60 protein-coding genes and 1 riboswitch (1 of these 61 running past the window's edge) are annotated in these 55,034 nt (G+C 56.8%); of the genes, 29 read left to right on the top strand and 31 right to left on the bottom strand.

Features of this window, described 5'->3' with window-relative positions; genetic code table 11:
* Positions 1 to 54: 54 nt before the first annotated feature.
* The 9 genes from MWU39_RS01945 to MWU39_RS01985 form a co-directional block, all read right to left on the bottom strand.
* Positions 55 to 2,019 (bottom strand): acetyl/propionyl/methylcrotonyl-CoA carboxylase subunit alpha, encoded by a 1,965-nt coding sequence (locus MWU39_RS01945; RefSeq protein ID WP_247158291.1) that lies wholly within the window; start codon positions 2,017 to 2,019, stop codon positions 55 to 57.
* Complete coding sequence (locus MWU39_RS01950) at positions 2,016 to 2,564, bottom strand: hypothetical protein (RefSeq protein WP_247158292.1); 549 nt, start codon at positions 2,562 to 2,564, stop codon at positions 2,016 to 2,018. Before MWU39_RS01950 ends, MWU39_RS01945 begins: the two co-directional genes overlap by 4 nt.
* A 32-nt stretch (positions 2,565 to 2,596) precedes the next feature.
* The gene (locus MWU39_RS01955) at positions 2,597 to 3,550 is read right to left on the bottom strand and encodes a phytoene/squalene synthase family protein (protein ID WP_247158293.1); all 954 of its coding nucleotides are present in this window, start codon (positions 3,548 to 3,550) and stop codon (positions 2,597 to 2,599) included.
* A 9-nt stretch (positions 3,551 to 3,559) separates the two neighbouring features.
* Positions 3,560 to 4,141 (bottom strand): TIGR00730 family Rossman fold protein, encoded by a 582-nt coding sequence (locus MWU39_RS01960; RefSeq protein ID WP_247158294.1) that lies wholly within the window; start codon positions 4,139 to 4,141, stop codon positions 3,560 to 3,562.
* Complete coding sequence (locus MWU39_RS01965; protein WP_247158295.1) at positions 4,141 to 4,578, bottom strand: hypothetical protein; 438 nt, start codon at positions 4,576 to 4,578, stop codon at positions 4,141 to 4,143. The genes MWU39_RS01960 and MWU39_RS01965 overlap by 1 nt, the downstream gene beginning before the upstream one ends.
* Positions 4,579 to 4,672: 94 nt before the next feature.
* Positions 4,673 to 5,032 carry a hypothetical protein gene (locus MWU39_RS01970; protein ID WP_247158296.1) on the bottom strand — a complete coding sequence of 120 codons (360 nt, stop codon included), beginning with the start codon at positions 5,030 to 5,032 and terminating at the stop codon, positions 4,673 to 4,675.
* Positions 5,033 to 5,103: 71 nt separating this feature from the next.
* The gene (locus tag MWU39_RS01975) at positions 5,104 to 6,615 is read right to left on the bottom strand and encodes a phytoene desaturase (protein ID WP_247160283.1); all 1,512 of its coding nucleotides are present in this window, start codon (positions 6,613 to 6,615) and stop codon (positions 5,104 to 5,106) included.
* 74 nt (positions 6,616 to 6,689) lie between these two features.
* A complete protein-coding gene (gene crtY, locus MWU39_RS01980; protein WP_247158297.1) occupies positions 6,690 to 7,934 on the bottom strand; it encodes a lycopene beta-cyclase CrtY in 1,245 nt (414 codons plus the stop codon).
* Positions 7,935 to 8,000: 66 nt separating this feature from the next.
* The gene (locus tag MWU39_RS01985) at positions 8,001 to 8,798 is read right to left on the bottom strand and encodes an SPFH domain-containing protein (protein ID WP_247158298.1); all 798 of its coding nucleotides are present in this window, start codon (positions 8,796 to 8,798) and stop codon (positions 8,001 to 8,003) included.
* Positions 8,799 to 9,114: 316 nt separating this feature from the next.
* Between MWU39_RS01985 and MWU39_RS01990 the strand changes: the two genes are divergently transcribed.
* Complete coding sequence (locus tag MWU39_RS01990; protein WP_247158299.1) at positions 9,115 to 10,128, top strand: MipA/OmpV family protein; 1,014 nt, start codon at positions 9,115 to 9,117, stop codon at positions 10,126 to 10,128.
* A 123-nt stretch (positions 10,129 to 10,251) separates the two neighbouring features.
* On the opposite strand, the gene MWU39_RS01995 is transcribed toward MWU39_RS01990, so the two are convergent.
* Both MWU39_RS01995 and MWU39_RS02000 read right to left on the bottom strand, forming a co-directional pair.
* A complete protein-coding gene (locus MWU39_RS01995; protein ID WP_247158300.1) occupies positions 10,252 to 10,980 on the bottom strand; it encodes a hypothetical protein in 729 nt (242 codons plus the stop codon).
* A 121-nt stretch (positions 10,981 to 11,101) separates the two neighbouring features.
* Positions 11,102 to 13,180 (bottom strand): S9 family peptidase, encoded by a 2,079-nt coding sequence (locus MWU39_RS02000; protein ID WP_247158301.1) that lies wholly within the window; start codon positions 13,178 to 13,180, stop codon positions 11,102 to 11,104.
* Positions 13,181 to 13,334: 154 nt separating this feature from the next.
* On the opposite strand from MWU39_RS02000, the gene MWU39_RS02005 reads away from it, so the two are divergent.
* The 3 genes from MWU39_RS02005 to MWU39_RS02015 are packed head-to-tail and all read left to right on the top strand — an operon-like array spanning position 13,335 to position 16,424.
* Complete coding sequence (locus MWU39_RS02005; protein ID WP_247158302.1) at positions 13,335 to 14,615, top strand: amidohydrolase family protein; 1,281 nt, start codon at positions 13,335 to 13,337, stop codon at positions 14,613 to 14,615.
* The gene (locus MWU39_RS02010; RefSeq protein ID WP_247158303.1) at positions 14,612 to 15,529 is read left to right on the top strand and encodes an MBL fold metallo-hydrolase; all 918 of its coding nucleotides are present in this window, start codon (positions 14,612 to 14,614) and stop codon (positions 15,527 to 15,529) included. The genes MWU39_RS02005 and MWU39_RS02010 overlap by 4 nt, the downstream gene beginning before the upstream one ends.
* Before the next feature lie 10 nt (positions 15,530 to 15,539).
* A complete protein-coding gene (locus tag MWU39_RS02015) occupies positions 15,540 to 16,424 on the top strand; it encodes an MBL fold metallo-hydrolase (protein ID WP_247158304.1) in 885 nt (294 codons plus the stop codon).
* Here the strand turns inward: MWU39_RS02015 and MWU39_RS02020 are convergent, their stop codons facing one another.
* On the bottom strand, positions 16,425 to 17,066 hold the full coding sequence (locus MWU39_RS02020) for an SOS response-associated peptidase family protein (protein WP_247158305.1): 642 nt from the start codon (positions 17,064 to 17,066) through the stop codon (positions 16,425 to 16,427).
* A 139-nt stretch (positions 17,067 to 17,205) separates the two neighbouring features.
* Positions 17,206 to 17,409: a hypothetical protein gene (locus tag MWU39_RS02025; protein WP_247158306.1), complete on the bottom strand. Its 204-nt coding sequence runs from the start codon at positions 17,407 to 17,409 to the stop codon at positions 17,206 to 17,208.
* A gap of 61 nt (positions 17,410 to 17,470) precedes the next feature.
* Between MWU39_RS02025 and MWU39_RS02030 the strand changes: the two genes are divergently transcribed.
* The 5 genes from MWU39_RS02030 (at position 17,471) to MWU39_RS02050 (ending at position 23,387) form a co-directional block, all read left to right on the top strand.
* A complete protein-coding gene (locus tag MWU39_RS02030; RefSeq protein WP_247158307.1) occupies positions 17,471 to 18,355 on the top strand; it encodes a glycoside hydrolase family 5 protein in 885 nt (294 codons plus the stop codon).
* A gap of 74 nt (positions 18,356 to 18,429) precedes the next feature.
* A complete protein-coding gene (locus MWU39_RS02035; protein WP_247158308.1) occupies positions 18,430 to 19,029 on the top strand; it encodes a thiamine biosynthesis protein ThiC in 600 nt (199 codons plus the stop codon).
* A gap of 156 nt (positions 19,030 to 19,185) precedes the next feature.
* Entirely contained in the window at positions 19,186 to 20,850 is a 1,665-nt protein-coding gene (locus tag MWU39_RS02040; RefSeq protein WP_247158309.1) for a tetratricopeptide repeat protein, read from the top strand.
* Between the two features lie 11 nt (positions 20,851 to 20,861).
* A riboswitch (TPP riboswitch) is annotated at positions 20,862 to 20,971 on the top strand.
* Positions 20,972 to 21,012: 41 nt separating this feature from the next.
* The gene (gene thiC / locus MWU39_RS02045; protein WP_247158310.1) at positions 21,013 to 22,902 is read left to right on the top strand and encodes a phosphomethylpyrimidine synthase ThiC; all 1,890 of its coding nucleotides are present in this window, start codon (positions 21,013 to 21,015) and stop codon (positions 22,900 to 22,902) included.
* 20 nt (positions 22,903 to 22,922) lie between these two features.
* Positions 22,923 to 23,387, top strand: a complete 465-nt coding sequence (locus MWU39_RS02050; RefSeq protein ID WP_247158311.1) for a hypothetical protein — start codon at positions 22,923 to 22,925, stop codon at positions 23,385 to 23,387.
* A gap of 154 nt (positions 23,388 to 23,541) precedes the next feature.
* Here MWU39_RS02050 and MWU39_RS14515 read toward each other — a convergent pair whose 3' ends face one another.
* Complete coding sequence (locus MWU39_RS14515; RefSeq protein ID WP_281501052.1) at positions 23,542 to 23,673, bottom strand: hypothetical protein; 132 nt, start codon at positions 23,671 to 23,673, stop codon at positions 23,542 to 23,544.
* Between the two features lie 262 nt (positions 23,674 to 23,935).
* Between MWU39_RS14515 and MWU39_RS02055 the strand changes: the two genes are divergently transcribed.
* From MWU39_RS02055 to MWU39_RS02075, 5 genes are all read left to right on the top strand, one after another.
* Entirely contained in the window at positions 23,936 to 24,178 is a 243-nt protein-coding gene (locus MWU39_RS02055; protein WP_247158312.1) for a cold shock domain-containing protein, read from the top strand.
* Between the two features lie 75 nt (positions 24,179 to 24,253).
* Positions 24,254 to 24,448 carry a hypothetical protein gene (locus tag MWU39_RS02060; protein WP_247158313.1) on the top strand — a complete coding sequence of 65 codons (195 nt, stop codon included), beginning with the start codon at positions 24,254 to 24,256 and terminating at the stop codon, positions 24,446 to 24,448.
* A gap of 155 nt (positions 24,449 to 24,603) precedes the next feature.
* On the top strand, positions 24,604 to 25,476 hold the full coding sequence (locus MWU39_RS02065; RefSeq protein WP_247158314.1) for a hypothetical protein: 873 nt from the start codon (positions 24,604 to 24,606) through the stop codon (positions 25,474 to 25,476).
* A gap of 16 nt (positions 25,477 to 25,492) precedes the next feature.
* Complete coding sequence (locus tag MWU39_RS02070; RefSeq protein ID WP_247158315.1) at positions 25,493 to 25,993, top strand: hypothetical protein; 501 nt, start codon at positions 25,493 to 25,495, stop codon at positions 25,991 to 25,993.
* Positions 25,994 to 26,092: 99 nt separating this feature from the next.
* Positions 26,093 to 26,755, top strand: a complete 663-nt coding sequence (locus tag MWU39_RS02075) for a hypothetical protein (RefSeq protein ID WP_247158316.1) — start codon at positions 26,093 to 26,095, stop codon at positions 26,753 to 26,755.
* A gap of 240 nt (positions 26,756 to 26,995) precedes the next feature.
* Here the strand turns inward: MWU39_RS02075 and MWU39_RS02080 are convergent, their stop codons facing one another.
* Positions 26,996 to 27,673, bottom strand: a complete 678-nt coding sequence (locus MWU39_RS02080) for a hypothetical protein (protein ID WP_247158317.1) — start codon at positions 27,671 to 27,673, stop codon at positions 26,996 to 26,998.
* Entirely contained in the window at positions 27,666 to 29,009 is a 1,344-nt protein-coding gene (locus tag MWU39_RS02085) for a solute carrier family 23 protein (RefSeq protein WP_247158318.1), read from the bottom strand. The genes MWU39_RS02080 and MWU39_RS02085 overlap by 8 nt, the downstream gene beginning before the upstream one ends.
* A gap of 167 nt (positions 29,010 to 29,176) precedes the next feature.
* On the opposite strand from MWU39_RS02085, the gene MWU39_RS02090 reads away from it, so the two are divergent.
* Positions 29,177 to 29,707 (top strand): hypothetical protein, encoded by a 531-nt coding sequence (locus tag MWU39_RS02090; protein WP_247158319.1) that lies wholly within the window; start codon positions 29,177 to 29,179, stop codon positions 29,705 to 29,707.
* Between the two features lie 138 nt (positions 29,708 to 29,845).
* Here MWU39_RS02090 and MWU39_RS02095 read toward each other — a convergent pair whose 3' ends face one another.
* Positions 29,846 to 30,301: a YaiI/YqxD family protein gene (locus MWU39_RS02095; RefSeq protein ID WP_247158320.1), complete on the bottom strand. Its 456-nt coding sequence runs from the start codon at positions 30,299 to 30,301 to the stop codon at positions 29,846 to 29,848.
* Positions 30,302 to 30,561: 260 nt separating this feature from the next.
* On the opposite strand from MWU39_RS02095, the gene MWU39_RS02100 reads away from it, so the two are divergent.
* The 3 genes from MWU39_RS02100 (at position 30,562) to MWU39_RS02110 (ending at position 31,509) form a co-directional block, all read left to right on the top strand.
* On the top strand, positions 30,562 to 30,774 hold the full coding sequence (locus tag MWU39_RS02100; protein WP_218403416.1) for a cold-shock protein: 213 nt from the start codon (positions 30,562 to 30,564) through the stop codon (positions 30,772 to 30,774).
* A 79-nt stretch (positions 30,775 to 30,853) separates the two neighbouring features.
* On the top strand, positions 30,854 to 31,069 hold the full coding sequence (locus MWU39_RS02105) for a hypothetical protein (RefSeq protein ID WP_247158321.1): 216 nt from the start codon (positions 30,854 to 30,856) through the stop codon (positions 31,067 to 31,069).
* A gap of 86 nt (positions 31,070 to 31,155) precedes the next feature.
* Positions 31,156 to 31,509 carry an HPF/RaiA family ribosome-associated protein gene (locus MWU39_RS02110; RefSeq protein ID WP_247158322.1) on the top strand — a complete coding sequence of 118 codons (354 nt, stop codon included), beginning with the start codon at positions 31,156 to 31,158 and terminating at the stop codon, positions 31,507 to 31,509.
* Between the two features lie 5 nt (positions 31,510 to 31,514).
* Here the strand turns inward: MWU39_RS02110 and MWU39_RS02115 are convergent, their stop codons facing one another.
* The 4 genes from MWU39_RS02115 to MWU39_RS02130 form a co-directional block, all read right to left on the bottom strand.
* Complete coding sequence (locus MWU39_RS02115; RefSeq protein ID WP_247158323.1) at positions 31,515 to 32,096, bottom strand: lipocalin family protein; 582 nt, start codon at positions 32,094 to 32,096, stop codon at positions 31,515 to 31,517.
* Positions 32,097 to 32,134: 38 nt separating this feature from the next.
* The gene (locus MWU39_RS02120) at positions 32,135 to 33,115 is read right to left on the bottom strand and encodes a patatin-like phospholipase family protein (RefSeq protein ID WP_247158324.1); all 981 of its coding nucleotides are present in this window, start codon (positions 33,113 to 33,115) and stop codon (positions 32,135 to 32,137) included.
* A 65-nt stretch (positions 33,116 to 33,180) separates the two neighbouring features.
* On the bottom strand, positions 33,181 to 33,507 hold the full coding sequence (locus MWU39_RS02125; RefSeq protein ID WP_247158325.1) for a hypothetical protein: 327 nt from the start codon (positions 33,505 to 33,507) through the stop codon (positions 33,181 to 33,183).
* A gap of 164 nt (positions 33,508 to 33,671) precedes the next feature.
* Positions 33,672 to 34,907: an FAD-binding domain-containing protein gene (locus tag MWU39_RS02130; RefSeq protein ID WP_247158326.1), complete on the bottom strand. Its 1,236-nt coding sequence runs from the start codon at positions 34,905 to 34,907 to the stop codon at positions 33,672 to 33,674.
* 211 nt (positions 34,908 to 35,118) lie between these two features.
* Here MWU39_RS02130 and MWU39_RS02135 point away from each other — a divergent pair, with 211 nt between their 5' ends.
* The 3 genes from MWU39_RS02135 (at position 35,119) to MWU39_RS02145 (ending at position 36,630) form a co-directional block, all read left to right on the top strand.
* Positions 35,119 to 35,700 (top strand): fasciclin domain-containing protein, encoded by a 582-nt coding sequence (locus MWU39_RS02135; RefSeq protein ID WP_247158327.1) that lies wholly within the window; start codon positions 35,119 to 35,121, stop codon positions 35,698 to 35,700.
* A gap of 85 nt (positions 35,701 to 35,785) precedes the next feature.
* A complete protein-coding gene (locus MWU39_RS02140) occupies positions 35,786 to 36,232 on the top strand; it encodes a hypothetical protein (protein ID WP_247158328.1) in 447 nt (148 codons plus the stop codon).
* A gap of 14 nt (positions 36,233 to 36,246) precedes the next feature.
* Positions 36,247 to 36,630 (top strand): hypothetical protein, encoded by a 384-nt coding sequence (locus MWU39_RS02145; RefSeq protein ID WP_247158329.1) that lies wholly within the window; start codon positions 36,247 to 36,249, stop codon positions 36,628 to 36,630.
* A 126-nt stretch (positions 36,631 to 36,756) separates the two neighbouring features.
* Here the strand turns inward: MWU39_RS02145 and MWU39_RS02150 are convergent, their stop codons facing one another.
* Positions 36,757 to 38,229: a S41 family peptidase gene (locus MWU39_RS02150; protein WP_247158330.1), complete on the bottom strand. Its 1,473-nt coding sequence runs from the start codon at positions 38,227 to 38,229 to the stop codon at positions 36,757 to 36,759.
* A gap of 258 nt (positions 38,230 to 38,487) precedes the next feature.
* On the opposite strand from MWU39_RS02150, the gene MWU39_RS02155 reads away from it, so the two are divergent.
* Together MWU39_RS02155 and MWU39_RS02160 are read left to right on the top strand one after the other, a co-directional pair.
* Positions 38,488 to 39,081 (top strand): YbhB/YbcL family Raf kinase inhibitor-like protein, encoded by a 594-nt coding sequence (locus tag MWU39_RS02155; protein ID WP_247158331.1) that lies wholly within the window; start codon positions 38,488 to 38,490, stop codon positions 39,079 to 39,081.
* 26 nt (positions 39,082 to 39,107) lie between these two features.
* Complete coding sequence (locus tag MWU39_RS02160) at positions 39,108 to 39,359, top strand: SWIB/MDM2 domain-containing protein (protein WP_247158332.1); 252 nt, start codon at positions 39,108 to 39,110, stop codon at positions 39,357 to 39,359.
* 77 nt (positions 39,360 to 39,436) lie between these two features.
* Here the strand turns inward: MWU39_RS02160 and MWU39_RS02165 are convergent, their stop codons facing one another.
* On the bottom strand, positions 39,437 to 39,850 hold the full coding sequence (locus MWU39_RS02165) for a DoxX family protein (protein ID WP_247160284.1): 414 nt from the start codon (positions 39,848 to 39,850) through the stop codon (positions 39,437 to 39,439).
* A gap of 101 nt (positions 39,851 to 39,951) precedes the next feature.
* On the opposite strand from MWU39_RS02165, the gene MWU39_RS02170 reads away from it, so the two are divergent.
* The gene (locus tag MWU39_RS02170; protein ID WP_247158333.1) at positions 39,952 to 41,256 is read left to right on the top strand and encodes a dipeptidase; all 1,305 of its coding nucleotides are present in this window, start codon (positions 39,952 to 39,954) and stop codon (positions 41,254 to 41,256) included.
* 18 nt (positions 41,257 to 41,274) lie between these two features.
* On the opposite strand, the gene MWU39_RS02175 is transcribed toward MWU39_RS02170, so the two are convergent.
* The 4 genes from MWU39_RS02175 to dapD all read right to left on the bottom strand — a co-directional run bounded on the left by MWU39_RS02175 (position 41,275) and on the right by dapD (position 42,815).
* Positions 41,275 to 41,466 carry a DUF3008 family protein gene (locus MWU39_RS02175; RefSeq protein WP_247158334.1) on the bottom strand — a complete coding sequence of 64 codons (192 nt, stop codon included), beginning with the start codon at positions 41,464 to 41,466 and terminating at the stop codon, positions 41,275 to 41,277.
* A gap of 3 nt (positions 41,467 to 41,469) precedes the next feature.
* Positions 41,470 to 41,703: a DUF2945 domain-containing protein gene (locus MWU39_RS02180; protein ID WP_247158335.1), complete on the bottom strand. Its 234-nt coding sequence runs from the start codon at positions 41,701 to 41,703 to the stop codon at positions 41,470 to 41,472.
* Positions 41,704 to 41,764: 61 nt separating this feature from the next.
* Positions 41,765 to 41,917 (bottom strand): hypothetical protein, encoded by a 153-nt coding sequence (locus tag MWU39_RS02185; protein ID WP_247158336.1) that lies wholly within the window; start codon positions 41,915 to 41,917, stop codon positions 41,765 to 41,767.
* Positions 41,918 to 41,978: 61 nt separating this feature from the next.
* On the bottom strand, positions 41,979 to 42,815 hold the full coding sequence (dapD, locus tag MWU39_RS02190; protein ID WP_247158337.1) for a 2,3,4,5-tetrahydropyridine-2,6-dicarboxylate N-succinyltransferase: 837 nt from the start codon (positions 42,813 to 42,815) through the stop codon (positions 41,979 to 41,981).
* A 411-nt stretch (positions 42,816 to 43,226) separates the two neighbouring features.
* Between dapD and MWU39_RS02195 the strand changes: the two genes are divergently transcribed.
* Positions 43,227 to 45,434 carry a S8 family peptidase gene (locus tag MWU39_RS02195; protein ID WP_247158338.1) on the top strand — a complete coding sequence of 736 codons (2,208 nt, stop codon included), beginning with the start codon at positions 43,227 to 43,229 and terminating at the stop codon, positions 45,432 to 45,434.
* Positions 45,435 to 45,441: 7 nt separating this feature from the next.
* On the opposite strand, the gene MWU39_RS02200 is transcribed toward MWU39_RS02195, so the two are convergent.
* From MWU39_RS02200 to MWU39_RS02215, 4 genes are all read right to left on the bottom strand, one after another.
* On the bottom strand, positions 45,442 to 46,518 hold the full coding sequence (locus MWU39_RS02200) for a phosphotransferase family protein (RefSeq protein ID WP_247158339.1): 1,077 nt from the start codon (positions 46,516 to 46,518) through the stop codon (positions 45,442 to 45,444).
* A gap of 217 nt (positions 46,519 to 46,735) precedes the next feature.
* Entirely contained in the window at positions 46,736 to 47,824 is a 1,089-nt protein-coding gene (locus tag MWU39_RS02205) for a Zn-dependent alcohol dehydrogenase (protein ID WP_247158340.1), read from the bottom strand.
* A 29-nt stretch (positions 47,825 to 47,853) separates the two neighbouring features.
* Positions 47,854 to 49,191 carry an acyl-CoA dehydrogenase family protein gene (locus tag MWU39_RS02210; protein WP_247158341.1) on the bottom strand — a complete coding sequence of 446 codons (1,338 nt, stop codon included), beginning with the start codon at positions 49,189 to 49,191 and terminating at the stop codon, positions 47,854 to 47,856.
* Between the two features lie 96 nt (positions 49,192 to 49,287).
* On the bottom strand, positions 49,288 to 50,727 hold the full coding sequence (locus MWU39_RS02215; RefSeq protein WP_247158342.1) for an MFS transporter: 1,440 nt from the start codon (positions 50,725 to 50,727) through the stop codon (positions 49,288 to 49,290).
* Positions 50,728 to 50,961: 234 nt separating this feature from the next.
* On the opposite strand from MWU39_RS02215, the gene MWU39_RS02220 reads away from it, so the two are divergent.
* From MWU39_RS02220 to MWU39_RS02235, 4 genes are all read left to right on the top strand, one after another.
* Positions 50,962 to 52,152 (top strand): acyl-CoA dehydrogenase family protein, encoded by a 1,191-nt coding sequence (locus tag MWU39_RS02220; RefSeq protein WP_247158343.1) that lies wholly within the window; start codon positions 50,962 to 50,964, stop codon positions 52,150 to 52,152.
* Positions 52,153 to 52,235: 83 nt separating this feature from the next.
* Positions 52,236 to 53,375, top strand: a complete 1,140-nt coding sequence (locus MWU39_RS02225) for an acyl-CoA dehydrogenase family protein (RefSeq protein ID WP_247158344.1) — start codon at positions 52,236 to 52,238, stop codon at positions 53,373 to 53,375.
* A gap of 2 nt (positions 53,376 to 53,377) precedes the next feature.
* Positions 53,378 to 54,181: an SDR family oxidoreductase gene (locus MWU39_RS02230; RefSeq protein WP_247158345.1), complete on the top strand. Its 804-nt coding sequence runs from the start codon at positions 53,378 to 53,380 to the stop codon at positions 54,179 to 54,181.
* A gap of 355 nt (positions 54,182 to 54,536) precedes the next feature.
* Positions 54,537 to 55,034 carry the 5' portion of a hypothetical protein gene (locus MWU39_RS02235; RefSeq protein ID WP_247158346.1) on the top strand. It continues 309 nt past the right edge of the window, so the window shows 498 of its 807 coding nt (coding positions 1-498); the start codon lies at positions 54,537 to 54,539; the stop codon falls past the right edge of the window.

The following is a 55,034-nucleotide window of genomic DNA, read 5'->3' on the forward strand; positions in this document are numbered from 1 at the left end:
CGCCCAGTCGGGCTTGCGGTTGCTGCGCAACCGATAGGGACGCGTCGCAAGCTGTCACTCGTCAGGCTCCACCACACAAAGCACCGCCTCGACCTGCACTTGCCCGCCTTCAGACGCGGCAAGCTGCGTCACGGTGCCGTCAAACGGCGCGGTGAGAGCGTGCTCCATCTTCATCGCTTCGAGCACCATCAGCCGGTCGCCCGCTTTAACCGCTTGGCCATCGCTCACATCGACCGCGATAACCTTGCCCGGCATAGGTGAGAGGATCGCGCCATCGGCGGCGGAGGCTGCGCCAGTGCCGCGTTCGCGCGCGAAGCTGACGACATGAGCGGCACCCCTTTCGAAAATCAGGATTTCGCCGTCAGGCTGGTCATCGGCAACATCGCCATGTGTGGTTGGCAGATGAGTGACTTCGCTGAAATCTTGCCTTCCATCGACCTCAACAGCAAAGCGATCATCATCACCAGTCGCTGCGACGGACAAGTGTCTGACTTCACCATTCAAGTGCATGGCTACGCGAGCTAGTGCTGGCTCTGCATTCAGACGGAAACCAAAAACGCCGTTTGCTTTGGGCAAAATATCGCGATCCCAGTCCTTTGCCTCGAACTCTTCAATGCGCCAGCTTGCTGCCGCCATTTCGACAGCGGCTGAAGGCTCGGAATGGAGCAGCGCGTCGCCTTTCGCAGCAATCAGACCGGTGTCCAGTTGCGCCGATCCGAACTCGTCCATTTCAAGCAAATTCACCAAAAACGAAGCATTCGAACGAACAGGATAAACTTCAACGCCAGCACAGACGTTCGCAAGGTCTGAGATTGCTGTATTTCGATCAACTGCGTGAACAATGAGTTTTGCGATCATCGGATCGTAGAACGGCGAAATGTCACTACCTTCTTCGACACTAGTTTCAATCCGGCCTTCATCACCAAGATCAAAATGCTCCAACCGCCCCGTGCTCGGCAAAAACCCCTTCGCCGGATCCTCCGCATAGAGCCGCGCTTCGATGGCGTGGCCATTGATGCTCAGTTCTTCCTGCTTCAGCGGGATTGGCTCGCCGCTCGCGACGCGCAGCTGCCATTCCACCAAGTCCACGCCGGTGATCTCTTCGGTCACCGGGTGCTCCACCTGGAGCCTAGTGTTCATCTCCATAAAGAAGATGCGGTCGGCGCGCAGGCCTTCGCTGGCGTCGGCGATGAATTCAATCGTGCCCGCGCCTTCGTAATCGACCGCTTTCGCGGCGCGCACGGCGGCGGCGCAGATTTCTTCGCGGGTGGCCTCGTCCATACCGGGGGCAGGGGCTTCCTCGATCACTTTTTGGTGACGACGTTGCAGCGAGCAATCGCGCTCGAACAGGTGGACGACATTGCCGTGGCTGTCGCCGAAGACCTGCACCTCGATATGCCGGGGCGAGGTGATCCACTTTTCCAGCAGCACTTCGTCATTGGAAAAGCTCGCCTTGGCCTCGCGCCGGCAGCTTTCTAGATCGGCTTCGAAATTCTCGGGCGCGTCGACTTTGCGCATACCCTTACCGCCGCCGCCAGCGACCGCCTTGATCAGCACTGGATAGCCGATGGCGTCGGCCTCCTTCTTCAAGCGTTCGACCGACTGGTCTTCGCCAAGATAGCCCGGAGTGACGGGTACACCTGCAGCGATCATGCGCTCTTTGGCAGCATCTTTGAGGCCCATCGCCTCGATGCTCTCAGGCTTCGGCCCGACCCAAATTAGGCCAGCGTCGATCACCGCGCGGGCGAAGTCTGCATTCTCTGACAAAAAGCCGTAGCCGGGATGGATCGCCTCTGCGCCGGTTTCCTTCGCCGCTGCGATAATCTTCTCACCGACCAGATAGCTTTCTGCAGCGGGTGAGGGGCCAATATGCACGGCCTCGTCGGCTTGGCGCACATGCAGCGCCTTGGCATCGGCATCGGAATAGACCGCGACAGTCGCCACGCCCATCTCGCGCGCAGTGCGGATGATGCGGCAGGCGATCTCGCCGCGATTGGCAATCAGGAGTTTCTTGATCATTGTTCTTTCGGCTCCGGTGCGCCGATTGCTGAGCACTGGCTAGGTGGCACCATGGAAAAGCTGGTATTGGCCACTTTCCACCCATCATTGTCGGTTTTTACGAGGCTGAGCGAGTTGACGCCGCAATGGCTGGTCTCGCCCTCGGTTACAAATCGGTATGGACCCCAAACATGCGCCATATCGCCATCCACAATGAGCGATTTGACGATCATTCGCTCATCGACAGTGGCCGTCGACTTTCCCCAGCGGGACAGATGATCTGACACGGGCACAGCGGTTACGGCGGTGTTTTGGGGGTTCATTCGATTGTGAATGAAGATCATGCCTTCGGGCAGCATCACTTCAGAAAGCGCTGTCTTATCCGGATTTCGAATGGCGTCGAAAAACGCAATCAATCCGACCATGACTTCATCCCGAGGTTCCAAAACGCGCGACGTGGAATATATGGGCGGCCCTTTGGCTTGAACCGGAGAGGCGTGAATGGGGGCGGCTTGTGAAAGGGCTAAACCCGCAAGGGCAGCAGCAAACAGGATAGTGGTTTTCATACGGACGTGGCTACGCCAGCGCGCACGTCGCTTCAAGCGTTTGGTCGGAAATCCGCAATGCCCCATGTGATCGGGCCGTCGGGATGCTTTTCACGGTTGATCACGGCAGACAGGAAGGCGCGCGCTCCGTGCCATGCCTTTTCATAGCGCGGGACATAGGTGCGGGAATTCCACGCCTCGGTCCCGCGTTTCCTCACCTTGCGCCCTATCGCGCCATAAATGCGCGCCGCGGACAGGACCGCCCAGCGGCTGCGGAAGGGCAGACGGGCTGCGCCGACGCGAGCGGCGGCTTCGTGTTTTTCGACGAGTGCGACGAGGCGTTCAGCCATATCTGCCAGCTCTTGCCGGTGATGCGGTTTGGTGTGCTGGCCCGGTTCAATGTCCTCTTCGACGAGCCACATCAGCGGCAGGTAACATCGGCCCACGGCGTCATCTTCGACGATATCGCGGGCAATATTGGAAAGCTGGAATGCGAGACCCAGATCGTTCGCGCGGTCGAGCGTGTCCTGATCCTCTGGATCGACGCCCATGACAACCGCCATCATCACGCCAACAGCGCCTGCGACGTGGAAGCAATATTGCAGCATGTCGCTCTCTTCGCGCGGGCGCCAATCCTCGGCATCGAGGGCAAAGCCCGCGATCACATCTTCGGCCATGGCAGGAGTCAGGCCGCATTCTTCGGCCACCACGCCCAGCGCATCGAATGCCGGATCGCCAGTCGGCTCGCCCGCAAAGGCTTTGGCGGTGAGTTTGCGGATCAGGTTCAGGCGGCTGTCGAGGTCGGACTGATCGCCCAATTCGCCGCCCATTACCTGATTATCGGCAATATCGTCACACTGGCGGCACCATGCATAGAGCAGCCATGCGCGTTCGCGGGTTTCTGGATCAAACAGCTTCGATGCAGCCGAGAAGCTTTGCGAGCCGACTTTGATCGTGCGGCGAGCGTGCTCAACGAGGGCTTGGCGGCGGGCGGCGTCGACTTTCATGCGGACTGCCTAGAGTTCCTCAGCCTTCATCTTGAAGATCGGCGTGTGCGGTTTGTAAGCCGCCATTTTGTCGAGCAGATCAGGCAGTGTCTCCGCTGAAATCAGGATGTTCTGGTGGGCGGGGCGGACAAAGCCCACATCGGCCATCTTCGCGTTGAACGCGATCAGATCATCGTAAAATCCGAATGCGTTGAGCAAGCCGACCGGATCGGAGTGATAGCCAAGCTGCGCCCAGCTCATCGCTTCCCACAATTCATCCATCGTGCCCACGCCGCCAGGGATAGTCACGAAACCATCGGACAGATCGGTAAAGCGCTGTTTGCGCTCATGCATGCCGGTGACTGTGATCAGCTCATCGCAATTGTGATTGGCGACCTCTGAATTGACGAGCGCTTCGGGGATCACACCGATCACTTCGCCGCCCGCATCCTTAGCACCATTCGCGACCGCGCCCATCAGACCGAGGCGGCCACCGCCATAGACAACGCCAATGCCGCGTTCGGCAAGGCCAGCGCCGACACTGCGGGCGAGTTCGATATAACGCGGATCATCGGGCGTGGCCGAGCCGCAATAGATAGCAAGACGTTTCATCAACGGGGTTCAAACTTCCATTTTGGGCCGCAAATATGCTGGAAAACGGCGGTCAGCACTTTTTCATCGGCTTTGTCGTTGGCTTGGACGAATTTTCCGATCTCATCGGTGCGCAGTTTTGGAGTCTCATTCTGCAATTTCGGTTCCCAATATCCGATAGGGGCCAACATTGAGCGCTCACAATCAATCGCAACCAGGAAATCAACGAAATATACGCTACCATCTCTATCGGGTTCGGAGCCTCTAATAAGCACCGTCTTGTAAGTGTTCTCACCGTCAGAATAGTCAGCCGTCTGTTCCTGATCGAGCAGCATGATTTCCGCTTTCTCACGATCGATCACAGACCATTCATGCGTGTGGTCTTCTGAGACTAGGTCGGAACGCGGCAATTCAGCAGCAACGACGTCAGACAACAGAAGGATTGCAAGAAGCATCATGCGCTCGCTTTAACCGCCAAATCCTCCAGCACAATACCAGCGGTTGCCTTCGCCCTGCCGACCACGCCGGGGATGCCCGCTCCGGGATGTGTGCTCATTTTGAATTTGCTACTTCGCACGCACGGCGGACCACAGTGCCGCTGATCGTTCCTTTTAAACCGGGCGCATATGGAATTTCCGCCAATCGCCCAGTGACATCACCAGCTTGTAGAGTCTTGCCCTGCTTATCGAAGGTGGCAAGGTGAACAAGTTTGTACATCTGAGGGCCGCATCGGACGTGATATTTTAGAAAAGTGCTGGCTTGCTTCTTCGAAGCGTTCTTGGACTCATCGATGATGAAATCAGCCACGACATAGGGGCCGCCTTCGTCTCGCCCCTTACCCTTCTGATCAGCGTCAATGTAATAGACCGAGCCCTCGGGCGTTTCGGCAATGCGAACCCAATTGCTGGACAATTTAGACGACGCGAAGGCGGGGATCGCAAGTGCGGCCATTGCGATCCCGGCTAAGATTGGGCGACAGATGATCATGCGCTCGCTTTAGCCGCCAAATCCTCCAGCACAATACCGGCGGTTGCCTTCGCGCTGCCGACAACGCCAGGGATGCCCGCGCCGGGATGGGTGCCTGCGCCAACAAGGTAAAAATTGTCGATCACATCATCGCGGTTGTGGCCGCGCATATAGGCGCTTTGCCACAAAACCGGTTCCAGACTGAACGCGCTGCCAAGGTGCGCGTTAAGATCGGCCGAGAAATCTTTCGGCGCGTAGTGGAATTTGGTCACGATCCGGTCGTGAATGTCGGGGATCAGGCGGCGACCAACCTCGTCGAGGATAGCCTTTTCCAGCTTTGGCCCTTCGACGTCCCAATCAATCGGCATCTTGCCCATGTGAGCCACCGGAACCAGCGCGTAGAACGTGCTCTTGCCCTTTGGCGCCATGCTCGGATCGGTCACGGTTGGGTGGTGCAGGTAGATCGAGAAATCCTGCGGCAACACGCCGTTTTTGTAGATATCCTCGACCAACCCTTTGTAGCGCGGGCCGAACAGGATCATGTGATGCGGGATGCCCGGCCATGTTCCTTCGAGGCCGAAATGCACGACAAACAGCGAAGGCGAATAGCTTTTTCGGGCCAGCGATTTCGCATATTTCGGACCGCGCGCGCTTTCGCTGAGCAGGTCTTTGTAAGAATGCATGATGTCAGCGTTGGATGCGACCGCATCGAAACGCTCTTTCCAACCGCTTTCAGTTTCCACTTCTGTGGCTTTGGTGCCGAGCGTGTGAACCTGTTTCACGCCGTCCCCGACGCGCATGGTGCCGCCGAGCCGTTCAAAATGGCGCACCATGCCCGCGATTAAACGGTTCGTGCCGCCGCGTGCCCACCAGACGCCGCCGTCCTTTTCCAGCTTATGGATCAAAGCGTAAATGGAGGAGGTTTTCATCGGGCTGCCGCCGACCAGCAGCGTATGAAAGCTGAAGGCTTCGCGCAGTCGTTCGTCCTGAATGTAGCTGGCGACCATGCTGTAAACGCTGCGCCAGGCCTGTTTTTTGACCAGCGCGGGCGCCGCTTTCAACATACTCTTGAAATCGAGAAACGGGATATGGCCCAGTTTGACGTAGCCTTCTTCGTACACGCCGGCGGCGTATTCGAGGAATTGCTGATACCCGATCACGTCATCGGGATTGAGCTTCGCGATTTCGGCGTACAGCTCTTCTTCGTGGTTTGAATAATCGAAGTTCGTGCCGTCGGGCCAGTTGAGGCGATAAAACGGGTGGACCTTCATCAACTCGACATCGTCGGCGATGTCGTGACCGGTCAGCTCCCACAGCTCTTTCAAACAAGGCGGATCGGTGATGACCGTGGGGCCAGCATCAAAGGTGAAGCCGTCCTTTTCCCAGAAATAGGCGCGGCCGCCGGGCTTGTCGCGGGATTCAATGACGGTGGTCTTGATGCCGTGCGATTGCAGACGCAAAGCCAACGCCAAACCGCCAAAGCCCGCTCCGATCACGCATGCGGACTTGCCAGAATATTTCTCTGCCATGGCCGGATTGATGCCCTTGCCACCATTGGTGGAGAGACCAAAGTCGAGCTTCCCATCTGAAGCTATTGGGGCATTCATACCGTTTTCTCCGGTTTCAGGGGCTTGCCCCGCTTAAACATGGCAGCGATTGCGCGCGGAATAGATACGGGCGGATTACCCCACAAGACGCGGACCCGGTCAAACCCGGTCGATTTGCCTGTATAAAACCGCTCGATCAGCCCTTCGCGCAGACTGTAGAACCTCTGGAATACGTTTACACGCTTCTCTGGTTTCGCAGCGAAGAAAAGAAATCTTGCGAGCAAGCGATAATAGCCGGTTTTGCGCCAATGGGTCCGGGCGCGAACTTCCATCATCGCAGCCAGTTGCGGACCGGGCAAATCGGCCTCTTGTGCGATGGCCAGCGCGTTTTCGACCGCCATGGGTATCGTATAGCTGGTGAGCGGGTGGGTAAAGCCGCCGCGTGCACCGGCAATGGTGACGCCTTCGATGCGCACTTCATCTTGATAGGCGGAAAAATCGCCGCCGGTCAGCACGGGCAGCACGCCGCTTTCATGACCCATAGGCGTGCCGTCTTTCCAGCCGCTTTGGTGGCAATATTGATCGATCCGCGCCGAAAGCGCGCTGCGATCAAGATCGGGATCGTCGGCATAATAGGTGTCTTCGACAAACACATCATGCGCGCCCAGCGGCAGGACATAAACGAAGCGATATGCGCCGCCATTGCCGTGCGGCGCGACCTGATCGACGCTGGCATCCATGATTACTGGACGGGCGATGCCATGCGCCTTTTCAAGTGTCATATGCCGGCCCAGAAAAACCTGCCAGCCGCCGTTCAAATGTTTGCTGCTGGTGAATGTTCGGCAATCGATCACGCTGCGTGCATTGATGCGCGATCCATCGTCTAAATCGACGCCGCGCGCATCAATCCCGCTGGCGCGCCGGCCCAGATGCAGCGTCCCTTGGGGCAAAGCGCGCGTAAGCCGTTCATGAAAATTGACCGAGGATAGCGAGTTGTATCCGGTCGCTAATTTACGCTGGTATTTCGGGAAGCGGACGTCGTAGCCGTCCTCCCAACGATCTTTGCGGAAAGAGGAAAGCAGCGCGTGGCCTTCTTCAGAGAGGTCGCTCGAAAACCAGCTCCAGCGGTGGTTGCCGCCCAACGTCTTGCCCGCTTCGATCAGCGCAATGCGAAATTCAGGGCGTGCCTGATGAAGCGCCAATGCGATCAATCCCCCGGACAGCCCGCCGCCAACGATAGCGACATCATACGTCGTTTGAGAGCCAGCATTGGCTGATTGAATGGGGGCGTGATCGCTCATGCGTAAAGGTGCCTAGTGCAGGGCGCGGGGCGGGGCAATGCACTGCCCGTTTGTAAGCTTTGCAATTCAGCTCTTCGCTGGCTCTTCGCCCGCCGCCAGTTCAGACGCATTGCCCAGCACAAAGGTTTTTGCACCCTTCGCGCTCTCCATCGTCTGTAGCATCCGCAGCTGCGCGAGCTGCGGATTGTTCGCCAGATTGCGCGCCGCATTGGCGAGCGCGCGCAAAGATGCCTGTTCTGCTTTCGCGCGCTCCAGTCCTGCCAATCCTTCGCGGCGGGCACGCTCGACTTCGGTGAACATCTTGCGCACCTCGGGTGGCAATTGGATGGAGGTGATAGCGATCCGGTCCACCGTGGTCCCCGGCAAGACATCAGCAATCTGATCCTTCAATCCTTCAAGCGCGGCCTGAGGATTGGCGACGAATTCTTCCAGCGTCTTCGCCGAAACCGCCGCCATCACGGCATGGGCCAAAACGGGATTGAGTCGAGACAAGCGCATTTCGGGGCCGGGATAAAACTGAGCCATGTCCACCGCGACAGGCGCCGCGCCTTCATGAAAGGCGCGAGCATCGGTGATGGTGACAAGCGGGGCGAGCGTTAGCCTGAAGGCGAACTGATCCTTGCTGATCACATCAAACTGGTTTGGTGTGAGGGCGGTCGGCACCATCGAAACGCTGACGATCGTATCATTGCTTAGAGGATCGAACCGCCAGTAGGCTCCCGGTTCCAGAGTTTTGACAAAGGACTCGTTGGAATAGAGCAGGCCGGTATGGCCAAGATGCACAACGTGGCGATTGAGCATGGTGCGCAGCACCAGTCCTAAAACCGCGACAGCTGCTATCAGGCCGATAAAACTCCAGAACATTGCCCTACTTCCCCTCTTACAATCTTGTGGTGCATAGACTCCCTCGGCCGCCACAGCCGCGCGGCGGGGGCCCGAAGCCCGCAAAGCCGTTTGGCGGTTGCCGCTCGAGACGGCAGGCAGCAGAGGGAGCCCTTTCCAATGGATCGATTCTGAGTCGATTGCACCCGTCTGCTCGGGTATCCGCGCTTTATGTGTGACCTGTGGCCCGCGCCCGTATACCCTTAGGAGAGGAGTCGAACCTCTCGCGCTTTGCTTCCGTCGTGGCGTGCCCTAAGTCAAGCGAATATGGCGGACTGCGGAACCGAAACCGCGCGGCATGCGTAACTCTATCAAACCGCAAAGGAATATCATGCGCCGTCTGATCCTATCCAGCTTTACACTTACTGCGCTCGTCTGCACGCCTTCGCTTGCTCTTGCGCAGCAGGAAGAGCGGGACGGTGACCGGAATGACGAAACAAGCGCCGAAGCCGTCCAGGGCCAGCCCGATGCGACGCAAGATCGGGCTAGTGGCCCGCCCGAAGGTATTGGATCGGGCGGTCCGCCTCCCGGTGTATTTGCCGATAGCGTGTTTGATGAAACGTGGCTGACCGTGGGAGCAGGTGCGGGCCTTACGCCAAGCTATTCCGGGTCAGACGATTATGTTGTCATTCCGCTGCCGTTGATCGTCGGGCGTGTGGGCGGCATCGGAATTTCTCCCAATGGTCCAGGCTTCAACCTTGATGTCCTATCCCAAGCCTCTTCCGAAGGTCCGCCAGAGACCAGCCTATCATTCGGCCCAACATTCCGTATTCGCGGCGACCGCAATGGCCAGATCAAGGACCCTGTTGTGGAACTTGCTGGTGATCTCGACACCGCTCTCGAAGTTGGGGTTCAAGGCGGTGTGAGCTTCCCCGGAGTGCTGAACCGGTTTGACCGGGTCGCCATTTCAACTGCGGTGCGCTGGGATGTATTGGGCGCGCATGACGGGATGCTGATCGAGCCGGGCGTTTCGTATTTCACGCCTTTGGGGCGCGGCGCGGCCGTGCAGATCATCGGCAGCGTAAGTTTTGTCGACGACAGTTTTGCGGACTATTATTACTCGATCACCCCAGCGCAAAGCACGGCAACCGGCCTCCCGCAATTCACCGCCGAAGGCGGCCTGAACAGTTTCGGCACTACCGCGATTGCTACCGTCGATCTGGACGGTGACGTGCTGAATGGCGGGTTTAATATCTATATGGTCGGCGGGTTTTCGCGCTTAGTAGGCGATGCCGCAGATACGCCCTTCACCGCCGAGCGAGGCAGTGCAAGCCAGTTCATTGGCGGTATCGGTTTAGGGTATACGTTCTAGCAGGCGCTGGCCCTAATCTGAGGGCCGGTTTCCAAATCACTTCGCGAAGAACGCTTCGGTCAGTTCTGCCAGTTCGGCCTCTTCTTCGGGTGATAGCGGCTTGTTCTCCTGCGCTGCTATCCTCTACTCAGAATCATCCGGAAAATATTTGTCGAGCACTCGGTCCACTACATCGTCCAGTTCTCTGTCCAACTCTGGATCCTCCTGATTTTCGATCTCGGTTCGGATCGCAATCATCTTTGGTTGTAGCGTCGTAAACTTGCGAAATCCGGGTGATACTCGCGCTGCCCATTCGACGTCACCACGGTCCGCAGAGGAAAGCGATTTTATGGCTTTGTCGCCGACTTCGTCCTGAAAAGCCTCCACGTCTTCTTCGCTAACTTCGTCATCGTCAGCATACTCTTCCAGATCGATGCTCTCGATACTCGCGTCAATAATCGCCGTCTGTAACTTCCGAAAACTGTCAGTGCGAAAGATCGCCGAGACCTCTTTGGCTTCGGCTTCAGTAAGTTCAGCCCGAAAAAGGTCTACGAAACGAGTTCTCTCCAATTCCCATTCTTTTCGGGCCGATCGTAAGAGCGGGGGCTGCATTGCTTCGAGATAGTCGTCCAAAAACCCGGGACTCTCGCTTTCAATCTCCTGAACCCAATCGTCACGGGACAATTGGGTGCGCATTTCTTTGAGTACGCTATTGAGCCATTCGGCTTCATCAAAGCTCTCATTGATGGAGGCATAAAGGTCTTCATATGGATCGACGGGCGTTGGCTCTTGCGCAGAAACCGGCAGCGAAAGCACTGCGAGCAAAGCAGCAATCAGTGAAATCGCGGCAAGACGTATGTTCTTAAAAACCATGGGCCCCTCTGTATCTCTGACACAAGGATAGCGCAGCTTTCGCGTTGAAAGCAAAACGAAAAAGGGCCGCGCGGATTTTGTCCGCACGGCCCTTTCTAGGTTTTGTTAGTGAAGCGGGAGATCAATCCTCGCTATCGTCGTCCTTTGCTTTGGCGCCTTTTGCACCTTCTGCAAGCTGCGGACGGGTTCCGGGCATTTCAGCGCGGCGATCACCGGTCTTCAGATAGGTGTCGAACCATTCCATCATGCGCAGGTTAAAGTCGTAACGACCCGCAGCAAGGCGGTTGCCGTGGCCTTCGCCCGGATAGAAAACCAGACGTGCAGGCACGTCAGGCTTGCGCACTTTGAGCGAGCGATAGAGCTCCAGACTCTGACCCGGATCGACGCGGGTGTCTTCTTCACCATGCAGGATCAGGATCGGTGTATTCGATTTGTCGACGTGATAGATCGGCGAAACTTTAAGCATCGCAAGCCAATCGTCCCAAGGCCATTTGCGGCTGTGCACGTTGTACATCTCATACGGGATGTCGCCGGTTCCGAACTTCGATACCTGGTTTGAAATGCCGACTGACATCACAGCGGCTGCATACTCATCCGAGTAATACGTAGCGCCCCATGCGCTGGCATAGCCGCCATAGGAACCGCCAGTGATGCCGGTGCGGTCCCCATCAGTGATACCATCCGCCATCAAAGCTTTCTTCGCATCGACAATGTCGCGGAATTCAGGGTCTGTGTAGCGGCCCTGATGCTGTTTCGCGAAGTCGACGCCGTATCCGGTCGAACCGCGATAGTTTGGCAGGAATACAGCGTAGCCCTGACCTGCGGCAACTTGTCCTGGCTTCGAATAGGCGGTGTTCCAGCCATTGCTGTCATGCGCTTCAGGTCCGCCATGGACGTTCATGATGGTCGGAGCGCCGCCAGCCGGAACGCCGCCAACAGGCAGGATCAAAACGCCTTCGACCTGCTGACCATCGGTCGCGGTATAGGTGTAGGTGCGCTGCTCACCGAAATCGACTTCGGACAGCCACTCATTGTGGTTGGTCCAACGTTCAAACGCGCCGTTGTTCCAGACGAACAACTCGCTCGGGTGTTTCGGACTGTCAGCGCGAACGGCCAGCTTTCCGCCCGCGGATTCGACGCCTGTCAGGATAAGCGAACCCGGATCAATTTCTTCGTCCAGAGTACCATCAGCATTGTAGAAGCGCAGTTTCGACTGCGCACCGACGTCTACGGTCACCGCAAGACGGCCATCGGCCAACCACTCGGTATCGGTCGCCGCCTCGGCAGCGCCAGCATTCAAAGCGCGGAATGCGCCAGTAGCGGTGTCGACCAAATGCAGCGTTGTCGCCGCCGGGTCGTTCATATCAACGCCTGCGATCAATGAGAGCTGCGAACTGTCCGGCGAAATCTCGACATCGCCGATCTTACCCGGTGTCTCCACCACGGCGCTCACATTGCCTGACGCAAGATCGAGGATGTTCACGCGCTTGCTGGTGTAGCTGTCATCAACCAGCGGGCTTGGCGTGGTTTCAATCATTGCGAATGAACCGTCCGGCGCAATATCGAATGCGCTGACATAGCCCGGAATAGCGATCTCGCTCGGCTCTTCGTCGATTTCCATGCCAGCTTTGGCTGCGAACATACGAGCGGGCCGGAACTCTTCTTCGTAAATGCGCGCGTTAAAACCCGCCTTGCTTTGGGTCGTGCGCTGTTTGTCTTCGCCTGCGCCCGTAAGCATGTAGATCATGCTGCCATCGGGGCTGAATTTGTATGAGCGAACACCGGTGTCTTCGACAGCGGCCAGCTTGCGATAGGTGCCGCCGCCGACGGGAACACCCCATACTGCGCGGTCTTCTTTGCCTTTGGACCACAGGAATGTGACCATCGATCCGTCAGGCGAGAAGGCAACGCCGCCCGGGCTGATATCATCAGGCAGGTAAGCTTGCGCCGTATCGGGGCCAGTGGCGACTTTCAATTCGGACTGGAAACTGCCGTTTTTTTCGCCTTCGGTTACATCCGGCAGGCTCGATGTCGTGAAGGCGACGCGGGTGCCATCAGGAGAGATTGCCATTGCGCCAACGCTTTCCAGCTTGGCGACGTCTTCCGGCGTCATCGGGCGGGCCTGAGCGGTCGCGGCGAGCGATGCGCCAGCGAGAAGCGTTGCAGTGAATGCGAGCGGTCGTGCGATCTGTCTGATCATAAAATAATTGTCCCTGCTTGGTCGATTCTTGCGCGTATTCATAACGAACGGTGACTGTATGGCAAATGAAGCGTTTCCGCGATTTTGCCTGTCCTTGCCGCTTGTGCTTCGCCGACTTGCGCGTCATCAAGTGCGGCAAAGGGAGATGATACAAATGAAAGTCCTGAAGAAACTTGCGGTTCCCGCGATTGCCGCGCTTGCCATGCTTGGCACCTCGGCTTCAGCCGAGCGGATTGCGATCAGCGCGGGCAGCGTGATTGTGGATGCGAATAGCGAACCGACCGGCCCTGCCTTGATCATGATCGAAGACGGCAAAGTTGTTTCGATTTCGACGACGACTACCGATTTCGAAGCCGACGTTGTTATCGACCTTTCTGACAAGACGGTCCTTCCCGGCCTGATTGATCTCCACACACACCTTTCCGGCGACCCTTCAGGAGAGTTCTGGCGCGCGGCGACAAATCCGCCCGAATGGTACACGCTGATCGCGGCCAAGAATGCGCGGATCACGGCGCTCGCTGGTTTCACGACAGTTCGTGATCTTGGCTCGCGCACGGACCAGGTCACGCAAAGCCTACGCCGCGCCACGGAAAGCGGCGTGGTGGCCGGACCGCGCATCGTGACCAGCGCGCGGACAATCGCGATTGTTGGCGGCCACGGCGATACCAACGGGTTCAACAAGCATGTGAATGACGCGATCGGATCGGACTTTGCCTGCACTGGCCCGGTCGAGTGCTCTGAGAAAGTGCGCACCGCATCCAAATACGGCGCAGACCTGATCAAGATCACGGCGACCGGAGGCGTTCTTTCCCAACAAGGGCGCGGCCTTGAAGCGCATTTCACCGATGAAGAAATGAAATCGATTGTTGACACGGCTGAAACGCTCGGCCTGAAAGTCGCGGCACACGCACACGGTGCTCGCGGTATCGAAGCCGCTGCCCGCGCTGGCGTCCACACAATCGAGCATGGCACCTATATCGACGAAGCCGCAGCGCGCGCGATGAATGCCAATGGCACCACGCTTGTTCCGACGCTGATGGCGTTTGAGGGGATAAAGAAGAACCTTGGCAAAGGGTTTTACACGCCGGTGGTCGAGGACAAGATCCGCGCCGTTGCAACCTTCGCCGGAACCATTGTCGAGCGTGCGATCGAATATGATGTGAAGGTCGCATTTGGCACTGATGCAGGCGTTTTCCCGCATGGCGAGAATGCAGGCGAGTTCGCGCTGATGAAAGCGGGCGGGATGAGCGACCGTCAAGCGCTCGCCAGCGCAACCACAGTTGCCGCCGAAATCCTCGGCATGGAAAACGAGATTGGCCGCATCGCGCCCGGCTTCTCGGCAGACTTAATCGCGGTTGATAGCAACCCGCTGGCCGATGTTACGGTTCTGGAAGACGTCGATTTCGTTATGGTACGTGGCCGGGTGATCGAGTGAGCCTTTCGGCAACATTGGGGGCGCTTGCCTTGACGGTGAGCGCTCCTGAAAGTTGCGCCCGCGAACTGGTTGTTCTCGGCGCAGGGCAGGACGCTGGTGCGCCGCAGATCGGCAATGCGGATGATACGGGGCCGCGCCTGCTACCGTCTTCGATTGCGGTTATCGACCGTGAGAACGGCCAGCGTTTCCTGTTTGACGCTACTCCTGCGATCACCGAGCAATTGGTAGTGCTTGACCGGATTGAGCCTCCGAAAAACGGGCTGGGAATTGATGGCGTCTTTTTGACCCACGCTCATATCGGCCATTATCTGGGGCTCGCATATCTTGGGCGGGAAGCGGCCGGAGCGAGCAAAGTTCCGGTGTTCGCCATGCCGCGCATGGTCAAGTTTCTTCGGGAAAACGCGCCGTGGAGCCAGCTGCACACCCTCGACAACATTGCCGTTACCGAATTGGAGGCAGACGGACTTGCGCCGGTCTCAGACGTGTTCGGCGTTTTTCCGATCACTGTCCCGCACCGCGACGAGTTTTCCGAAACGGTCGGCTTCCTGATCATGACACCCGAAAAGCGCGCGCTCTATGTGCCCGATCTCGACAGTTGGGATGAGTTTGCGGAGGCTGGCGGCGGCACCCTTTCCGACCTGATTGGCGGGGTGGACTACGCCTTTATCGACGCAACATTCTGGGATGATAATGAGTTGAAGGGCCGTGATATGAGCGCGATCCCGCACCCACGCGTCACCGGCACGATGGATCGCTTAGCCGATCTGCCGGACAGTGAGCGGGCCAAGGTGCATTTTATCCACTACAACCACACCAATCCGATCCGCGAACCAGACAGCGCGGAAAGCAAAGAGGTGGCGGAGCGCGGTTTCAATATTGCGCGGCGCGGAATGCGGATGTGTCTGTCAGATTGAGGAGAGATATATGATCCGGAGTGCAATGATCGCGGCAAGCGTGCTGATGCTTGCAGGGTGCGGACAGGAGCCCAACGCATCAGTCGCCGACCGAATGTTGCCCGATCATGCCCCGCTTGAGGCAACAGGGGTCACCTCTATCCTCAATGCGGGCGTGACCGCGCGGCTGGGCGTTCAAAGCGAACCGGTCAAATTCCTGTTCGACCCGCTTTATGATGAACACTTTGGCACTTTGGAGCCGCTCGATGCCGCTCTGATTGAGCGGATCATTGCGGGCGCTGCGCCTTACGACAATGTCGATGCCGTGTTCGTGAGCCACGCCCATGGCGATCATTTCTCGCCCGCCGCTTTTAATCGTATGATGGCTGCGCAGTCCGAATTGCAGATTATCGCGCCAGTGCAAGCCATCGAGCAAATGCGCAGCGACGCCGGGTGGGACCCCGTTTTTGCCGCGCGCATCACCGAAATCTCGCTGGAGAATGGGGAGCAAGCTGAAGCATTCACAATCGCGGGCGCGAATGTAGAGGCGTTCCGTTCCCCTCACACCGGCTGGCCGGATCGCCACGCTGACGTTCACAATATCACTTACCGCGTGTCAGCGTCGACGGGCGCAGCCGCGTATCAGCGGATCATGCATTTCGGCGATGCCGATCCCGCGCGGTCGCATATGGGGCCGCACGGTGCGTTCTTATCATCAGCGCGCAGCGGCCTGGCCATCGTGCCCTATTGGCATTTCGGCACGGCCAACTCAGACAGGTTGATCGACGAGACGTTCAACGCAGAAAGCGCAGTTGGCATGCATGTGCCAGTGAGCGTGCCGGAATGGCTGGCGAAGACAGACCGCGCGTATTTTACCGAAGAAGGACAAGTCGCGGACGTCCCCGAAACGGAATGATTATCGCTGGGCCGGATCGCCGATTTCAACCAGGTTGATCGGTTCCGGTCGTTCGATCAGAGCGCGCGCTCTGTCCCATCCGCCGTGCAGCCAAAACTGCCGTGCACCTTCGTGATCGGGCAGGATCAGCGGCATGGCTTTGCATCCTGCCTCTCGCGCTGCGCTGCGCGCTTCCTGTGTCAGGATCGCGAAGCCGGGCACGTCCTCGTCCTTCCACACACCTGCCATCGCAAAGATCGGCTCGCCCTCTGGCGCAAACCAGTGTTTGAGCCTGCGCCCTTCGCAATCCGTGCCGCTGCCCCATAACATCACGGAGGTCGCTGGTATCAGACAGCGAAACTCGCTGTTGCGCAGATTGCCGATCCAGAACGGGCTATCGGCGTTCCGGACAGTGGCAATCCGCCTTGTGGGATCGTCCGAATTTGGGGGAGGGGCAACGCCCCACAATCGCGGCGTTATGCGCGGTTGGAGCCTCCCGCCCGAAGGCCGCGGCCCTGCAATGAATTCCCGTCCTGCTGTAATTACGGGCGCGAATTTGAGCGGCGCAACATAGCCGCCTGCCCATGGATCATCGCCAAGCCGCGCGCCAAAGCGCGAGGCAATCTGTGCGGAAGAACAATCAAGGCGGTAAAGCGAGGTCATTGTCGCGTGCCGCCATACATGGATCGTGTGGATGCGAACACTGGGATAAACGGGTCAAAAACCGGGCCAGCTTGCCTTTGTGAATACGAATGCCGCTTGAGTTTGTGTCAGCTCTTTGTCAACGTTGTCATAGTCATTGTCAGTTTATGCAGGCGATGGCTTGAGGGAGAGAGTGGATGCAAAATATACGCTTGCGATCAATCGCAATGCCGCTGGCTATGGCAGCAGTTCTGGTTTCATGCGGGGGCGGTTCTGCGGCTTCCGGCGGCGGCGCGATCAGTGCGCCAGCTCCCAGCCCGAGCCCTTCGCCCAGCCCGACGCCAACGCCAACACCGACACCCACTCCAACACCGTCCCAATCTCTTCTTACGCAGGCCGATGCGCGGATCGGCGCTTGCGTAAATATGGCTAACCATCTGGAAGCCAATCCGACCGAAGGCGATTGGGGCCGCGCTATCAACAACACCGATTTCGCCGATATCGCGGCGGTCGGTTTCGAAACAATCCGCCTGCCCGTGCGCTGGTCGAACAAGGCATCTGCTACGCCGCCTTACACAATCGATGCAGCTTGGATGCAGCGTGTTGAAGACGTGGTCGGACAGGCACGCGCTGCTGGCCTTCGGGTGATACTAAACGACCATCACTACGACGCGATCTTTGAAAACCCCGATGCGGAAAAAGAGCGCTTTGCCGCGATCTGGAAACAGGTGGCTGAGCGTTTTCAGGGAGCGGACGATATGGTCTGGTTCGAGCTGCTCAATGAGCCGCACAACCAGATCACGGATGCAAACCTGCTGTCCATTCTCGAGCCTGCATTGGCGGAAGTCCGCGCGACCAACCCGACGCGGCCCGTTGTCGTCGGCGGTCAGAATTATAGCGGGATCAACTCATTGGCGACTTTGCCTTTGCCCAACGATCCGTATCTGATTGCGACGTTCCATTTCTACGATCCGTTCCCGTTCACCCACCAAGGGGCTCCGTGGGTAACGCCCGTTCAGCCGGTAGGCGCAACCTATGGCAGCGCAGCGGATCAGCAGGAACTGGAAGGTGCGGTGCAAAAGGCGCGCGACTTCATGACGTCTACCGGGAGGCCTGTGTTTTTGGGCGAATACGGTGCGTATGATCCGATCCCGATGGATCAACGTGTCAGCTACTACAGCGCCGTTTCGACAGCATTCCGCGGCGCTGACGTAGACGGATGTATCTGGGGTTACACGAACAGCTTCGCATTCCGCGATCAGAACACCGGAGTGTGGCATCAGCAATTGCTCGACGCGATTGGACTGTGACGCAATTCTTGTAACCAATCGCGCGTTTGCAGCGTATACGTCCTATCTTCGGGGAAGAATTAGGGACATCGAAAATGGATTTCACGTTTAAACGCACGGCGCATATTGTTGCGGCACTGCTCATCATCGCCGCTGTAACGCAGGCGATTTACACCGCGCTTTATATTGCAGAAGCGGATGTTCCGCGTCAGCTTCTTTGGGGCCTCGAAGGTTTTCTGTTTGTTGTCTTGGCCGCTTTTGCAGGCTCAGCCATGGTGCAGGCGAAAAGCCAGCATCTGGGCTGGGCGGCAATTGCATTCGCCGCCGTTCTCAATGTCGTTCAAGTCGGTGTGGGCCTAACTATGTTCGGCCCGTTCTTCGAAGCGGCTGGCGAAGTCGAAGCACTGGCACCGGCCGCCAGTGCGGTCGTCGCATTCTCCTTCATGGTCTATAATGCGGCGAAGGTGCTGCTGGCTCTCGCTGCCATCGTATTTGGCCTCGCCAAGCTGAATGATGGCGCAAAGGCTCTAGGCGGATTGACCGCTCTGGTCGGCGCGGTGGCCTTTGTTACCAACGCGCTGTCTATGGCGCTGGGCCGCGAATTTTCGGGCGAGCTTCCGCTAGCGGGCGGATCGGGCGTGCTGGCGACGGTGCTACTGGCGCTGTGTTTGTTGAGCGCGGTGAAGGACGACTGATCCGGTTTCCAAGCCATACTTTGAATTGAGCGGGGCGCGTGAAGGAACAGGCTTCACGCGCCCTTTTCTTTTGGTAACTTGGCTCGCGCTAACCAATTACCGATATCTGCAGTGCGCCGATTTGCCTTACCCCCTAAATCCCGCCAACATGCGGGGATGAATACAGTAAAGATAGTTGCGCTGGTCTTGGCCGTATGGATCGCTGCGCCCGCAATCGGCCAGGAACAAGCTAGCCAAGCGGTAGACACAGCACAGAGTGACGACGTGACACAGCTCGTCCAAGAAAATCAGGAGTTGCGAAATCAAGCGGCGATTGCAGATTTGCGCGCTGATCTGCTTGCCGAGCAATCGTCTTGGTTTGAGATTTGGACTGCGGTCTTGATGGGCGGGTTCAGTCTCGTCGTTACGGTCGTGATTATCTATTTCGCCTTCAAGTTCGGATCACAGGCCGTTGAAGAAGCGAAGACTGCAGCGGTTTCCGCCGCGACGGCGGCTCTCGACGCGGAGCAAAAAGACGTCCGCAAATTGCTGGACGATGCCAAGTCTGCAGTGGCCGAGATCAGGAAAGATCAAAAATCGATCAAGGAATACACCGAAGGCCTCGTCGCCGGGCAGGCCCCAGCCGATGAAGAGCAGCGTAAAAGCTTAAGGGATATCGCAAGGGAGGCCCTGGCGAAACCGCGCCGCGAACGCAGCATAGATGAATATCGGGCGCTGATAACGGTCGCCTTTATGGATAAGGATTGGCAGGCGATGGAACGCCGTGCGATCGCAATGGAGGCTTTATTCGAAGGCGAAAGTTCGGACAAAGACATGATGTTCGCCGCTTTCAACCGTGCCTATGCGCTGGGTGAATTGGGTAGGAATGAAGAGGCCATTGCCGCGTATGATGCGGTGATGGATCGTTTTGGCGAGAGCGAAGATTCCGCGCTGCAAGAACAGGTGGCAATCGCGCTATTCAACAAAGGTGCTTCGCTGGGCGCTTTGAACCGCTCCAAAGAGGCCATTGCCGTTTATGATGCGGTGATGGATCGGTATAGCGAGAGCGATGATCCTGCGCTGCAAAAGCAGGTGGCAATGGCGCTATCCAATAAAGGTGTTCGGCTGGGCGCTTTGAACCGTTCCGAAGAGGAGTTCTCCGTTTATGATGCGGTGGTGGATCGTTTCGGCGAGAGCGATGATCCTGCGCTGCAAGAAGAGGTGGCAATCGCGCTATTCAACAAAGGTGCTTCGCTGGGCGCGTTGAACCGCTCCAAAGAGGCCATTGCCGTTTATGATGCGGTGGTGGATCGTTTCGGCGAGAGCGATGATCCTGCGCTGCAAAGGAAGGTGGCAATAGCGCTATCCAATAAAGGTGTTCGGCTGGGCGCGTTGAACCGCTCCAAAGAGGCCATTGCCGTTTATGATGCAGTGATGGATCGGTATGGCGAGAACGATGATCCTACACTGCAAAAACAGGTTGCAATGGCGCTAGTCAATAAAGGTGTTGTGCTGACTACTTTGAACCGTTCCGAAGAAGCCGTTGCCGTGTATGATGTGGTGGTGGATCGTTTCGGCGAGAGCGATGATCCTGCCCCGCTAGAACACGTAGCAATGGCGCTGTTCAACAAAGCTTGCGCATTCGCCCTGCAAGACAAGGTGACAGCCACGATTGAGGCGCTTACGCATTGGCGTGATCACAGCGGCAGCCTCGATTGCGAAAAAATCGCCAACGATACCGACTTCGACAAAATCCGTGATCGCCCGACTTTCCGCAAATTCCTGAAAGACAATGGCTGCGACCCTGATGCTAAATCCGACGCTGGACCTAATCCGGATTAACGCCTAAACAATCGCCATCCCCGGGGAGCCAGCTATGGCTGAGAGGGGCGGGATAAGCACCGCCTGACCCGTTGAACCTGAACCGACTAACATCGGCGGAGGGAGCGGCTGGCTCAATCGACACGCCAGAAGTCCGCGCTCCGCCTCTAGGAGAGACTTCGCATGGCCGACATCAATTCACCTGTAGAAATCGGCGTAACCACCGGGCCCATTCGTGGCAGCCGCAAGGTTTATGTCGGCGCGCGTACTGGCAGCGGCATTCGCGTGGCAATGCGCGAGATCGACCTCGAAGGCGGCGAACCGAGCGTGCGCGTTTACGACACCTCCGGCCCCTACACCGATCCGGAAGCCAATATCGATATCAACGCCGGTCTCGGCGGCCTGCGCAGCGACTGGATCAAGGCGCGCGGCGATGTCGAGGAATATGATGGCCGCGAAGTAAAGCCCGAAGACAACGGCCAGCTTGGGCCGGACCGTTCCGGCGGCGTCCCGCAATTCCCCAACACGATCAAACGCCCACTGCGCGCCAAAGCGGGCATGAACGTTTCGCAAATGCACTATGCCCGCAAAGGCATCATCACGCCTGAGATGGAATATGTCGCCGAGCGCGAAAATCTGGGCCGCGAACTGGCGAAGGATTTCGTGCGCAGCGGCGAAAGCTTTGGCGCGGCGATCCCTGACGTGATCACGCCCGAATTCGTGCGGGACGAGATTGCGCGCGGCCGTGCGATCATCCCGAACAATATCAACCACCCAGAAAGCGAACCGATGGCGATCGGGCGCAATTTCCTGGTCAAGATCAACGCTAATATCGGCAACAGCGCGGTCGCTTCCGATGTCGCGGCAGAAGTCGACAAGATGGTTTGGGCGACACGGTGGGGAGCGGATACGATCATGGATCTATCCACGGGCCGCAACATTCACGACACCCGCGAATGGATCATCCGCAATTCCGCCGTGCCGGTTGGCACCGTGCCGATTTATCAGGCGCTGGAGAAAGTGGGCGGCGTTGCCGAAGACCTTACTTGGGACATCTTCCGCGACACTTTGATCGAGCAAGCCGAGCAGGGCGTCGATTACTTCACCATCCACGCAGGGGTGCGCCTTGCCTATGTCCCGATGGCGGCCAAGCGCGTCACAGGCATCGTTTCACGCGGCGGCTCTATCATGGCGAAATGGTGCCTCGCGCATCACAAGGAATCGTTCCTCTACGAACATTTCGACGACATCACCGAGATTATGAAGGCGTATGACATCGCCTACTCGCTCGGCGATGGTCTGCGCCCGGGCTCCATCGCGGATGCCAATGACGAAGCGCAATTTTCCGAGCTTTACACTCTTGGTGAGCTGACCCACCGCGCGTGGGAGCAGGACGTGCAGGTTATGATCGAGGGGCCGGGCCACGTGCCCATGCACAAGATCAAAGAGAACATGGATAAACAGCTGCAGGTTTGCGGTGAGGCTCCGTTCTACACACTCGGCCCGCTCGTCACCGATATTGCGCCGGGATATGACCACATCACCAGCGGCATCGGCGCGGCGCAGATCGGCTGGTATGGCACAGCGATGCTTTGTTACGTCACGCCGAAGGAGCACCTTGGCCTGCCCGACCGTGACGATGTGAAGGTCGGCGTTGTGACATACAAACTCGCTGCACACGCTGCCGACCTCGCGAAGGGTCACCCCGCCGCTCAGGTCCGCGATGATGCGCTGTCAAAAGCACGCTTTGAATTCCGCTGGCGCGACCAGTTCAACCTGTCGCTCGACCCCGAAACGGCGGAGGAATTCCACGACCAGACCCTGCCAGCAGAGGGCGCAAAGACCGCGCATTTCTGTTCTATGTGCGGGCCGAAATTCTGCTCCATGCAGATCAGTCAGGAAGTGCGGGACTTTGCCGCGAAGCAAAACGAAAGCCCCGAGAGCTTCCTAGCCTCAGAGAAACTGGGCGCGGATACCGCCGAAGCCAGCCGCCAAGCCGCGATCAAGGGCATGGAAGAGATGAGCGAGAAGTATAAGGATATGGGGCAGAAGCTGTATCTGCCCGAAGACTAAGCGTGAAGGCTTTCATCAAAATGATCGTTGCTGCGGGGGCGTTGCTTTTGGGCAATGCCTCCGCGCAGTCCAATGAAGGCCCCACCTACACCGATACTTTGCCCGCTAAACCCCATGAAATCACCCGCACATTTCTAGTCGATCACACGGCGTGGAACGCCTATGCCCATGCTCATTACAATGAAACAAAGGACCTTAGCGGCCCCGAAGCGGCATATCGCCGCCTCATCAATCTGTATTGCGGGCCGGGTAAACAGCACCAAGGCATAACCTTCGGCAACGATCCCGATTTCGACCCAGAACGTTCGGAGATTGTGTTTGAAAAGTTCGAGGACGGCGAATGGATCATCCATCTGCGCCACACTGGCCAATTCGATTTCGTTGCCGAATACAATTTTGTATTCAAACGCAAAGGCGATGCGTGGCGGCTCGACGAAGTGTATTACTATGATGACTACGGCAAGGAGTGGCTGCCAAGGTTGTGACGGCAGGTTTGCACTGATGGTGCTTAGCTAGCAGTATACGGATACGAGTGAGAAGCCGCACTGCTGGGAGAAATGCTCGCGCGCGATAACTCCGCATGCCGTGAGTTGGAGGCGCAGGCGCATTTAAAAAAGGGCGGCACAATGCCGCCCTTTTTTAACCGTTCTTCATATTCTCCAGCCCTTTGATCGCTCCAGGCTTCTGGCTCGGCTGAGAGGCGTTGGTTTTGATCTTTTCCTTTTTGGGTTTGCGGGCTTCGCGGCTCTTCTTTTGTTGACCTTTGGCCATCATATTTTCCAATCAGAGCGGAATGCCCCATGCCTTAGATGGGATCGCGAAAAATAATATCAAAACATATCGCTGAAATGAACAAATAATAGGCTCAGCCGTGTTGAATTGTTGGAGATAATGCCCATTTAAAGTTCAGCTACCAGTCGAGATCGACGGTCTTGAATACTGTAAATGTATTCCCCCTTTCTTTTCCGCCTCTTAGCGCCGTGCACAAACGGTCGCTTCTGTCCGTCTGCACGTGATAAAAGGAATTTTTATCATGGCTCACTCAGGAAAAATCAAATCATACGATGCCGCCAAGGGACATGGCATGATCACACCCGAAAAGGGCGGTGATGCTCTGTCGTTCCAAAAATCCGGCCTGCAACAACAGGCTCAGGAGCCAAAGGTTGGCGAGCACTACAATTATGAAACGAAGCAGGTCGATGGCGGAAAGCCCGTGGCCGTGAGCTTGCAACACGAGCAAGGTCAGAAAGAACAGGCCAGTAGCCAGCAAGGCTAAGGCTGCACTTGCCGGAGGCGTATCCCTCGCGTCTCCGGCTTGGCCTTCTCTCATCTAACCTGATCGGAGCCGACAATGGACCTTAATGAACTGTTGCACGCGCACCAGCTGGCCGCGATCCGCGCGCACGCCGCCAATAGTGTGGATGAACGGCAAAACCATTTCGAGACAATCGCGCTCTATGCGAGACGCATTCGCCTGCTCCGTAAAGAGGGCGGCACGCCGGAAAGCGAAGCCCCCTTTGTCTATGGCGAAGCGCCACACCGGTGATACCGGTTCCACCACGACGACAGCTTTGAATTCACAGGTTGCGGCGATGCGTCGCTACCCTGGCTGTGAGTTGCGTGCAGGTTTGCGGCTAATAAACCAGAAGACTAAGGTATAGCGCAGACACTGCATTCGCTGCGAAACTTGGGGGGACCATTATGACTTTGACCAGAACCACGGCCTTGGGGCTGGGCGCGATTGCCGCTTTGTTTGCCGCATCTCTTGCTGCGCCTTCACCCGCAGCCGCGCTGACTAAGGAGAAGGTCAATGTCATCGGCGTGCCCGACGATATGGAGCGCATCAAAGGCACCAAATGCGTCTTTGCCGGGGTGTGTTTTAGCAAGAAAGCGAACGCGTTCACCTATGATCCGGGCGTGTGGGGTATGGCCAAATTTCGCGAGGGCGAGGTCACCCTGCGCGATGGCACCGTGCTCACCGGACGGGTCGCCACGCTCAGCCTTGCGGCGGATTGGGAGTTTGTGAAACGCGTCCTGCTGGTCATTCCCGAAGGCGAGGTGGATGCGATCTTTATCGGGTCGGACGACGCGGTGCTGATCAAACAGCAGGTCAAAAAGGGCGAGCGCGTGTTTGACCGCTATGACGGCGCATATCTACAGCGGCTGGTATCGGGCGAGATGCGCCTGTCCTACAACCCCGCAGCGGGCACATCGCGGCCCATATCGGACTTTGTGCCGGTCTCTCTGCTCAGCAATATGGCGGGCGCGGCGGGCCGGCAAGCGGTGATGTCTTCGCTCAAAGACGGCAAGACAGTCTCGCAAAGCCTTGAATCGGGCCGCAGCTTCGGCAGCGCAGTCTCAGACGCGATCGGCAGCATCGAGATCACCGAAAAGGAATACCTCCTCTACGACGAAAGCGCCGATGCGATGAGTGTCGTGACCAAGGCGAACTACGAAAGCGCAATGGCCCGCCTGTTTGACAGCTGCACAGCCGCCGATGCCAAAACGCGCAAGGGCTTTCGCAAGTTCAAGAAGATTGTTGAAGCGGTAGAGTTCCACAACGCCCGGTGTTGAGGAGCAATGAGGGCTCATGGCTGACGGCATAAAGCGTGTATCGTATGCCCTCGCGGGGTTTGCCATCAGCGCCGCATTGAGCGGCTGCGCTGCGACACCACGCGGCGGGCAAGACTGGCAGCTGGCTGCTGAGCATTTCGTGGCAGGCGAAGCGGAGTCTCCGATGGTTTTTACCCGCAAAGACGCATCGCGGTGCGTTGGCCGGTGGAGGTTGCATGCCGATGCGGTGGATGACGGTGCTTTCCCGCTCAGCGCCCATGAAGTGTTTCCCTATGCGCTGCGTTTGAACGGAGCGATCGGTGCTGCCGAGTTCTTCACAATGGATGTTTCGATCCCGGCCTTGATCCGTGAAGCCTCCGATGAAGCGGAACAGCTCTTGCGCAGCGCATTGAACGGCGACCGCCAAGCGTTCCGGCAGTATTTCGAAGCTTTGGGCAAGTGCTCGACGAAACCGGGTGCGGTGCGCGATACTGGCCGCGATGCGACGGATGAGGCGGCCGAGGGTCCTGCAAGCTAAGGCGCAGCATTCGCTATTCACTTGCGATTAACGCGGCAATCAACACATGGCCTTCGCGCGCTGACAGGCGGCGCGCATCCAATTTTAAGGGGGGCAATTTTGCTACAATCTCAATCTATTCGTTCCGTACTTCTCGTATCAACCCTATCACTGGGCCTTGCTGCTTGTGACAGCGCGCAAGACTTGGCAGGCGATCTCGCCAATGCAGCCGGTGCCGGCGAGATGAACATCGCAGACGGTCATGACGTGTGCTTCCAGGCGGCAAAGGACAAGTTGGACGCGGATACCAAAGTGTCCGAAATCACCACGATGTTCAGCGCCGGAACCGACGTTGATGCGGACGAGACCCTCGAAGCGGGCGGCGTAGAGGTGTGCAACATCTTCTATCAGGATCCCGAAGACCCCCGCAAACTGGTGGGCATTTCCTACAACGGATACACCAAGATGTTCAGCGGCCCGGACCCCGTGGAAATGTCCGTTTCCGGCGATCCCGAAGACTTCAATCTGGACGATTACCTGATCCCGCTATCCGAAGTGGACCCGGCACCCCTCGCGCAATTTATGGCCGACAACAAAGCCGCGCTGGATGCGAAATTCAGCGCCCACGCATGGACCACCGTGTCATTCGAAGGCGTCGGTTCATCATTCCAGTACCGCGTCGGCTATGAAGGCCGCCTGAAATCGAACGACATTCAGGATGACGGTTTCGCGATCCTCGCGGCTGACGGAACAACCGTCGTCGACAACAACCTGTTCGACTAAAACCGGTTCGCTTTCTTCCGTGCCCGTTTTGGGGTGCGGTTGAATCGAACATACACTGCGCCCGCCATAGGAGATGATCCTATCGGCGGGCGTTGGTGTTTTTGGGACAGGCGCAATCGCTGCGAAACCACCGAAGTTAGACGCCAAGCTGCGACCAAGGATATGGAAGAGATGAGCGAGAAGTATAAAATTGTCGTACAAAAATTGTATTTGCCGGAGGCGTGAGGGCGTGAGGTAAGCTCAGCAGTTCTCTTCTTGCGATGCGGGCACTGGAATATCCCAGATGATAACATCTTGATATCGCTTGTCTGATCGTGGGTAAGTCACCTTCTGAAACTCAAGGCCGCAGATTTTTGCGGTAACAGTTTGCCCCGGCTCAAATGGAGAGAAGTAACCTGGCGAACGATAGATATTTGTTGAGTTTACCCGATCTGGAGTGAAGACCTCGACCGGTGTCAGTGATGGTTCTTGGTGTCCCTTCACACCGTCACCGGTAAGCTCAATGAACGCTCCTTTACCGTCCGACTCTAATGTTGGCCGATCCAACCAAGCCTGTATTTCAATTCTGGGCGGCGCAGGTTTGATAGCATCATCGGTTGCCGGAAACTCGTTTCCTGAATGGCCACTTACTTCTGCAGCTATGGCGACAGCAAGCGAAAGTACTGCTGCTACTGAAAGACCGCGTACAAGATTGGGCTCTCTACTTGCGAAGACAACTACGAGAACAATCAATACAAGAAAAATCAAGAGGCCTATAGCTACAACCCAGGACGCCGGAAGGCCAGAGAGCCAAGTAGCCAAAGGAGCCACGATTGCAAAGCCATTCGCAATTACGACAGACAGTTGTTCAAATCGTTTTGGTATTAAGCTTTTTTCGTCTTCGTCTTTGCTATCCACCAATTCCTTGGTTTTATTCATATTCCACCGGGATGCTGACTTTTTCTTTCCCAATGTGCAGGAGCCAATGAAGAGCGATAGTTATCAAAGTTGCTGTGACGATCCCATTAATCTCTGCTCCAGCGACCTTGAAGGTAAGGTTTCCAGCCCCAGCTACCAAGCCAATGCCGGCTACAATTAGTGTTCTGCTCTCGAGAAAATTTATCTCGCCGCTCTTTATCCCGCGCTGCCAAATTGAGCCAGCAGCTGCAGTAATCAGCCCAAACATTGCTAGTGACAAGCCACCGATAACCGGAAGAGGTATGCTCAAAATGATGGCACCAAATTTCGGGGAAAAGCCTAGCGCTATAGCAATAAGTCCAGCTGCGATGAAGGTTATTGAAGAGAAGTTATTTGAAAACCGCATGACCGCCATGTTTTCTGCATAAGTAGTGAGGCCGGGGCCGCCAAGCGCGCTTGATCCCATGGTGCCTACCGCATCTCCTAGAAAAGTTTTTCCAATTTTGTCGTCTAAATTTCTCCCCATCATGGCACCGATTGCTTTCACGTGACCGAGGTTCTCGGCCAGCAGAACAATCACAACAGGAGCTATTGTAATTGCTGCTCCAACCGTAAAAGTCGGGGTCGTGAATTCAGGCAAGCCGATCAAATCCGCCTCTTGAATTGCAGCCGTGTTAACCGGATCGGCAAGACCAAAAATATTGGCGCACACGAAGTAGAAGGCATACCCAACAACCCCGCCAATAAGTATTGGAATGACTTCGATAATTCTTAGAATACTTTTTTTCCCTCTTTGTGGGCTAACCAATCGACCTGGGGCGTAGACACTCCATAGAACAACGACGAGAAGTGTGGTGAATGCGGAAGCTAGCCCGACACCGGTTGAACCGATTTGCGAAATCGCTACTCCGGCGAGGCTAATTCCAATTATTGCTACGATCGTTCCACTTACCAAATCAGGAAGAAGTCGCTCGATGAACCTTGGCCCCACGAAAATGACAAGGCCGGCAACAATCGCATAGATCAAACCGGCAATGAAAATACCGCCGAGCGCAACATCTAAATTGGGATTGGGCCCGCTTCCTGAATAGCCAGACGCAATCCCTACCGCCGCGATAAATGCGAACGAAGAACCAAGATAACTTGGGACTTTGAAATTTGTGATGACGATGAAAATTATTGTGGCGATTCCAGAGAGGAAAATCGCTGTATTTGGATTGAAGCCCATTAGGATTGGCGCAAGGACTGTAGCTCCAAACATTGCCAATACATGCTGAAGTCCTAAGCCAAAGGTGACAACGGCAGGTGGATGGTCTTCCGGAAGGAATAATTCGGAATGTTCTTTTACGTCGTTCATAAGCCCCCTCGCGAATCGAAAGATTTGTTGTATAAAAATCACTAAAAGTCAAAATTCTTTTGAAGTATATTGGGGTGACATAGGATTGTAAGATCGGGGATCACTCAACCTTCTTTGCGAAATCGCAAACCTTTCCTACTCAGCCAAAATCTGCCCTATAATCCCGGATGACACATCCATCCGAAACACACTCCGCCACATCCATCATCCCCGCCAGCGCCGCGCCGCATTGGACGCCTGAGCGCCAGTCCGCATTCCTCACCGCGCTGGCCTCTACGCATTCCGTTACGCAGGCGGCACGCGCTGTCGGCATGTCGCGGCAATCCGCCTATGCCTTGCGCGCCCGCCTCAAAGGCGAGCCGTTTGATCTGGCTTGGCACGCGGCTTTGCGGTGCCGCTTTGATGCTTTGGCCGAGGCCGCTTTGGAGCGGGCTATGCACGGCGTCGAAGTTCCGCATTTCCATCAGGGGGAGCTGATCCACACCTCGCGTCGCTTTGACGAGCGGTTGACCGTGGCGCTGCTCGCCATGCGCGAACGGCTCGGCCCGCCGCGTGTCCCCTCGACCCACGCCGCCTTCGCTTACCGCGCCAATGAATTCGGTCCACTGCTCGAGCGCGTCGAGCATGGGCCGGAGACGTGGGACGAAGAAAGCCGCCTGGAATATGAGGCGTTTTATGAGGAGGAGGGGGAGGGTTAAGTGGCTCTTTGTTGGAGAGTTGTCATGTGTGTCCTACACGCGAAAACTGCTCGAAAATGGCCGAGTTCTGCGGTTTACCGCCTGTAGGACACGGGTGACATGTTGGAGAATGTGTCATGTGGATTTTTGTTTGCGCAATCAAGAACGCGCGAGCCTATTCATCACCCGATCGAGTTCTTGCAGGAACCGCGAACGGTCGGCCTTGCTGAACGGCGGCGGGCCTCCGCCTATGCCGTCCATTCCGGCGCGCAGGTCTTCCATAATGGCGCGGGTGGCGATGGCGTTGCCGATGCTGGCTTTGTCAAAAGGCTTTCCATTGTGCGCGAGCACCGCCGCATCCGCTTTCAGGCAGCGCTCGGCCAGCAGGATATCGGCGGTGATGACGACGCTTTTCGCATCGGCATTCTCTGCGATCCAATCATCGGCGGCGTCGAACCCGTCATCCACCACAATGCGTTTGATGCGCGGATGATCGGGAATGCGAAAGGGCGAATTGCTGACAATGCGGACCTCCGCTTTGAAGCGGTCAGCCACACGGTACACCTCGTCCTTAACCGGACAGGCATCGGCATCGACAAGGATCGAAATAGTCATGGAATACAGACGTAGCGGGACTTTGCGCGGGAGGCCAAATATTACAGCAACGAAAGAAAATTAGGTGGATGCGCACAATCATGCTAAAGCGATATTGCTGACGTCGGAATTTGCGACGGACTTCGAAATTTGCGCTCCGCCGTCTGGTCTTTCTGACCCCCGGCGTAAACCGGACGACGACTTCCTTTTCCTGAACGATTTGAAGCACGACCAACGGGTATTTCGCCCGGTTGGACACTAGTTCTTGAAAGGAACTCATCATGGCCAAGACTGGCACCGTAAAATTCTTCAACACCGACAAAGGCTATGGCTTTATCCAGCCTGACGATGGCTCGAACGATAGCTTCGTTCACATCACTGCCGTGCAGGCTGCTGGCATGCAGAGCCTCGACAAAGAACAGCGCCTCAACTTTGACGTTGAGATCGGCCGTAATGGCAAAGAAAGCGCTGTAAACCTGTCGGCTGCTGACTAATTTGGATGTGCGGGTGTGCCGGCTTGCTGGTGCACCCGCGTCCTATTCGCCATTCTCTCCACTCCAACAGGAGCCACTGATGGCCCAAACATACGAATTTTACCGCGACCGCGCCGATGAAGCTGCGGCGAAAGCGAAAGAAGCCACACTCGACAATGTTCGCGATCGTGAACTGCGTTCGGAGAAGACTTGGCGTGCGCTTGCCAATCAGGCGCAGCGTGTAGCAACCGACCGCGCAAAAGCCGAAGAAGAGCGCGCGGCGAAACGTGCAGCTGAGGCGTTGGCTCAAGAATAATTTGCACTCACAATCGGGCAAATACTCCCCATATATCCTTCAGACGGTCCCTACCGTCTGAGAGAATAGTCAGAGAGGAGACCCCGATGTCCGATATGCAATTCCAGTTCAATTCCGATAGCTCGGTGATGGGCACCGACAATGTCGCGGAACGGATTGAAAATCAGGTGCGCCATAAGCTTGCGCGCTTTGAAGAACGCCTGACCAGACTTGAAGTCCATGTGTCAGACGAGAACGCTCGCAAGGGCGGCGCTGATGACAAGACCTGCCTGATCGAAGCTCGTCCGCGCGGCGGCAAGCCGATTGGCGTTACCGAGCACGCGTCCGATGTGGATTCTGCTGCTCGCAAGGCCGCGAATACCATGGCCCAGCGTCTTGAGCGGGTCTTCGGCAAGGGCGAAAAGCACAAGCACGAACCGCGTCCCGATAAAGTGATGTAGTGAGGTTAGGGGGCTGGCTGCTGCGTAAACCGCACGAGGCTCCAATCGTAACCCAGCTCGCGAACCCTCGCTTCCAATGCGCCGCGCAATTCGGCCGATGGGCGAGACTCGCGGGTGAGCATCCAAAGATACCGGCCACTCGGTTCACCAACGATGGACCACGGATACTCGCCGTCTTCATTCGGCTCTCCGCGATCGAGTACCCAGTAATCGCCGTAGAATGGTCCAAAGAAGCTGACCTTCAACTTCGCGCCATCGCTACCATCGACGACTTTCGCCTTGCCGGTTGATTGATCAAATTCGCCATCGAGGCCGTCTTTGTAGCAAGAATTGATGACGCGGATTTTGGCATCGCCCGATGTCTCACGAAGCGAGTATTGCGCTGTCACCCCTTCGCACCCTTTCTGAAATGGTGCTTCATAGCGGCCATATTCGTACCACGTGCCGAGATATGCAGGGAGCGCAACCGGCTTGGCAGGCTCGGGAACGGCGACATTGCCGACGGGGCCGGGCGATCCGACACAGGCTGCGAGAGCGAGGGAAGTGCTCGCCAAAGTGATTGCGAAGAAACGTTTGGATGCTGTCATGCGAAGACAACGGTGAGCATCAACTCATGGTTCCGCCGTTATTCACTTCCTGCTTCGGTAACGCCGAGGAACGGTCCCAGCTCATCCCAATTATCGCGCACGGCCAGACGGCCCCGTTCGATATTTTGCGCGATCAGTTCAGGCACAAATTCTAGTGTCTTGTGCAGGTTTGTCGGCGGGCGCAGCACCATTGTCGGCACAAAGTTGTAGCGTTCAATCTGAGAACTGAGCGGCTCCATCACCTTCGCGATCTGAGCTGGTTGCAGACCGAGCGCTTCGAGTTCTGCCCGCTGTTCCGTTTCCGCTTTGAGCAAGTTGTTGATCAGATCAACATTGCCCAAATCATTGTCGGCCACTTCTTCTGTTAGCAGATCGACCGAACGCAGGCCGATCTTAATGAGGCTCTTATATTCCCGAGGCTCGGTCATCTTGGGACCTTCGGCGCGCACGGCAAGGATTGCACGAGGCCGCTCGCGAAGCGCGGCGCGGAATGGGGTCACATCGCGCAAGCCCCCATCAACCCATTGTTCGAGCTGGCCGTTTTCATCACTGGTCCTGAATGGCGGAAAAGCGGGCGGCTGCGCGGCGCTGGCATAGACCCAATCCGCGATATTGTCGGTATTCTCGCCCACTATCCGAAGCTGGCCGTTGGTCAGATTGGCGACTGCCAATCGCAAGTTTTTGCCGGTTGCCCGGATCTTTGCATCATCAAACGTCTTTTGCAGAAGGGCGCGCAGCGGGCCAGTGCTGAACATGGAATCCTTGCCTGTGATCGCGGCCCAGATTTCCCCGCCCCGACTGCGATAAATATCATCATTGCCGCGAATACCGGTCCACAGCTCTAGCAACTGCGCTATGTCATTCTGAGCAACGCCAGCCGCCTGTATTGCGCCCGTTGATGTGCCGACCACGGTTTCAAAGTCTACACCGCGCTGTTCGATCAATTCATCAAGGACGCCAACTTGAAAGGCGCCGTGCGCCCCGCCGCCGCTGAGCGCTAGTCCAAGGCCGCCTGCCATATTTCCTCTCCTAATCTCTCAATTCGCGAAAACGACAGGCGGCCCAAACCGCATATCTGTCCAGTTTATTCCGGCAGCAACTCGCCGTCCCAACCGTACTGTAAGCCCGTATGCGAATCGGTGCGGATCAAATTCAGAGCGATCGATTCAGGTGCGGAGCCTGGGCCTTTCATTGTGCCCGCTGCTGCGATGAATTCCGGTGCCGATTTTGAGTTGCCACCGCCGAGATAGAAGGCGGAATAATCGCGGCCGGGGACGCTGCCAGAAGCCGCCCATTCGCCCGTCACTTCATATGCAACTTCTTGGAAAACGAGTGTGCCAGACATCTCACCGGTACCGCTCGCCGAAACACCTATTGACGTTTCGCCATCTGCACTTTTCATATTCCACATAAATTTCCCCCTTCGGTAAAAAGCAGACCTGGACCACTGGCGGCCAAGGTCACCGTGCGATTACTGCAATAGAACAATGATAATGGCCAGATGTAATGACGTGTTTTAGCCTGCATTTATGAGAACGTATTAAAAACGCTCAATTCTTATTGCCTCCTATTCAATTAGATGCCCATGATGCCCAGTTCGGACAGAATACGGCTAGCCTTCTTTTTGAACCCAAAGAAACCCGCTCTTGCGAGCGGCCATGTTGCGCGTGAAAGTTCATTCAGAACTTCAATCGCATGGCCGTTTAGAAAAAGAGGTTCCAATTCGGGCTTCAAAGCATCTCTGGTCCAGCCGGTCGGCAAGTAAGGCAGAACAATACGCTTAAGTCCCGCTGCACTCAGGATAGCTGCGAGATCGTCCTCGCTGGTCCATGCTCTTTCTTCACAATCAAATGCGTGGGCCGCGATCGATGCTCCCTTTCTAACGGCCTCACTCGCAAAGGAGCGGGCGTGCGAGCCGATAGGGCGGGGTGATCGTGCTTCGGGGCGCGCGGCGGCGATCACGAGAGCGGGTGGATGAGGAAGGTCCAAAGGCGCGTGGCTGGCGGCTTCATCATGCACAATCAGTGCGTATGCATGCCGCAGATCGGCAAGTTGAAGAGGGGCAGGGAGATTGGGAGTGGCGCGATTGTGCTCTACCGTTTCGACAAGCGCATCGGCCTCCTCTGCAAGCCCTTCGGCCCGGAGTGGACCGTTCGATCGGTTCGCGGTGTATTTAGCGATATTGTCTGCGCGGGCCAGATAGGTTTTGCCCTTTGTGTGGAGGCCACCAATCCATCGCCAGCTCAACGTATTGGATGCTGCGTCGGCATCGATGAGATGGCGCAAGAAAAAGTCCGCGCCCAACGTCCAATCGAGTTTAAGAGTGAAAATCCATATGCTCGCAAACCACATCCGCGCGTGGTTGTGCAAATAGGCGGTTTCCACCAATTCGCGCGCCCATAGATCAAACGCGGCAATGCCCGTCTTTCCATTGATCGCTGTGTCGTAAGAATCCGCAAGGTTCGAATTGCTCCGCAACCTGGCGAACGCAGCATCACGCTGTTCGCAATATGCTGACCAGATTGTCGGGCGTTGCTCCAGGTAACCCTTGAAGTAAATTCTCCAGCTTACTTCGGCGATGAACTTCTCTGATGCATCCGGTGAGTGCGCGGAAAGCACAGAGTTGATCACCTGGGTTTCGGAGATCAGCCCGGCATGAAGCCACGGCGAAAGCTGCGAAACGTTTCTGCGCGGGCCGTCTTCTGGAACACCATCATCGTAGTTGCGGCTGTTCGCATAATGGCGACCAGCTTGCGGAAGGAAGGCTTGAAGGCGGTCCAGCCCAGCTTTGCGTGTTGGGGTAAATATCATGCCAGATAAACTGGACTGCTGTCATTGGGTTCCGCAGACACCGGATGGGTCATGGTGAAATTTAATTACGCAGGTGAGACATATATTTCGGAACATCCAAGCAGCTTGGCCGTTCGTACTTACAAGAGGCATGGCAAAGCTAACCGCAGCGTCCACGGCTCCCCCGCCGTAGCCTAATCGTAGAATAAAAACGCAAATTCAAGGATATACCATGAAGAAGCTCAATATCACACTCGCATCGACTATTGCTCTAGCCCTCGCAGCTTGTGCTCCGGAAGCAGAAACCACGGAAACCAGCGATGCTATGACTGCGGATGAAACCGCCATGACAGCAGAAGCAACCACGGCAGGCACAATCGTGGAAGTGGCACAGGGCGACGAAACGTTTTCGACATTGGTCGCTGCGGTCACCGCCGCTGACCTTGGCGAAACGCTCTCGGGTGAAGGCCCGTTCACTGTATTCGCGCCGACCAACGATGCGTTTGCCAAGATCCCCGCAGAAACGTTGACCGAACTGACAACCAACGACACCGAAACGCTAGGTAGCATCCTGACATATCATGTTGTTGCAGGCGCAGTTGATGCGGCCACTCTGACCGCAGCAATCGGGGAAGCTGGCGAAGCCGGCTATACAATTACCACAGTCAATGGCGGTGAGCTGACTGCCTCTGTGGTCGACGGCGCCGTGATTTTGACGGACGCGGCTGGCGGTACATCAACAGTGACCGCGACCGATGTTGAAGCATCAAACGGGTTGATCCACGTTATCGACACAGTGCTGATGCCAGCATAATCAAAGCGATAAATTGACATTGCGAAGGCGGGCCTTTTCAGGTCCGCCTTTTGCGTTTTTGGACATGCCGCGTTAAATGGCGGCGATGAAGCAAAGCACCATTTTCGTCCGCAATTGCCGTTCGCAGCTGGTCCTGCTTGCGGCTTGCAGCGCACTGGCGGCGTGTTCGACAAGCGACGGTATCGATGAAGGCGGCGAAGTATTTGCTGGCATCGACGCCGAGGCGACGATCAATCTGCTTGGCAATGAACCATTCTGGGGCATTGAGATCGAACCCAAGGGCACAGGGTATGTTGCGACCTATTCGACGCCTGAGAACATCGACGGAATGGCTATCGAAGTGACACGCTTTGCCGGGAATAACGGGCTGGGTTTCTCGGGTGAGCTTGATGGCGCTGCGCTGCAGATCGCCCTGACACCGGGAGATTGCAACGATACGATGAGTGACAATACCTATCCGTACACGGCGACAGTCTCACTTGGCGATGCAACCCTTTTCGGGTGCGGTTACACCAGTGACGAACCCGTTTAGGGGAACAGTGACTTATGAATGAAGGCAGGTTGGGTGCACCCGTAGGCCGAAATGAAATCGGCTCATTCTGGCCAATATTTTTCTGGTCAGCTGCGTTGTTCAATTTCTTAATCGGGCTGTCCGGCATGCTCGCGCCCGTACCAAGCGTCGACGAACGCATCATTGGCCTGCTCGTATTCTGTTTCGGCGTTGTCTATGCGGTCGTCGCCCGCAACCCGCTGCGGTATGCTGCAGTCTTGTGGGCTGGCGTGATTGGCAATCTCGGCGTTGTCGGTTTGATGGCGCAAGGAGTCCTGAATGGAGAAGGCGGGATTCTGGGAATAATCATTCTTTCTATCGACTTGGTGTTCGCCATCGGCTTTTTGGCTTTCTTAATCACCCGGCCGAGCGAGACTTAAACTCGGCTTCCGTCGTATGATGCGGGTTTGATCCAGATACGCCTGTGTCAAAGCACCCGGCTGGAATACCAGTCAATATTCCAGCCGGGCGGCTTGTCCTCGCGCTAGTCCTTTGCGCAAAAGGCGCTAGAACAGTCCCGGTATCTCGAATTGCGCGGCGTTTGGACGCTCCGGCTGCAATATTTCGCGTCCGCCGACACTCTGTATTCCTTGGCCAGGGCCGCCAATGATTGCGGTACATGTTCGACCACCTAGGAAATCGAGAGCGGTTGCAATCGAGGCCTCCGATGCATCGCCTAGAGGGGCGAAGATATCATCGCTGGCCCGGCAGGTATTCGGCATTTCACTTGCCATGCCGCTAAAATACTCGCCGCGGCCGTCGGCATTGTTAGTTTGGAAGGTGACAGCGCGAATACGCAAATCGCACGCATCCAGATCAAATCCGAATTGACCCACTGGCTTGCCCGAAGTGTTGTCACCGATCAGCGCGAGGTTTGCTGGCGCGACATACGGGATCATAGAGTTCATCACGAGTTCGCTTGCTGAGGCTGTGCCGACCCGACCGATAAATGCGATCTTTATCGGATTGACCGACGGGAGAGTCTCTGATGAGCCAAGAGCTCCGGTTGCTGGATTAAAGAAGCCTCCGGTGCTTTCGAAAAATTCCGTGGAGTTTTCGCTCGATTTGCTCGGTCGCAGAACTGTTTCGCTAAAGACCTGACCAGTGTTGGGACCGCGCAAGAAGTCTCCCATCATGTCGGCGATCCGAACCAGACCGCCACCATTGTAGCGGAAATCGATTATGAACTCTGTAATCCCTTGATTGCTGAAATCCTGAAAAACATCGGCCAGTTGACGGTCTGATGTGCCAACAATGAATGTCCGAAAGTTAAGATAGCCAACTTGTTTTCCGCCGTCATTCAGAACGACGGCACCATATCGGTTCGATATCGGATTGAGCGAGAAACTCGATTTGGTGATGGTTTGCTCGATGACATTGCCACCGACCTGCGCGAAGCGGATGACTCGCGACACACCTGGATCGGATGGACCCAGCGCATTGATCACCGATTGCGGGCCGCCAGAGGCCATTAGCGACGAGACTGTCACTAGGTTGCCGCTGCTCTCACCAATTTGCAGCAACTCCGTTCCGCGGTCCATGCCCGCAGCAAATCCATTGCCATTTTCGAAAGCTTCGAGAAGGAACACGCGGTTGTTTACGGTGTCATAGGCAAGGCGGATGCCAAACCCGGCACTGGCACCGGAATTGATGAGTTCGTTTTCCTCCGCGATTGAGGTGGCGAAGGTAAAGCCCTTGTCCCGATCCTGCGCGCGAGCAGGCGCAACGCGGGCATTCAGATATGTCTGTACATCGGTGATGCCTGCGCGGCTGACATTATTGTCCAGCAGATTGGGGAACAGATACCATTCGTTGAGAACGGCATCGGCAAAGTCGAGCTGTTCGGTGAGTGAGCACCCGGCTGTAGTAGGAGGCGTTGTCGGGCCGCCGCTTGTCGGAGGAGGTGAGCTGCCTCCACCGCCGCAAGCTACAAGAGCAAATGCGAGGGTTGAAGAGAGGGCGGTGCGACCAATATTCATGGGGTGCGACTCCGTGAGGTAAAGCAATTTAGGGTATAGATTTGGCGTCCGAACGGTGCATGAACATGCAATGCCACGGTCCGAGCCGCAAGGCTGATTGGGCTTCGCAACCGAGGTGAAGGCGTAAAATCATGCGAATTTGCATGCAATTCGGCGCAATTTGCCGAGTTTTCCTCAGAAAGCAGCGTAATTTCAGCCCGCGCGGCTCGTTTACTGCCCCGTATCCTACTAGCAAAAGAGACATGGAAAGACAGAATCATGACTGACCTTCCCGATTGGCTTGTTTCAGGCCTGCCGGCCGCTGCGCGCCATCCTGGCCTCGCAATCGCGTCGCTGGGTGATAAACGCTCGTTCGGGCGCGGAGGCTTCGCGCTTTCGAGTCCTGCTTTTGACGCTGGCGAAGAACTTGATCCGTGCTTCACCGCGAAAGAAGAAGACGCGGTTGCGCCGCCGCTCGAATGGACCGCGCCGCCTCCTGGCTCTCAGGAAGTGGTGCTCATCGTTGAGGACGCCACAACTGCCGGCGACAAGCCGCAATGCCACTGGCTCGTTTGGGGCCTCGGCGCGCAGCGCGGCAAGTTGCTTGAAGGTGAAGTGCCGCCGCGCGCTGGCAAGAACCACCTTGGAAATTCCGAATGGCTGCTGCCCGACCCACCAGTCGGCGAAACACGCAACTACGTGTTCCAGCTTTTCGCTACCGACCTTCCGCTCACTCTTATGCCCGGCGCTAGCCGTGACGATCTGATGACGATGCTGAAAGGCACCGTCACAGCTTGCGCGGTTCTGACGGCACCTTTCACCGGTATCGAAGCCGATGACGGGATGGCATGGGAAGATGAAGAACTTGACTAAACTGCCATCATAAAAGGGAGAATACCATGGCTGGCAAGACCAACGCACTGCAGAAACCAGTGACACTTTCAGGCGACCTCGAGAACGTAATCGGCAAAGGCCCGATGACACGCGCTCAGGTTACTTCAAAGGTCTGGGAATACATCAAGGCAAACAGCCTGCAGGATTCCAAAGACAAGCGTCAGATCAATCCAGATGCCAAGCTTGGCGCTGTGATCGGCAAAGACCAGATCTCGATGTTCAAGATGACGGCTGCTGTTTCTAAGCACCTCACCTAAGTTCATCCTCTCGTAAGAGATGATCGAATGCAGCGGCGCGGCTCGGAAGAGTTCGCGCCGCTTCTTTTTTTGGTGCGCTAAAGCTCAATACTGTTTTGGGGTTTGGCATGCGGGCCGACCACTTCGCCAACCCATAGCGAAAGCCAGATGATAATCGGCTGCGCGATCATACGCGGTACGTGATAGCCAAGGCCAAGCCCGCCATCTTCTCGGGCCATATCCATAGTGAAATGATTGATGTTGGCGGGCCATACGCACAGCGCATATGCGGCAAGTGCGATGCCCGCGGCCTGACGCAATTGCTTTGAAAATGGTTGCAGCAATCCGACCGCACCGAGGATTTCGGCAAAGCCGGTCCACCATATGACTGCGCCGCGATGCGGCACCCAGTTCGGAGTGATAGCCAGAAACGGCTCCGGCCAGACCAGATGCAGGTAGCCGGCAGACGCATAGAGAAGAGCGAGGATGAGACGCATCGCGAGCTTGATCATCTTTGCTGCTCCAGATGCGATTGTTCGATCCATTTGTCCGCGCTATCACTGTTGGCCACGTTCAAATCCTTTGTGCCCACTCACCGAGAGTACCAGTTTTCATGCACTATCGCGCTCTTTCGCTCGCCGCCATCGCAACCTGTCTCGCCGCCTCTGCGTCTGCGCAAAGTGTTGAGGAGGATATCGCTTCGGTAGTGGAGACCGATCAGGCAGTCATAACGGCAAATGCCGCGCTTGATGCCGCTCCTGTGTTCGATGGTCATAACGACGTTCCGATCCAGCTGCGCGCGCGGTTCGACAATCAGATCAACGATTTCGACTTTGCCGATACGCTTGAGATTGGCGACACCCATCCTCAAGGACGGGTGATGCATACCGATCTGGCGCGCTTGGCAGAGGGCAAGGTCGGCGCGCAATATTGGTCTGTCTATGTCCCCACGAGCCTGAGCGAACCGGAAGCGGTTCAAATGACGATGGAGCAGATCGACGTGATGAAGCGTCTGATCGCGCGGTATCCTGATGCGCTCGCTTATGCAGAGACCGCTGACCAAGTCGAAAGCGCAATGGCGGCGGGCAAAGTTGCATCGCTGCTGGGTATGGAGGGTGGCCATTCGATCGGGTCGAGCCTTGGTGTGCTGCGCCAGATGTACGCGCTGGGCGCGCGCTACATGACCATCACTCACTCGCGCAACACGCCTTGGGCGGACAGCGCAACGGACGAGCCAGATCATGGCGGCCTGAACGACTTCGGCAAGGATGTGATCCGCGAAATGAACCGGATCGGCATGCTCGTTGATCTGAGCCATGTCAGCGAAGACGCGATGATGGATGCGCTGGACGTGGCACAGGCTCCAGTGATTTTCAGCCACTCGGGTGCACGTGCAATCAATGGGCACGCGCGCAATGTACCGGATAGCGTACTCGCCCGGCTGCCTGAGAATGGCGGTATTGTGATGGTGGTCGGCCTGCCCGGCTTTCTCAACGACGAGCGCCGGCAATGGTACGCAACGCGCGAAGCCGAGGTAGCACGTCAAAAGTCATTGTTTGGCGGACAGCCTGATGTGTGGGAGCGGGCGATGGCTGAATGGGATGCTGCCAATCCCGAGCCGGAAACCATGATCAGCCACATGGCAGATCATGTCGATCACATTAAAGCTGTCGCGGGCGTGGAATATATCGGCATCGGTGCCGATTATGACGGCATGCCAACCGGACCTGTTGGAATGGAAGATGTCAGCGGGTATCCGGCGTTGTTCGCCGAATTGGCGCGGCGTGGATATTCGCAGGTCGAGCTGGAGCTGATCTCAAACCGTAACGCAATCCGCGTTCTGCGCGAGGCAGAGCAATACGCTTCGCGCGTTGCCGATCAGCCGCCAATCGAGAGTATTCTCGAAACCGGCGACTAAACACGCGGCGCCTTGATGTCAGCCGCTCTCGGCCGTCTCAGGCAGATCGTCGTGAGAGGTGGAGGCCATTTCCTCCAGTTCTTTCTCGGTCATGCTTTCGAACATCGCAATCGACGCGCCTTCAAGATCGGACTTGTCAGTTTCGCCGCGTTTGGCGGATAAGGCTGCTCCAGCAGCTTTCTGCTGCGCTTTGCTTTCTGCTTTGGCCACGGCTCAGTCTTTGTCCCAGGCGGACAGCTCGCTGCCCCGCTTGAGAACCTCATCTCCGTCTTCCTGTTTGATCAAATAGGCGGGATTGTCACTGTCACCGTTCTTCGTAACTTCGGTGCCCTGCAAGGTCCGGGTGATGTCTTTTTCAAATCGGTCGGTGATCTGGCCCTTGCCTTCACCGTTTCCCCAGTTCCATTTGACATACTGATTGGTCTGGAAGCTGTTGGAATTGCTCATCATTGTCTCCTGTAAATCTACAGAAGTAATGCTTGATCAGCAGAAGATGTTCCCGCCAAGATTAGTTAGAGAGAGCGGGGATAATCCAGATTACGCTCATGGCGATAATTGCGATTACAAGACCTATGCCGAGCACATAACGCATATGCCCCGTCGTTTGACCTGCGCGCGCGTCTTCGTCTTCGATGTGAATTTCTTCGTTGTTGTCGACCATTATACCCTCCGTGAATTCCGATATATCTTACTCAACGTTGGTCTTGTGGCCTCGTTCCAGACTAATCGCGCAGCAGCTCATTAATTCCGGTTTTTGAGCGGGTTTGCGCATCAACGGTCTTCACGATTACCGCGCAATAGAGTGATGGACCCGGAGTGCCATCAGGGAGCGGTTTGCCGGGCAGTGAGCCCGGAACAACGACAGCATAAGGTGGAACTTCACCCATATGGATCTCGCCTGTAGCGCGATCGACGATCTTGGTCGACGCGCCCAGATAGACACCCATGGAAAGAACAGCGCCTTCGCCAACACGAACGCCTTCCGCCACTTCGCTGCGCGCGCCGATAAAGGCGCCATCGCCGATGATTACCGGTTCCGCCTGAAGCGGCTCAAGAACGCCGCCAATCCCCGCGCCGCCAGAAATGTGCACGTTCTTTCCGATTTGCGCGCATGATCCGACCGTGGCCCAAGTGTCGACCATCGTTCCTTCATCGACATAGGCGCCGATATTTACAAAACTTGGCATGAGCACGACGCCTTTGCCAATAAAGCTGCCACGCCGCGCAACGGCGCCCGGAACAACCCGGAAGCCGGCTTCGCGGAACCGATTGTCACCCCATCCGGCAAACTTGTTCGGCACCTTGTCGAACGCTGCCTCGCCAGCAGATGCGCCTTCCATCACGCCGTTGTCGCGCAATCGGAAAGACAACAAAACTGCCTTCTTGAGCCATTGATTGACGCGCCACCCGCCATTGCCGTCTGGTTCGGCAACGCGTGCTTTGCCGTCGTCCAACATGGCCAAAGCCTCGCTCACAGCGTGGCGCACTTCGCTACCTGGTGTGATCTCGGCGCGGTTGTCCCAAGCTGTCTCAATGTCGGCGATCAATGTCTCGGTCATAGGTCCTCTGGCAATTCGGAATTTAGCTTTGGCGTGCTGCTAGCCGTGCAATGCAAATGTCACAAGCCGATTGCTATTCGCAACAATGATGAAATTGTCGACTTGTCTTTGTGCGTTACCATCGCTTAGTGTTTGTGGCCTAGGGGGATTTTGAGAGAGATCATAATTATGCCGAAGTCCCCTTCGAACACGTCGTCGTCTTCACCAGATCCCAAGTCCCCCGTTAATTGGACGGTCGTTGGCAAAGCTGCGGTCGCGGCCTCCGCCTGTATCGCCTTGAGCGCATGCGGCGGCGGAGGCACACCGGGAACACCGATTTCGTCGGTCCCGCCACCACCTCCCCCGCCACCGCCACCGCCACCGCCACCGCCGCCGCCTCCCCCTCCTCCCCCGCCGCCGCCACCTCCTCCGGTGACGAATATCGATACGGCGGAATTTCGGAGGTCCGACGGTCCGGCATTTCACGGAGCAGATGACGCATGGCGTCAGGGCTTTACCGGCGATGGCGAGATCATCGCGGTGATCGACACAGGGATTGATAGCGATAGCCCCGAATTCACGGGCCGCATTCATCCTTTGTCGCAAGACGTCGTGAGCAACCGCGGTGTCGACCCAGAAGATGATCACGGAACGAACGTGGCGCTAGTCGCCGCAGCGGGCCGTGATGGCACCGGAGTGGTAGGCATTGCATTCGAATCCGAAGTGCTCGCGTTGCGCGGCGACGGGGTTGGAACGTGTGGTACTGATACGCCGGATGACCCAACACTGGGTTGCACATTGGCCGATTCCGATATTGCTCGCGGTATCCGCGTTGCGATTGACGCAGGCGCGACCGTAATCAACCTCAGTCTCGGTGGGGGTTCTGCTTCTCAAGGGGTGTTGAGCGCTATTCGAGATGCAACCACTGCAGGTATTGTAGTGGTTGTAGCCGCAGGAAATGGCGGTGACGGATCTGAACCGGGCATCGATCCCGATCAACCTGATCCTTTTGGCGCGAGTATTCTGCGCGCGGGTAACGGCAATGTAATCATTGTTGGCTCTGTCGATGACCAAGGCGAAATCTCCGACTTCAGCAACCGGGCGGGTAATGACGCCGCTTCATACCTCACTGCCTTTGGTGAGAGAATTTGCTGCGTCTACGACGATGGCGAGCTGTTCATTGAAGAAGTCGACGGACAACGTTTCGTGACTGTTTTCTCCGGCACCAGTTTTGCCGCTCCGCAAGTTTCCGGCGCAGTTGCTTTGTTGGCCCAGGCATTTCCAAACCTGACCGCGCAAGAGATTGTCGAGATACTTCTCGATACGGCGCGTGATGCGGGTGATGCAGGAACGGATGCGGTGTTTGGCACCGGCATTCTCGACATTGCCGCAGCGATCGCTCCGTCTGGTGCGACAAGTATTGCAGGCACCAATCAGACATTGGCTTTGGCCGACAGTTTTGCCCTTGGTTCTGCGGCAATGGGTGATGCCTTAACCGGAGCAACTCTTAGCACGGTCGTGCTCGACGAATACCAGCGCGCCTATAACGTTGCTTTGGGTGGCCAGACGCAATCCGCTGCACCAATTCAACGGCTTCGCAGCGCTGTTCAACAGAACGGGTTCACTCGCTCAGCCGGTGGTGGTGATTTGTCGTTGGCTGTGACTGTTGGCGAAGGAGACCGGGCTGCTGGGCTAGGCTGGTCGAGTGATCTTCAACTGACGCCCGACGAAGCGCTGGGTGCGCGCGTTTTGGCAGCGCGGGTTGCGGCGCGGATATCGCCTGACCTCCAGCTTGGTTTTGCGATCGCGCAAGGATCGAAAGGCTTGGTTGGCCAATTGCAGGGTTCTGATCGCGCAGCATTCGCAATTGCCCCGCAAGCTGGCAATGATAGCGGCTTTCTTGCCAGCAGTGACGTCTCATTTGCCGCACGCCGAGAGATCGGGCCTTGGGGACTGACGGTTTCAGCCGAAAGCGGGAATGCTTGGCTTGGCGACAATCGCCGCGCCGGAGATGTCGTGTTTGGTGTGCGTGAGCGCAGGCCAACGTCCACCTTCGGGATCGCGGCGGATCGCAGCTTTGGCGCGCTCGACACAAATGTCGCGCTGACCTGGCTTTCCGAAGAAGAGACGCTGCTGGGCGGACATTTCAATTCTGCTTTCGGTTTGCGCGGTGCCGATACATTGTTCCTTGATGGCGATGCTGCGTGGCGCTTTGCGCCGAACTGGCGGCTGGGAGCATCGGGCAGGGCAGGCTTTACCCGCCCGACCGGAGGTGACTTGCTGGGCAGCGGTTCGCAATTGCAATCGCAGGCGTGGTCGCTTGATCTGACGCGTCGGAGCACATTCGCAAGCGGTGACGCTATTGGTTTCCGTATGAGCCAGCCATTGCGGGTTAGCGGCGGCGGGCTCAATCTCGATCTGCCAGTCGCCTATGATTATGCCACAGAAACACCGATCATTGGCCGCCAGACGCTTTCGCTCTCTCCTGAAGGGCGCGAAATGATGGGCGAGCTCACATGGGGCTCTCCGTTGTTTATCGGCTATGCGCGCGCCAGCGTGTTCTACCGTAGCGAGCCTGGCCACGTTGCAAGCGCACCCGACGATATGGGCGCGCTCGTAAGCTTCTCCGCTTCGTTCTAGCTCTTGGTCAGTCGGGCATTCCGGCGGCGCGGGCAAACTGCGCTGCCCGCTCGACCAATGGAGCCACACGGTCGCTCATCGCTTTGGCGTGCGCTGACGACGCCGTGCCATCGATAACCCGCTTCTTGATACCCTGCATAATGCCCGCGAGACGGAACAGATTATACGCGAAGTACCAATCCATCGGCGGCACCGGATAGCCGGTGCGTGTGACATAGCGTTCAACCGCCTCTTCGACGGTAGGAATGCCCAGCTCTTCGAGATTGAGACCGAGCAGACCGGCACGGCCATCGTCGGACGGCTGGAACCAGTTGAGCATCAGATAGCTGAAATCGGCAATCGGATCACCGAGCGTCGAAAGCTCCCAATCGAGCACCGCAATCACGCGGTTTTCTGTCTTGTGAAAGATCACATTATCGAGGCGATAATCGCCGTGAACGACGCTGCTTTCGTGCTGCGGCGGGATGGTTTGCGGCAGCCATTCGATCAGCCTTTCCATATCCGGCATATGCTCGGTTTCGGAGAGTTTATACTGCTTTGACCAGCGCGAGATTTGCCGCGCGCAATAGTCGGTCGGCTTGCCATAATCGCCCAGACCGATTTCATCGGGCTTGTTGAGATGCATGTCGGCAATCGTATCAATCAGGGCGTTGTAAAGCTCGCGGCGTTCAGTCGGAGAGCTGTTCGGCAGCGCGCCGTTCCAGAGCGAGCGGCCATCGGCCATGCTCATCACGAAAAATTTGGAGCCCAACACTTCGGGGTCTTCACAAAGCCCGTATGTCTTTGGAACCGGAAAGCCCGTTGGGTACAGGCCTGTCATCGCTTTGTATTCGCGGTCAACCGCGTGTGCGCTTGGCAGCAATTTGCCGAATGGTTGGCGGCGTAGCACATAATTCGTAGACGGCGTTTCGATCTTGTAGGTCGGGTTCGACTGTCCGCCCTTGAATTTGGTGTAGCTGATCGGGCCTTCGAACCCTTCGACATTGGCTTCAAACCATGCCGTCAGCTTGTCCATATCCAGCTTGTCGGCCTCTGGCACTTCAACTGTGCCAACCATTTCCTTGTCGAAATCGATCTCGCTCATTCTACCTATTCCCGTCTGTTTTACGCTGCGTGGGTGACACAAACCGGAGCTCCGGAATATGTGACTTTCCACGCGAAACCGTTTTATTACCGCCGCTTATCGCCGCGATCGCCTGCCAGTTTGTGACTTTCCATAAAGCGCGCTGATCTTGTTCCAATCGCCGATGACATCGGTTCTACCCAATTCACTGGCTGTAGGACAGGTCAGCTATCGCGCCTTAGTCGAACATCACCACGCTGCGTGCATGGCTGCCGCCGCGCATCTTATCAAAGCCGGCATTCACATCATCGAGGCTGATCCGTTCCGCGATAATCGTGTCCAGATCAAGCAGACCGCGCATATAGAAATCGACAAGGCGAGGGAGGTCGACCGGGAAGTGGTTCATCCCCATGATCGCGCCCATCAGCTTCTTACCGCCCAGCAGGTCCATCGCGCCAAGGCCGACTTTGCAATCCAGCGGCATCATGCCGAGGATCACAGCCGTTCCGCCGCGCCGTAGACTAGCGACCGCGAGGTCGGCAGACGCCTGACGTCCGACCGCTTCGATACCCCAATCGACACCGCCGCCGGAAATGGCGATGATTTGCTTTGCCGCATCATCCGCCAAAGCATCGACCGTATGGGTCGCGCCGAGGGTTTCAGCGAGCGCACGCTTTTCCGGAAGCGGGTCGGCGGCAATCACCTTGCCAGCGCCAGCGATCTTGGCCGCGTTAATAGCCGCAAGGCCAACCCCGCCGCATCCGACGACGAGCACTGTCTCGCCCGGTGTCACAGCGCAGGCATTGAAGATCGTGCCAGCGCCCGTTGTAACAGCGCAGCCGATAACGGCGGCACGGTCCAGCGGCATGTCTTTGTCGATTGCGACGCAGGCATTTTCATGGATCAGCATCTGCTCTGACAAAGCCGACAGGTTCAGCATCTGGTTAAGCGGATCACCGCCTGCCAGTGTTAGACGCGGCGCATCCGTCTTGCCGCGGCGGGTTGCCCCGCCAAGGCACAGCGCCATACGGCCTGTGACACAGAATTCGCAGGTTCCGCAGAACGCGCTCAGGCAGGAGACGACATGATCGCCCGGCTTCACCGTTTTCACTTCTGATCCCACCGCGCGCACCACTCCCGCCGCTTCGTGGCCGGGAACGGCTGGAAGCGCGTGGGGGTAATGCCCGTCAATAAAGTGCAGGTCAGAATGACACAGGCCGCAGGCCTTTGTGTCGATCAGAACCTCGTGCGGCATGGGATCGGCGAGTTCAATCTCGCCGATCTCAAGGCCTTCACCCGGTGTTTTCAGAATTGCTGCTTTCGCCATGTCAGGCCTCTCCTCCTAAGGCGCGCAGCTTAGCGCGTTGCGCCCATATCGCCCGAGCTCATGCTGCCGCTATCGTTGCTGGCACGGCCGCTATCGCCGCGAAGGGCATTGGCTGTTGGACCGGCTTCCGGAACGTGCTTGCCGAATTCCATGCGGGCAATAGAGCGCGCGTGAACTTCATCCGGGCCGTCCGCAAGACGCAGAGTACGCTGGTGAGCGTAGGCATTGGCGAGGCCATAATCGTTCGACACGCCGCCGCCGCCATGCGCCTGAATCGCATCATCAATGATTTTCAGAGCCATGTTCGGCGCCTGAACCTTGATCATCGCAATTTCCTGCTTAGCCGATTTGTTGCCGACCTTGTCCATCATATCTGCCGCTTTCAGACAGAGCAGACGGGTCATGTCGATATCGATGCGGGCCCGAGCGACGCGCTCTTCCCAGACCGAATGCTTGTAGATCGGCTTGCCGAAAGCTTCGCGTTCTTGAAGACGTTTGCACATCTTCGCCAGCGCTTCTTCGGCAACGCCGATGGTGCGCATGCAGTGATGAATACGGCCTGGGCCGAGGCGCCCTTGAGCGATCTCGAAACCACGACCTTCGCCCAGCAGCATGTTGGTTACCGGGACGCGGACGTCCTTCATTTCGACTTCCATATGGCCGTGCGGCGCATCGTCATATCCGAACACCGGCAGGTGGCGGATGATGTTCACGCCCGGTGCGTCGTTCGGCATGAGCAGCATAGACTGCTGAGCATGGCGGCCCGCGGTCGGATCGGTCTTGCCCATCACGATGGAGACTTTGCAACGCGGATCGCCAAGACCCGAAGACCACCATTTGCGGCCATTGATGACATATTCATCGCCGTCGCGCTCAATCCGGGTTTCGATATTGGTCGCGTCGGATGAAGCGGTGAATGGCTCGGTCATCAGGAAGGCAGAGCGAATTTCGCCGTTCATGATCGGGCGCAGCCACTGTTCCTTTTGCTCGATCGTGCCGTAGCGGTGGAACACTTCCATATTGCCGGTGTCGGGCGCGGAGCAGTTGAACACTTCCGATGCCCAGCCGATGCGGCCCATTTCTTCGGCACACAAAGCGTATTCGAGATTGGTCAGGCCGGGGCCTTCAAACTCGAAGGTCTCTTCGACGTGGTGGTGGCCATCATTGCGCGGCGGCATAAAGAGGTTCCAGATACCCGCTTCTTTCGCGAGCTTCTTTTTGTCCTCGATGATCTGGATCACTTTCCAGCGATCACCCGCCATGTCCTGCTCTTTGTAAACGTCCATGTTCGGGCGAACATGCGTTTCGATGAAATCGCGTACGCGATCGCGCCAATAGACCTGACGTTCGGTTGGTTGAAAATCCATGGGGGTTTTCCTCTCTAGTCTCTTTTTGAAATCGAATCTGTTGCGAGTGACCGTGGCACTTCGCGCAGGCTGCGCCAAGTTCTCATTTTGCTTAAATCATTCGGCTGGCTTCGATGCCATCGCGGCAATTCGCGCTTCGTGATCTTCGCGGGTGATCGGGAAGCGACCCAACCAGTACCCCGCAATCAACATCAGAACGGCGGTGGTCACTGCGTAGAGTATGATCAAATTGTCGATCACGGCAGGAGCGACCGTTTCCGGGGTAACGTCGGATGTAAACGAGGCGAGGCTTAGGAATTGCCCGCTCAAAAAGATGCCAACGCCAGTGGCGCACTTTTGAACCAGCCAATTGCCTGAATAGAACGCTCCTTCGGCCCGTACGCCTGTGCGTTCGAGGTGCGCTTCCACGATCTCTGCGATCATCGAGGATGCCGACACCATCACCACAATTCCCAGCGCATTGCCGACGATCAGTAGTACGAATATCAGCCCCAAGGACGACAGAGAGCCCGGTTCCGGCCAGAAACCCAGCAGCAGCGCCGAATACGGCAACAGCACCAGAATCGTGCTCGCCACCGCCCCGATCGCGGCGCTCTTGGGCTTGCCAAAGCGATTGTGCATCGGACCCACGATGTTGAACATCAGGACGACAGATAGGAACAGAATCAGCGGATAGATGCTAAGGCCGGTCACGCTGTCTGGAAGGCCGGGCAGCGGTGTTGCGTCGAGCCGCCAGACGAAGACGTTGAGATAGTTCGACAGTGAAAAGTTGAGCCCCTGGCTGATATAGGCGGCGAGTCCGCCCGCAGCGAAGAACAGGAAAGCCTTCTCGCTGAATGCTTCGAAAATCTCGGAGAAGCATGCCTTGATCGAAAAGGGCGCAGGTTTGTTAAGCGGAAGATTGGCAACCAGCTTGTGCTGGCCCAGTGCCGATCCCATCACAGATATAACCATCAATATCGCGCCGATAATTCCGAACGGAATGTAGCCTGACTGATCGAGCAGCCCACTTTCTCCGGTGAACAGGAAGCCATAGCCGATGATCATCATCAGAATGCCGCCCAGCCAGCCCGAAAGGTATCGGAACCGGAACAAGGTTGTGCGCTCGACATAGTCGGACGTGATCTCTGGTAGCAGAGATATCGAAGGCACTTCACAGGCGGACAAAAGCAGCCGCACCACGACACAAATGCCAAACAAGCCCCAGAAAGTTGGCGCTTCACCGCCCGGCGGAGACCACAACAGCACCCACGCGAATGCCAGCGGGATGGGGGCCACATAAAGCCACGGAAGTCGGCGTCCCCACCGCGTGTAAGTGCGGTCTGACAGGTTGCCGATGATCGGGTCGACAAAGGCATCGACCAGCAAAGCGAGCAGCAATGCGAGACTGACAAGGCCCGCATCCATGCCCAAAACCTGGCTATAGAAAAACAACAGGAAAAACGAAAATCCGGTGTCTTTCACACCGAATGCAACCGCGCCAAAGCCGTGGATCAGCTTTAGCCGCAACGGCAATTTGCCTTGAACAAGGCTCATGCGCGGCACCATTTTTGCGCCACAGCGCTTCCGAATCCCGTCACATTTCTCTCCCAAATGTTTGGCCGCGAACCTAAGGACACTGGCCACCGCGTCAATCCATAGCGAAATGAAACCGTTCTGACGCTACGGCATCCCTGCTCCGCAGAATTCCGCAATCTCTTGGCTTGCGGCGAGCCCCGTTATTCCCATAACGTAAGCGTCAATTGGGATTACACAGAGGAGAGTCGGCATATGTCCGATCTGGAAGCATTCCGCGAAGAAACCCGCAGCTGGCTGGAGGCGAACTGCCCCGCCGAAATGCGCGAGCCTGTTCGCGATGAGGAAGACATCTATTGGGGCGGCCGCCGCGCAACTTTCAAAAACGATGCGCAGAAAGCATGGTTCGAAGCCTGCGTCGCCAAAGGCTACACTGTTCCGGCTTGGCCGAAAGAATATGGCGGCGCGGGTCTCTCACCAGCCGAGGCCAAGGTGCTGCGTCAGGAAATGACCCGCATCAAGGCGCGCATTCCATTGAGCTCATTCGGCATCTGGATGCTCGGCCCAGCGCTCCTGCATTTCGGCACCGAAGAGCAGAAAAAGCACTTCCTCGGTCAGATCGCCCGCGGTGAAATCCGCTGGTGTCAGGGCTATTCGGAGCCGGGCAGCGGCTCCGATCTTGTGAGCTTGCAAACCTATGGCGAAGACAAAGGCGATCACTGGGTTGTCAACGGTCAGAAGGTCTGGACATCCTATGCCGACCAAGCGGACTGGATTTTCTGCCTCGTCCGCACAGACAAAGAGAACAAGTATAAGGGCATCACCTTCATGCTGTTCGACACGGCGAGCGAAGGCTGCTCGACCAAGCCGATCAAACTGATCAGCGGCAATTCCCCGTTCTGCGAAACTTTCATGGAAGATGTGAAGGTGCCAAAGTCATATGGTGAGGGCATCCCTGCCTATGTCGGTGAAATCAATCGCGGCTGGGACGTTGCGAAATATCTGCTGGGCCATGAGCGCGAGATGATTTCCGGCGCGGATGGCGGCAATACTGGCACCGTCGGTTCGGCCATGTCGCGCCACGTTGCCAAAGGCGGCGATGAGCTGGATCCGGTGCTGCGCGCCGAACTCGCCATGTTTGATGTCGATGCTCTGGCATACGGTGCGATGGGTGAGAAATTCCTCGACGAGATCAAGGTTGGCAAGGCGCATCCCGCTCAGCCGAATATGATGAAATATGCCGGCACCGAGCTGAACAAGCGCCGTCACGAGCTGATGATGTCGGCTGGCGGTTCGCGCAGTCTCGAATGGGAAAGCGAAGAAACCAGCGGCGGCAAGCCATCGCGCAACTGGCTGCGGACCAAGGCAAACTCGATCGAAGGCGGCACGTCGGAAGTCATGCTGAACGTGATTTCCAAGCGCATTCTCGATCTGCCGGGCTCCTAAGCCGCGACACCATTTCAGCAGGGTCGCCCCGCGCAAACGAGGGCGGCCCGCTCCTACGAATTCCGGAAGAGGACCAAGGGAATATGCCCCTTTATCACGACGAAGATCAGGCGATGCTGGCCGATACCGCGACCAGCTTCATGGCCGAACAAGGCAATATCAAAGATCAACTGCGCCATTGGCGCGACCGCGATTGCCCCGATGGTTTCGGCCACGGGCTTTGGAAGCAGATGGCCGAAATGGGCTTTACTGGCATGCTTGTCGGCGAAGACGATGGCGGGCTTGGCATGGGTCATGTCGAGGCGGGCATCGTGCTCGAAGAGATTGGTCGTAATCTGACACCGTCGCCGTTTCTTACGTCTTCGGTTCTGGCAGCGACCGCGCTCAAGCACGGTTCGAATGACCTCAAAGGTCGCTACCTGCCGGGTCTGATTGAAGGAGACAGCGTGTTTGCCGTCGCCATCGATGAAACGCCGAAACACCGCCCGAGCCGCATCACCACTCGCGCCGAAAAATCGGGCAACGGGTTCAAACTCAGCGGCTCGAAAAGCTTCGTTATCCAGGGCGCGAGCGCTGATATGCTGGTCGTCGCGGCCCGCACCAGCGGCAGCGATGAAGACGATGATGGCATCACTCTGTTTGCTGTGCCGAAAGACGCAGCAAATATGAGCCACGATTCCGTACGTCTCGTCGACAGTTCGATGGCAACCCACACTAAGTTTGACGGTGTCGAGCTGGACGGTGACGCGGTGATCGGCGAGGTTGATGGCGGGCGCGAAGTGCTCAATGCGATGCTCACCGCAGGCCGGATTGGCGCTGCCGCCGAGGGCGTTGGCGTTGCCAGCGGCGCGATGGATATCACCGTCGACTACCTCAAACAGCGCAAGCAATTCGGCAAGCTGATCGGTGAGTTTCAAGCGCTGCAACACCGAGCAAGCCACCTCTATTCAGAGGTTGAAATCGCCCGCGCTGCTGTGATCAAGGCGCAGCAATTGCTCGACGGTGGCAGCGAAAAAGCCGAACTGATGAGCTCGGTGGCGAAAGCCAAAGTCGCCAAGACTGCAGGTCTCGCTGTGAAGGAAGGCGTGCAGATGCATGGCGGCATCGGCATGACCGACGAATACGACATTGGCCTTTATATGAAGCGCGACCGCGCTTTGCAGGAATTCCTCGGCGATGCGTATTTCCACGCCAATCGCGTTGCAGAAATGAGCGGGTACTAATCATGGATATCAATTCACTTTTCGGCCTTCATGGCCGTGTCGCACTCGTCACTGGCGGAAGCCGCGGGATCGGCAAGATGTTTGTCGAAGGCCTGCTCGCCGCAGGATGCGCGCGGGTCTATATCTCGGCTCGCAAAGTCGAGCAGATGCAGGAAACCATCGCCGAATTTGGCGAAGATAAAGTCATCGGAATTCCGGCTGACCTTAGCCAGATGGACGGCATGCAGGCGCTCGCCGACGAAATGGCGAAGCGCGAAGACAAGCTCGACATTCTGATCAACAATGCGGGCGCGGCATGGGGCCAGCCTTACCTCGAATTCAGCGAAGCTGGCTGGCACCGGACGATGGACCTGAACGTCAAGACGCCGTTTTTCCTGACGCAGAAACTGCACGACCTGCTGGTTGCAGGCGGGAAGGGCGATCATCCGGCGAAGGTGATCCATGTGTCCTCGATTGATGGGCAACGGATCAACCCGTGGGAAACCTATCCATATCAGGCATCGAAAGCTGCCGTGATCCAGCTGACCCGCCGTATGGCTGCACGTCTGATCCAGGACAATATCATTGTCACATCCATCGCGCCGGGCGCCTTCCCGAGCGAGATGAACAAAGCCGCGAAGAACGCGCCGGATGCATCGGCGGCGATGATCCCGTCCAAACGGGTCGGTACAAAAGAAGATATGGCCGCAGCCGCAATCTATCTGTGCAGCCGCGCGGGCGATTATGTGGTCGGCGACACCGTGACCGTCGATGGCGGCGTAGTGAACGCAGCGCTGCCAAGCATGTTCAATGATCCGGCTGGCTAAACGGCTGTTTCTTGACCGAGATTCAAAGGCCCGCTGGAGCGATCCGGCGGGCTTTTTTGTGTTGCAGGTGTGTAGGACACGGGTGACACATTCTCCAACATGTCATGCGGTGCCTACAGGGTCAGAGCGTTGATTTTAAGCGAAAAACCTTAAGTAGGACACAGGTGACAAGTGTCCTACTTTGAACGCCTAGACGCGCGATTTTGCGGTGAGCCGACAATGGGAAAGAGCGGGATTATGGATAGCGATTTGGTTAGGTGTAGGAAAATAGAGAATTGAGAAAAATAAAAGTAATAGAAATATTGGTGATTGGACTATAAATAGTGTTTTTGCGGCAATATTCGGAGGGCGAGAGATGAGGGTGCGGAATTTATTAATTATCGCAATTTATTTCAATTTGACTGCTTGCGTGAGTTGGGAAAAAATCCCTCTCTCAGGTCGAGATCACCCTTCTGGATTTGCAGATCAAATTAGGGAGACCGCTCGAAGCACTTACGAATACGCCCAATTGGCAACGAATAGCTATGCGGGAGGCGATAGCTTTCAGTTGGGGCGCACACTCTCTTTTGTTAAAGAACAGGAACCGTCCACGGGCAATTTCCAGTATAAGATATTCAACCGGGTCGAAGATGGTAACCTGGTCGAGATCATCATTGCTTACCGTGGCACTGATGCGATCTTAGGCGACTTATCAGGCAACGCTCTCTTGAAACAACAGAAGGCTGGTCTTGTTGTGTTTGATAACGTGCGTGAAGAGCATCGAAAAACGAAGATATCGGTAACGGGTCATTCACTTGGAGGAGCGATCGCCTCTCATGTCACACTCAATAGAGAGAATGTTGACGGGTATTTT

The organism is Erythrobacter sp. F6033 (assembly GCF_023016005.1).
Taxonomy (GTDB): Bacteria; Pseudomonadota; Alphaproteobacteria; order Sphingomonadales; family Sphingomonadaceae; genus Erythrobacter.

Bases quoted from the DNA above. Each gene is read 5' to 3' on its own strand.
- MWU39_RS02065 (WP_247158314.1), top strand. From the start codon at position 24,604: ATGACTTTGACCAGAACCACGGCCTTGGGGCTGGGCGCGATTGCCGCT.
- MWU39_RS01990 (WP_247158299.1), top strand. From the start codon at position 9,115: ATGCGTAACTCTATCAAACCGCAAAGGAATATCATGCGCCGTCTGATC.
- MWU39_RS02130 (WP_247158326.1), bottom strand. From the start codon at position 34,907: ATGATATTTACCCCAACACGCAAAGCTGGGCTGGACCGCCTTCAAGCC.
- MWU39_RS02180 (WP_247158335.1), bottom strand. From the start codon at position 41,703: ATGAGCAATTCCAACAGCTTCCAGACCAATCAGTATGTCAAATGGAAC.
- MWU39_RS02105 (WP_247158321.1), top strand. From the start codon at position 30,854: ATGGCCCAAACATACGAATTTTACCGCGACCGCGCCGATGAAGCTGCG.
- MWU39_RS02005 (WP_247158302.1), top strand. From the start codon at position 13,335: ATGAAAGTCCTGAAGAAACTTGCGGTTCCCGCGATTGCCGCGCTTGCC.
- MWU39_RS01945 (WP_247158291.1), bottom strand. From the start codon at position 2,019: ATGATCAAGAAACTCCTGATTGCCAATCGCGGCGAGATCGCCTGCCGC.
- MWU39_RS02225 (WP_247158344.1), top strand. From the start codon at position 52,236: ATGCCCCTTTATCACGACGAAGATCAGGCGATGCTGGCCGATACCGCG.
- MWU39_RS02165 (WP_247160284.1), bottom strand. From the start codon at position 39,850: ATGATCAAGCTCGCGATGCGTCTCATCCTCGCTCTTCTCTATGCGTCT.
- MWU39_RS02070 (WP_247158315.1), top strand. From the start codon at position 25,493: ATGGCTGACGGCATAAAGCGTGTATCGTATGCCCTCGCGGGGTTTGCC.
- MWU39_RS01965 (WP_247158295.1), bottom strand. From the start codon at position 4,578: ATGATGCTTCTTGCAATCCTTCTGTTGTCTGACGTCGTTGCTGCTGAA.
- MWU39_RS02055 (WP_247158312.1), top strand. From the start codon at position 23,936: ATGGCTCACTCAGGAAAAATCAAATCATACGATGCCGCCAAGGGACAT.
- MWU39_RS01960 (WP_247158294.1), bottom strand. From the start codon at position 4,141: ATGAAACGTCTTGCTATCTATTGCGGCTCGGCCACGCCCGATGATCCG.
- MWU39_RS01975 (WP_247160283.1), bottom strand. From the start codon at position 6,615: ATGGCAGAGAAATATTCTGGCAAGTCCGCATGCGTGATCGGAGCGGGC.
- MWU39_RS02100 (WP_218403416.1), top strand. From the start codon at position 30,562: ATGGCCAAGACTGGCACCGTAAAATTCTTCAACACCGACAAAGGCTAT.
- MWU39_RS02095 (WP_247158320.1), bottom strand. From the start codon at position 30,301: ATGACTATTTCGATCCTTGTCGATGCCGATGCCTGTCCGGTTAAGGAC.
- MWU39_RS02150 (WP_247158330.1), bottom strand. From the start codon at position 38,229: ATGAATATTGGTCGCACCGCCCTCTCTTCAACCCTCGCATTTGCTCTT.
- MWU39_RS02135 (WP_247158327.1), top strand. From the start codon at position 35,119: ATGAAGAAGCTCAATATCACACTCGCATCGACTATTGCTCTAGCCCTC.
- MWU39_RS02020 (WP_247158305.1), bottom strand. From the start codon at position 17,066: ATGACCTCGCTTTACCGCCTTGATTGTTCTTCCGCACAGATTGCCTCG.
- crtY (WP_247158297.1), bottom strand. From the start codon at position 7,934: ATGAGCGATCACGCCCCCATTCAATCAGCCAATGCTGGCTCTCAAACG.
- MWU39_RS02215 (WP_247158342.1), bottom strand. From the start codon at position 50,727: ATGAGCCTTGTTCAAGGCAAATTGCCGTTGCGGCTAAAGCTGATCCAC.
- MWU39_RS02185 (WP_247158336.1), bottom strand. From the start codon at position 41,917: ATGGTCGACAACAACGAAGAAATTCACATCGAAGACGAAGACGCGCGC.
- MWU39_RS02160 (WP_247158332.1), top strand. From the start codon at position 39,108: ATGGCTGGCAAGACCAACGCACTGCAGAAACCAGTGACACTTTCAGGC.
- MWU39_RS02030 (WP_247158307.1), top strand. From the start codon at position 17,471: ATGGCTAACCATCTGGAAGCCAATCCGACCGAAGGCGATTGGGGCCGC.
- MWU39_RS02200 (WP_247158339.1), bottom strand. From the start codon at position 46,518: ATGAGCGAGATCGATTTCGACAAGGAAATGGTTGGCACAGTTGAAGTG.
- thiC (WP_247158310.1), top strand. From the start codon at position 21,013: ATGGCCGACATCAATTCACCTGTAGAAATCGGCGTAACCACCGGGCCC.
- MWU39_RS02000 (WP_247158301.1), bottom strand. From the start codon at position 13,180: ATGATCAGACAGATCGCACGACCGCTCGCATTCACTGCAACGCTTCTC.
- MWU39_RS02115 (WP_247158323.1), bottom strand. From the start codon at position 32,096: ATGACAGCATCCAAACGTTTCTTCGCAATCACTTTGGCGAGCACTTCC.
- MWU39_RS02210 (WP_247158341.1), bottom strand. From the start codon at position 49,191: ATGGATTTTCAACCAACCGAACGTCAGGTCTATTGGCGCGATCGCGTA.
- MWU39_RS02145 (WP_247158329.1), top strand. From the start codon at position 36,247: ATGAATGAAGGCAGGTTGGGTGCACCCGTAGGCCGAAATGAAATCGGC.
- MWU39_RS02015 (WP_247158304.1), top strand. From the start codon at position 15,540: ATGATCCGGAGTGCAATGATCGCGGCAAGCGTGCTGATGCTTGCAGGG.
- MWU39_RS02120 (WP_247158324.1), bottom strand. From the start codon at position 33,115: ATGGCAGGCGGCCTTGGACTAGCGCTCAGCGGCGGCGGGGCGCACGGC.
- MWU39_RS02170 (WP_247158333.1), top strand. From the start codon at position 39,952: ATGCACTATCGCGCTCTTTCGCTCGCCGCCATCGCAACCTGTCTCGCC.
- MWU39_RS02205 (WP_247158340.1), bottom strand. From the start codon at position 47,824: ATGGCGAAAGCAGCAATTCTGAAAACACCGGGTGAAGGCCTTGAGATC.
- MWU39_RS02080 (WP_247158317.1), bottom strand. From the start codon at position 27,673: ATGAATAAAACCAAGGAATTGGTGGATAGCAAAGACGAAGACGAAAAA.
- MWU39_RS02040 (WP_247158309.1), top strand. From the start codon at position 19,186: ATGAATACAGTAAAGATAGTTGCGCTGGTCTTGGCCGTATGGATCGCT.
- MWU39_RS02140 (WP_247158328.1), top strand. From the start codon at position 35,786: ATGAAGCAAAGCACCATTTTCGTCCGCAATTGCCGTTCGCAGCTGGTC.
- MWU39_RS14515 (WP_281501052.1), bottom strand. From the start codon at position 23,673: ATGGCCAAAGGTCAACAAAAGAAGAGCCGCGAAGCCCGCAAACCCAAA.
- MWU39_RS02035 (WP_247158308.1), top strand. From the start codon at position 18,430: ATGGATTTCACGTTTAAACGCACGGCGCATATTGTTGCGGCACTGCTC.
- MWU39_RS02060 (WP_247158313.1), top strand. From the start codon at position 24,254: ATGGACCTTAATGAACTGTTGCACGCGCACCAGCTGGCCGCGATCCGC.
- MWU39_RS02085 (WP_247158318.1), bottom strand. From the start codon at position 29,009: ATGAACGACGTAAAAGAACATTCCGAATTATTCCTTCCGGAAGACCAT.
- MWU39_RS02155 (WP_247158331.1), top strand. From the start codon at position 38,488: ATGACTGACCTTCCCGATTGGCTTGTTTCAGGCCTGCCGGCCGCTGCG.
- MWU39_RS01985 (WP_247158298.1), bottom strand. From the start codon at position 8,798: ATGTTCTGGAGTTTTATCGGCCTGATAGCAGCTGTCGCGGTTTTAGGA.
- MWU39_RS02050 (WP_247158311.1), top strand. From the start codon at position 22,923: ATGATCGTTGCTGCGGGGGCGTTGCTTTTGGGCAATGCCTCCGCGCAG.
- MWU39_RS02125 (WP_247158325.1), bottom strand. From the start codon at position 33,507: ATGTGGAATATGAAAAGTGCAGATGGCGAAACGTCAATAGGTGTTTCG.
- MWU39_RS01955 (WP_247158293.1), bottom strand. From the start codon at position 3,550: ATGAAAGTCGACGCCGCCCGCCGCCAAGCCCTCGTTGAGCACGCTCGC.
- MWU39_RS01995 (WP_247158300.1), bottom strand. From the start codon at position 10,980: ATGGTTTTTAAGAACATACGTCTTGCCGCGATTTCACTGATTGCTGCT.
- MWU39_RS01950 (WP_247158292.1), bottom strand. From the start codon at position 2,564: ATGAAAACCACTATCCTGTTTGCTGCTGCCCTTGCGGGTTTAGCCCTT.
- MWU39_RS02110 (WP_247158322.1), top strand. From the start codon at position 31,156: ATGTCCGATATGCAATTCCAGTTCAATTCCGATAGCTCGGTGATGGGC.
- MWU39_RS02220 (WP_247158343.1), top strand. From the start codon at position 50,962: ATGTCCGATCTGGAAGCATTCCGCGAAGAAACCCGCAGCTGGCTGGAG.
- dapD (WP_247158337.1), bottom strand. From the start codon at position 42,815: ATGACCGAGACATTGATCGCCGACATTGAGACAGCTTGGGACAACCGC.
- MWU39_RS02230 (WP_247158345.1), top strand. From the start codon at position 53,378: ATGGATATCAATTCACTTTTCGGCCTTCATGGCCGTGTCGCACTCGTC.
- MWU39_RS02090 (WP_247158319.1), top strand. From the start codon at position 29,177: ATGACACATCCATCCGAAACACACTCCGCCACATCCATCATCCCCGCC.